The organism is Microbacterium deminutum (genome assembly GCF_039530205.1).
Taxonomy (GTDB): Bacteria; Actinomycetota; Actinomycetes; order Actinomycetales; family Microbacteriaceae; genus Microbacterium; species Microbacterium deminutum.
This window is the reverse complement of record NZ_BAAAOG010000003.1, coordinates 1-57,671: the sequence shown is the minus strand read 5'-3', so window position 1 is coordinate 57,671 and position 57,671 is coordinate 1. Positions and strand designations below refer to the sequence as shown.

Sequence of the window (57,671 nt, the reverse complement as noted above, 5' to 3'; positions counted from 1 at the left end):
TGCTGGATGTCGGACTTCCGACGATGGACGGCTTCGAGGTGCTGCGCGAGCTGCGCGCCCGCGGCTCGGCCATCCCCGTCATCATGCTGACGGCCCGCTCCAGCACGCGCGACACGGTGGAGGGGCTCGACGGCGGCGCCAACGACTACGTGCCGAAGCCCTTCACCTTCGAGGAGCTTCTGGCGCGGATCCGCTCACGGCTGCGGGAGACCCCGTTGTCGTCGGGGGTGTCCGTCGTCCAGGGCGATGTCGTGCTGGACATCCTGGCCCGCCGCGCGACCGTCGACGGGCGCGAGGTCGATCTGTCGACACGCGAGTTCGCGCTCGCCGAGCAGTTCCTTCGCAACCCCGGCCACGTCCTCAGCCGAGAACTGCTGCTCAGCCGCGTGTGGGGCATGGACTTCGACCCCGGGTCGAACGTCGTGGACGTGTACGTCCGGTATCTGCGCGGCAAGCTCGGTGCGGATCACATCGTCACGGTGCGCGGCGCCGGCTACCGGTGGGAGTGATCCCGGGCGCGCATGAAGAAGCCCCCGGTGCTGGGGGACACCGGGGGCTGTGAATGGCCGGGCTGGGGACGCCGGCCATCGATCAATCGCGTCGGACTGGGGAATCGCGCGATTGACGCTTCCTCCAACCCAGATCGGTCGATGCCGACCGCTGGGTGCTGCCATCCGCTTTCGCGGAAGTCGTGGAATCATGGGATGTGCGCCAGCCATGGCGCTCATCGGTGGATGGGAGGCCGCCGACCTCGGTCTGGAGCTGCCGCATCCATTCGTCGAGGCGGTCCTGGGTCAGTCCGACCTTCGTCGCCCACTCGCGGACCGGTCCCCACGACCCGGACGCGCGGGATTCGGCGACCGCGGCCTCAGCCGATGGCGGAGCGACATGGGCCGCGGGCGGCGGAGCGGCGACGATGACCGCGGGCGTGGACCGCGTACGCGGTGCAACCGGCGAAACGGGGGCGGCCGCGACCGGGGTGGTGGGTGTCGCAGGCGGCGTCTTGGCTGCGGGCGGGGCCGCCGGGTGGGCGACTGCGGACGGCGTGGTGACCCGAGCGGTCGTCGAGCCGGAGGGCACCATGATCGGCTTGAGGTTGACCGCGGAACCGGCGGTGTCGACGAGGGCGATCGAGTTGGTCAGGGCGACGACGCACACGACAGCCACACTCGCCACGACGGTGGACACGCCACCTATCGCGAACCGCGTCCGACTGTCCAAACCGAGTCCCCATCCGTGTTCGTGCGCGATCGCACCCATCAATGGTGACAGAACGAGCCTCGCTGATGCGCCCAAACGCATGAGACTCTTCTCATCCGTCGACCTGTCCAACGCTGGTCGGAACGCAGACTGCAGGGCCGGGATGCGGCATCCCGGCCCTGCAGTCCCGTTATGCGAGTTCGCTCGCCTCGAGCAGATCGGTCACGAGTGCGGCGATCGCGGAGCGCTCCGAGCGCACGAGCGTGACGTGCCCGAACAGCCCGTGCCCCTTGAGGGTCTCTATCACCGAGGCGACGCCGTCGTGGCGGCCGACGCGGAGGTTGTCGCGCTGCCCGACATCGTGGGTGAGCACGACGCGCGAGTTCTGCCCGATGCGACTGAGCACTGTCAGCAGCACATTCCTCTCGAGCGATTGCGCCTCGTCCACGATCACGAACGCGTCATGCAGCGACCGCCCGCGGATGTGGGTGAGCGGCAGCACCTCGAGGAGCCCTCGCTCCACGACCTCGTTGAGCACGTTCGGGGACACCACCGAGCCGAGGGTGTCGAAGACCGCCTGCCCCCAGGGATTCATCTTCTCCTGCTGATCCCCCGGCAGATAGCCGAGCTCCTGGCCGCCGACCGCGAACAGCGGCCGGAAGACGATGATCTTCCGCTGCTGCTGGCGCTCGAGCACGGCTTCGAGGCCGGCGCACAACGCCAGCGCGGACTTTCCGGTGCCGGCGCGCCCGCCGAGCGAGACGATTCCGACATCCGGGTCGAGCAGGAGGTCGATTGCGATGCGCTGCTCGGCGGATCGGCCGTGCAGACCGAACACCTCCCGATCGCCGCGCACCAGCTTGTACGCACTGTTGCCGGTGACCCGCCCGAGCGCCGATCCGCGCTCGGAGTGGATGATGAGCCCGGTGTTCACCGGGAGGCCGTGGACCTCGTCGCTCGCGGCGACCTCGCTCTCGTACAGGTCGCTGATGTCGTCGCCCGATACGTCGAGGGTCGCGATTCCCGTCCATCCCGAGTCGACGGCCTGCTCGGCGAGGTACTCCTCTGCGCTGATCCCGAGCGAGGCCGCCTTGACGCGCATGGGCAGATCCTTCGAGACGACGGTCACGTCCTGACCCTCCTGTGCGAGATTCATCGCCACGGCGAGGATGCGGGTGTCGTTGTCGCCGAGGCGCATGCCGGCCGGCAGCACTCCCGCGTCCGTGTTCGTGAGCTCCACCCGGAGCGTCCCGCCTTCTCCTACCGAGACGGGAAAGTCCAGCCGCCCGTGTTCCACGCGGAGCTCGTCGAGATGACGCAGCGCCTGACGTGCGAAGTAGCCGATCTCGGGGTCGTGACGCTTCCCCTCCAACTCGGTGATCACCACGACGGGGATCACGACGTTGTGTTCGGCGAAGCGGAAGAACGCCCGCGGATCGCTCAGCAGCACCGAGGTGTCCAGCACGTAGGTGCGGAGATCCTCGGCCTCATCGACGATCTCGTCGATGTCCCGGCTGTGCTGCTTGTGTGGTGCTCCTGTGGTCACAACCCACTCCCGCCCCGGGTTGTTCACCCGGCAGTCACGAGTCGACCAGGGGCCACGAGTCGCGATCCGTGAGGCCGACCCGACCGGGCGCTCTGCCCGATGACATGAACGTACGTCCGGTGGTCGGCCGCCGGGTGCCAGACACGCTGGACGGCGGTTACGGTCCGGTTAATTCCGGATGCCGCACGCGTGGCGGGGCGGGCTCACCACACCCGCGTCGACGAGAACTCCGCCAGGGCGTCGCCGAAGAGCCGCAGCGTGTCGGCATCCGTCGCCACGTGGGGCGAGACCCGCACCAGGTCGGATCGCGTCGTGACCGTGAGCCCGTGATTGGCGAGGGATGCAGCCAGCGGGCCGGCATCCCGCGGCCCCGGCGCGAGCGTGACGATTCCGGCATGCCGATGCGGCTCACGCGGAGTGAGCACCGGAACCTCGTATCGATCGGCGATGTGGACCACGTCGCGGGCGCGGTCGCTGATCTCCTCGTCGATCACTCCGACGCCGACGTCGCGTACGTCGCGCAGAGCCGTGGCGAGCCGTGCTGCGGCGAGCAGATCGGCGCCCGCCACGGTGAACGCCTGCGCCGATGCGTCCGGCGGCGGAACCGCGTCGACGGTCAGATCGCCGGTGGATCCGGCGAACCCGGAGAGCACCGGCGAGATGCGCTCGAGTGCACGTTCGCTGAACCATGCGAACCCGGTGCCTCGGCCCGCCCGCAGCCACGTGTAGCCGTTGCCGCATACCACGTCCGCCGCCGTGTAGTCCGCCTCGATCGCTCCGAAGCCCTGCATCGCGTCCACGATGAGCAGCCGATCGCCGATCACGTCGCGCAGGGCCGTGAGATCGGCGCGGTAGCCCGTACGGAAGTCGACGAGGCTCACGGCCACCGCTCGGATGTCGTCCGTGAGGGCGCCCCGAACCGCCTCCGGGGTGACGAACCCGTCATCGGGATCGATCCAGTGGACCTCGATGGAACCGAGCGCGTCTGCCGCCCGGGTCGCCGCCACGGTCAGCCCGGGGAACTCGGCGCGAGAGATCATCAGTCCGCCGGCGAGTCCGTACACGGCCTGCATGAGCCCGTAGGTGGTCGACGGCTGCAGCGCGACCTGCGCGGCATCCGACCCGATCAGCTCGGCGACGAGCTCGCAGGCTTCGACGAGATGCTCGGATACCAGGTCGACGCTCGAGGTGCGCCCCGACCCCAGAAGCTCGGTGTCAGCGTGCGCATCGGCGCGCACGACCGACGACAGCGGCCCGAAGGCCGCCCAGTCCAGATAGCCCGGCTCCCCGTCGAACGACGCCAGAAAAGATTCCAGATCCGCCACGCACACATTCTGGCACGGCGCATCCTGCCGTGATACCGGTGCCAATCGCGCGCTTCAGCCGCCGAAGCGACGGTCCCGCGTCGAGTAGTCGCGGATCGCGCGCAGGAAGTCCACCTCGCGCAGATCCGGCCCCAGCGCCTCCACGAAGTAGAACTCCGAATGCGCGCTCTGCCAGAGCAGGAAGTCGCTCAGCCGCTGCTCGCCCGACGTGCGGATCACGAGGTCGGGATCGGGCTGGCCGCCGGTGTAGAGGTGCTCGCCGATCTGCTCGGGGGTGAGGTTCTGGGCGAGCTCCTCGAGGGACCCGCCTTCACCCCCGTGCTGGGCGATGATGCTGCGCACGGCGTCGACGATCTCGCTGCGTCCGCCGTAGGCGACCGCCAGGTTCACGTGCAGGCCGGTGTTGTGCCGAGTGCGCTCCTCGGCATCGGCCAGCACACGCACGAGTTCGGGCGGCAGCACGTCGGCGCGGCCGACGTGCTGCACCCGCCAGTCGCGCTCGCGCGACAGCCCGTCCGCGAGCTCCGCGATGATCTCGAGCAGGTCGGCCAGCTCCTGCGAGTCGCGCTTGATGAGGTTGTCGGTGGAGAGGAGGTACAGCGACACCACCTGAACGCCGACGTCGTCGCACCAGCCCAGGAACTCGCGCATCTTGGCCGCGCCCGCTCGGTGCCCGTGGGCGGCCGAGGCGAATCCGAGCTGACGAGCCCAGCGGCGGTTGCCGTCGATCATCATCGCGACATGCCGGGGCACCGCGGCGGGCTCCAGGCGTCGGCGGAGGCGGTTGATGTAGAGCCGATAGAGCGGCCCTCGACCCTCATTCGACGAAGCGCGCGCCACACGCCTACGCTACCGCGATCGCCGCGCGCATCCCTACGCGCAGGCTCGGATCACACGGGCACCGCACAGCCTATGTGCCCTCACCGGCATGCGGCCGGGCCTACCCTTGGGGCATGAGCCGACGCGCCCGCCTGGCAAAGGCCCCGGATGTCCCTGTGCTGCCGCTCATGGAAGCGGCCGAGATCGACGCGACGGTCGACCTCAAGCCGACCTGGCGCGGCTGGATCCACGCGGCGACGTTCCCGATCGCGATCGCCGCTGGGATCGTGCTGATCCTCCTCGCGCAGGGCCCCGCCGCCAAGTGGTCGTCGGCCGTGTTCATGGCGACATCCCTGCTCCTGTTCGGCAACTCGGCGCTCTACCACCGCTTCAACTGGGCACCCAAGACCAAGGCCACGCTCAAGCGCATCGACCACGCCAACATCGTGCTGCTGATCGCAGGCACCTACACGCCCATCGCGGTGCTCGCACTCCCGACCGATCAATCGGTGCTGCTGCTGTCGCTCGTGTGGGGCGGCGCGATCCTCGGCATCCTGTTCCGCGTCTTCTGGATCCACGCGCCGCGCTGGCTGTACGTCGCGCTCTACCTCGTGCTCGGCTGGGCGGCGATCATGTACCTGCCTCAGCTATGGGCGGCGAACCACGTCATGGTGATCCTCGTGGCGATCGGCGGGCTGCTCTACACCGGCGGGGCCATCGTCTACGCGATGAAGCGGCCCAACCCGTGGCCCGGCCATTTCGGCTTCCACGAGATCTTCCACGTCTGCACCGTGCTCGCGTTCCTCTGCCACTGGACGGCCTGCCTGATCATCGCGGTGAACCCCGCCTATCACGGCTGAGGCCGACACTGCGGATGCCGCGAGTCAGTCGCGGCGGCCCGGGCTCGCGTCGTCGTCGCCCGCCGCGTCAGTGCGCTGGTCGTCGACGTCGGTCGCCTCCATCGCGGCGGCGGCCTGCTCCTCGGCATCCAGCTCCTCGATGATGTCGGCGCGCACCCGACCACGGCGGATCCGGCGCATCATGTCCCACACCAGGAAGATCACCGCGAGGGCGATGAAGACGACGACCACGAATCCCCACGGGCCCGGCGTGACGAGGGTGGGATCGACGCCGGACGGAGTCGGTGTCGGGGTGGCTGCGGCGCGCGCGAGAGCGGCGAGCGCATCGTGCATGGGTGTCCTCGTTCTGCCCGGTGGCGTTCCCGCACGGTGGCGCGGATGCCTCGTGGGAGCGAATAGCCTGGAGACTCCAGCCTAATCTCGCGACGGAGCTGCGATGACGACGTCAGGTCCGACGACCCAGGACATGCTCGATGAACGATACGGCCGCGGGCGATCCCCCCGGCGTCGCGCGGCGATCGTCATCGGGCTGGTCGTGGCATTGGTCGCCGTCGGGCTCTTCGCATGGATGACGGTGTCGAACTCGCTGGATGCGGTGAGCGCCGACACCACGTCGTACGAGGTCGTGGACGAGCACTCGGTAAGGCTCGACTTCCAGATCTCCGGACCCGTCGGGCGTTCGGTCGCCTGCGCGCTGGAGGCGCAGGATGAGCAGCACGGCGTGGTGGGCTGGCGGGTCGTCGAGTATCCCGCCTCGGACCTGCATGCCCGGGCGTTTCACGAGGTCATCCCGACCACCGCTCTCGCCACGACGGGTTTTGTCAACGCCTGCTGGGTGACGTAGTCTGTCGTGACTGCAGTCGATGCGCCCTGGCCTGAGCCGGGGCGTTTGACATATCGACCTCCCCCCGCAGACCGAAGGAGTCAGACGTGTCCAGCGATGCCCCCGTGACGTTCCTCACGCAGGATGCCTACGACCGCCTCGCCCACGAGCTCGAGGAGCTCTCGACGACAGGTCGAGAAGAGATCGCCAAGCGGATCGAGGCTGCCCGCTCCGAGGGCGACCTCAAGGAGAACGGCGGCTATCACGCCGCCAAGGACGAGCAGGGCAAGCAGGAGGCCCGCATCCGCACCCTGCAGCACCTGCTCAAGAACGCCACGGTCGGGGAAGCGCCCGAAGCCAGCGGCGTGGTGGAGCCCGGCACCGTGGTGACGGCGATCGTCGCCGGCGGCGAAGAGGTCTTCCTGCTCGGCAACCGCGAGATCGCGGCCGGCTCCGAACTCGACGTGTACAGCGAGGCGTCGCCGCTCGGCGCGGCGATCCTGGGTCGCCGCGAGGGTGAGAAGACCTCGTACACGGCCCCGAACGGGCGCGAGATCAGCGTCGAGATCCGCAAGGTCGAGACGTACAACGGGCAGTGATCGGCCGCGGCGCGGGCGATCCGCGCTGAGTGCCGACCGGCGTCAGTCGGGGACCACCGTGGGCGCGAACCCCGCGTCCTCGAGCATCGCGATGACGTGCGCCCGGTGCTCCTCGCCCCGCGTCTCGACGCTCAGCTGAAGGATCACCTCGCTGAGCTGCAGTCCCTGGCCGTGACGCGTGTGCAGCACCTCGGTGACGTTGGCCCCTGCCTGCGCGAGCAGATCCGAGACCCGCGCGAGCTGGCCGGGGCGATCGGGCAGCGGGATCCGCAGCGTCATGTAGCGACCGGATGCCGCCAGCCCGTGCGCGACGACGCGCTGAAGCAGCAGCGGGTCGATGTTGCCGCCGGAGAGGACGGTCACGGTCGGTCCGGATGCCGCGATCCTGCCGGCGAGGATCGCCGCGACGCCCACAGCCCCGGCCGGTTCCACGACCTGCTTCGCACGCTCAAGCAGGACCAGGAGCGCGCGGGCGATGTCGTCCTCGGAGACGGTCACGACCTCGTCGACATACTCTCGGATGATCTCGAAGGGGAGGTCGCCCGGCCGTGCCACCGCGATGCCGTCGGCGATCGTGGGGCGGGTGGCGATCTCTATCGGATGCCCTGCCGCGAGGGACGGCGGGTAGGCGGCGGAGTTCTCCGCCTGCACACCCACGATCCGCACCGCGCGACCCTCGATGGCTGCGCGGGCCTTGACCGCGGCCGCGACGCCCGCGATGAGCCCGCCGCCCCCGATCCCCACCACGATCGTCTCGACGTCCGGGACCTCGTCCAGCAGTTCGAGGCCGAGCGTCCCCTGTCCCGCGATCACGTCGGGGTGATCGAACGGGTGGATGAACACGGCGCCGGTGCGCTGGGCGAACTCGGCGGCGAGCCGGAGCGGCGTCTCGACGGTCGCTCCTTCGAGCACCACATCCGCACCGTAGCCGCGCGTGGCGAGGAGCTTCGGCACCGGGACGCCGAGCGGCATGAAGATCGTCGCCGAGATGCCGAGCTCGTTGGCGGCGAGCGCGACGCCCTGCGCGTGGTTGCCGGCCGATGCGGCGACCACGCCACGGGCGCGCTCGTCCGCGGTGAGTCGCGACAGCCGGTAAGTGGCGCCGCGGATCTTGAACGAGCCGGTCCGCTGCAGGTTCTCGAGCTTCAGGTGCACCGGAACCCCGAGCAGATCGGACAGATGCTGCGAGCCGTCGACCGGGGTGCGGGTGATCACGCCGTCCAGTGCCGCCGCGGCATCCTCGAAGTCCGCCAGTGTCGGGGCAGCCGGCTTGGCGTGCGACGAGAGCGACGTGGATGAGGGGTTGCTCACGCGGGTGTCCTCCTCGGGCGAGGGACGGTGCTCCAGATGAGATCGGCGGGCGGCGGGCGGCGTCCCGTCTCCCAGGTCCGATTCGCGAGGTAGACCGTGACGACGTTGACGAATGCGGCGAGCGGCACGGCGAACAGCGCACCCGGGATGCCGGCGATCAGGGCGCCGCCGAAGACGACGAGCACGACGGCCAGCGGGTGCACCTTCACGGCCGAACCCATGAGCAGCGGCTGCAGGACGTGGCCTTCGAGCTGCTGCACGCCGAGGACGACCACGAGCATCCACAGCGCGATCCATGGGCCGTTGTAGACGAGCGCGAGGAATACGGCGAGCGCCCCCGTCACGACCGCGCCGACGACAGGCACGAACGACCCGAGGAAGACGAGGACGCCGATCGGGATCGCGAGGGGCACGCCGAGGAAGAACGCCCCGAGCGCGATGCCGGTCGCGTCGATCGTCGCCACGAGCAGCTGGGTGCGCGCGTAGTTGATGACGGTCAGCCAGCCCGCGCGGCCCGCCCCATCGACGGCGACCCTCGACCGCTTCGGGAAGAGGCGCACCGTCCATCCCCAGATGCCGCCGCCGTCCGCGAGGATGCAGAGCAGGATGAAGAGCGAGAGGAGCGCGCCGGCCGCGACGTGACCGATCGTCGTTCCGATGGCGAGCGCCCCCGAAAGGAGCAGCTGGGCCTGCGTCTGGATGAAGGACAGCGCCTGGGCGAGATAGTCGTCGATCTGAGCAGGCGTGAGCCCGAGAGGACCGTTGATGAGGTACTGACGGAACTGGTCGACCGTCTCGACCGTCCGGGCCTGCACCGACGACCACTGCTGCGTGATCTGCCACACGGCGAGCCATAGCAGGCCGCCCACGATCGCGAGGGTGCCGACGATCGAGATGACGATCGCAAGCCATCGCGGGAAGCGGTGGCGCAGCATCCATCCGAAAGCCGGCCAGAGCAGCGCCGAGACGAGGATCGACACCAGCAGGGGCACGACGAGCAGCTTCAGCTGGATGACGAGCCAGACCCCGACCCCGATGGCGGCCGCGACGACGAGGAATCGCCAGGAGTAGGCGGTGGCGACGCGCAGGCCGTGCGGTATCGACTCCGAGACCTCGGTCGAGACGACCCGGCTGCGGTCCCGCAGGGCATCGACCAGCGAACCGCGTGGCTTTTCGTCGGAGCCGCTCATTCCGTCAGTCTAGGCGGGTCGCATTCCGCGGACGTCATGCGCAGACGGGCCGGTCCTGCCGCCGACGCCGATGTCGCACGGCCTGGCTAGGCTTACGCGGGTGAAGGCCACGCTCAGCGCCCCCGAAGCGCGCCGCATCGCACTCGCCGCCCAGGGGTTCGCGCGCCCGCGCCCCACGACGCCCGGAACCCGCCAGCTGAATCTCGCGCTCGAGCGCATGGCCACGTTGCAGATCGACTCGGTGAACGTGTTCGCGCGGTCGCACTACATGCCGCTGTTCTCGCGCGTCGGACCCTACGACACCGCAGCCCTGGATCGACTGCTGTTCGCCCGCAGGAGCCCGTACGTCGAGTACTGGGCCCACATGGCCTCGTTCATCCCTTCCAGGGACTGGGGGCTGTTCCGGTTCCGCATGGACGCGAATCGGGCGAAGTACGGCTCGGACCCCGACGGGTGGTTCAACCACAACCGCGGGATCGTCGACTGGGTGCGGGGTGAGCTCGGCGAGCGGGGTCCGCTGCGGCCGGCCGAGATCGAGCACGACGCCAAGAAGGGCGCGCGGGGTCCGTGGTGGGACTGGGATGTCGTCAAGCACGCCCTCGAGTTCCTCTGGATGTTCGGCGAGGTCGCCATCGCCGGCAGGCGCGGCTTCGAGCGGCGCTATGCGCTCGCCGAGCAGGTGATCCCGGCGGAGGTGCTGGCGTCACCGGTGGAGCGAGCTGACGCGATCCACGAGCTGATCAGACGCGCCGCGATCGCGTACGGCGTGGCCACGGCATCCGATCTCGCCGACTACTGGCGGATCATGGATCGCCCTGCCGTCATGACCGCGATCCGCGATCTCGAGGCGGCCGGTGAGCTGGTCCCGGTCACCGTGGCGGGCTGGCAGAGCGCAGGGCGGCCGGCGAAGGCGTGGCTGCATCGGGATGCCGCGCTCCCCCGCCGGGTCGACGCGACGGCGATCCTCACGCCCTTCGATCCCGTCGTCTGGTTCCGCAGCCGCGCGGAGCGGCTCTTCGACTTCGAGTACCGGATCGAGATCTACACCCCGGCGCCGAAACGGCGCTACGGGTACTATTCGCTCCCCGTGCTCGTCGGCGACGACATCGTCGGCCGCGTCGACCTCAAGGCCGACCGGGCGTCCTCGACGCTGCTCGTGCAATCGGCATGGTGGGAGCACGGCACTCCCCCCGACGCCGCCGCGCGCGTCGCCGACGAGCTGCGCAGTGCTGCGAAGTGGCAGCGGCTGAAGTCGATCTCGGTGTCGCGCTGGGGCGACGCCGTCGACGACCTCGCCGACGTGCTGAGCGAGGCCCGCCGCCACGACGGCGGCACACCCGAGCCGGCCGCGCTCGCCGACGACGAGCCCACCGGCTAGCGTGGACGCGTGAAGCGCGGTGTGGTGATCGCGATCGTCGCCGCGGCAGCGCTCGTGGTGGCCGGCGGGGCGACCGCCGCGTGGCTCCTGACCCGCCCGCCCAGCGCCGAAGCCGTCGCCGACGCCTACCTGCGCGCCCTGTCCGAGGGTGACTTCGCCACGATCCAGGGCCTCGTGGGCGGCGGCGACTCGGATGGCAGGCAGCTCGAATCGGCGTTCTCGGGGGCGAGCGGGCACATCTCCGACTACTCGGTCCGGCTGTCGGGTGAATCGGATGCCGCACGCACCGCCCGCGCCGATGTCGAACTGGGCGGCGAGAAGGCCGTCGTGACCTTCTCCCTCACCCAGCAGGACGGGCGGTGGAAGGTCGCCGACTACCTCGCATCGCTCGAGGTGAAGACCACGATGGGCGACTCTGCGCGGGTCGGTGGAGTCCTCGTCCCGGCGGGAGAACCGGTCCCCCTGCTCCCGGCGGTGTACCCGGTGACCGCCGCACCGCAGGGACTCCTCGTGGGCGATGCGTCGGCCATCGTGACGAATCAGGAACCGGTCAGCGTCTCGTTGGCGCCGACACTGTCCCCCGGCGCCGGTGAACTCGCGCAGCAGCGGCTCGACGCGTACGCCGACGACTGCGCGAAGCCGGCACCCACGGTGCCGGGCAACTGCGGCCTGCGCGTGCCGTGGGCCGCCGATCTGGCATCCCTCGACTCGATCGCGTTCCGCATCGACACGTATCCGGTGGTCGCTCTGGCGCAGGACGGCCACTCGTTCGACGCGCTCGGCGGACGGATCGTCGCGACCGCGACCGGAACCACTCGTGCCGGCGCGCCCGGCAGCTTCACCTACGAGACGGACGAGTGGGCGCTGCGCGGCACGGTGACGTTCCAGGGCGACGAGATGGTGCTCGCGGTGCGCTGACGGGTCATGCCAGACCCGTGACATCCAGCCCGAGCCAGTCGGCGAGCTCCCGGATCTCGAGGTGCACGGCATCCGCCATCTCCTCGGTGAACGGGGCGTCCTCGTGGATCGCGGCCACGCGGAAGACCCCGGCCTTGCGGTCGGCGGCGGCGTCCAGCTTTCCGACGAGGCGGTCCTCGTACAGGATCGGCAGCGCGAAGTACCCCCAGCGACGCTGGGCGGCGGGCTTGTACATCTCGAGGATGTACTCGAACCCGAAGAGGTCCTCGGCCCGTCGGCGGTCGAACACCAGCCGATCGAACGGCGACAGCAGGGCCGTGCGCCCCTCGAAAGGCGCTCCGACCGCGGCGGGATCCACCCGCCACGTGCCGGCCACCCCGTCGACGACGGCCTCCTCTCCCGCGTGGCCCACATCCAGGGGCTCGACAGGCTGCCCCGCGGCTTTGGCGCGCGCGATCCCGAGGGAGGCGAGACGCCGCTCATTGCGGCGCGTACGCGCTTCGTCGAGCGTCAGCTCTTCGACCTCGGCGGGATACACGCGCTCCGCGAGATCCCACCGGCGCTCCTTTCCCTCGCGCCCCGCCACCGCGACCTCGCCGCAGCCGGCGAGGATCTCGAGGAGTTGTGTCACGTTCCGATCGTTCGTCCATCCCGACGACGGCCACGACACCTGACTCGTGTCGGGGATCTCGCTGCTGCGAACGGGTCCGTCGGCCCGCAGCCGAGCAAGGACGTCGCGGTGGAATCGATCGTTCGCCGCCAGCCACTCGCGCGTTCGCGCGTAGTGGGGCGCCCCGCGCATCGTCGGCCGATACAGCGCCAGGTCGCTCATCGGGCGGTAGAAGCCGGTCCACTCGAAGACCGTGCGATCCACCTCTGCTGCACGGGCGAGGTCGGCAGGCTGGAAGGGCCAGCCGAGGCGGCTCCACAGGATCAGCTCCGCACTCGGAGCGACCGCGGCCGTCGGATCGATGTTCACGACGGTGAGGCCGTCGACGGTCTCGACGATGTCCGCCGGGCGGTCCGCCGAGACCAGCTGCGCACGCACCGCGATGCGCCGCGCTTCGTCGCGGTCGAGCCGGATCACCATCCAGCGAGGCTAGCGCGCCGGACGGACGCTAGAACGATCCGCCCATCTCGTGCAGGCGCTCGATGCGATCCGGAAGCGGCGGGTGGGTCGAGAACATCCGCTCGATGGCGTTGGGACGCAGCGGATCGGCGATCCACAGATGCGCCATCGACGTGTTCGGCTTCCGCAGCGGCGCGCCGTGCTGCTCGAGCTTCTGCAGCGCGGAGGCGAGCCCGTCAGGGTCGCGCGTGGTCATCGCGCTCGTGGCGTCGGCGAGGTACTCGCGCTGGCGGGAGATCGCCGCCTGCACGGCGCCCGCCAGCAGCGGCGCGACGATCGCCGCGACGAGCCCGAAGATCAGCAGGAAGAGCTGGGCCTGTCCGTTGCCGCTTCGCCGCCCGCCGCCGAAGAACGCGACGCGCAGAAGCAGGTCGGCGAGGATGCCGACGGCGACGACGAGGCCGAAGACGATCAGCGAGACGCGGATGTCGTAATTGCGGATGTGGCCGAGCTCGTGCCCGAGCACCCCCTCGAGCTCGCGGTCCGTCATGAGCTCGAACAGCCCGGTCGTCACGGTGATGGATGCCTGTTCGGGCGTGCGCCCCATCGCGAAGGCATTCGGTGCCGGATCCTCCACGACGTACAGCTTCGGCATCGGGCTTCCGGTCGTGATGCAGAGGTTCTCGACGAGCCGGTAGTAACGCGGGGCCTCGGCCTGGGTGACCTCCTGCCCGCCGCTCATGGCGATCGCCTCGCGGTCGGCGAAGAAGTACTGGAACGTCGCGTAGCCCGCCGCGAACAGGAGGATGAACGCCGTCACCCACCAGTTGTTGCCCATCAGCCAGCCCGCGAGCAGACCGATGCCGGCGAGCAGCACGAGGAAGGCGCCGAGGATGAACCACGTGTTGCGCTTGTTGCGCGCTATCGCGGTGTACACGTCGCCCTCCGGTCAGGCCGCGGTCGCCGAGCGAGCGAAGCGAGACGAAACGCGCCCCCTCCTACGCCGTTTCGTCTCGTCGCTTCGCTCCTCGCTCGACGACCGATGGCCGTCAGAATTGCACGCGGGGCGGCTCGGAGATGGCCGCACCATCGACGACCTCGAAGAACTCGCGCTCGTCGAATCCGAGGTTGCGCGCGAACATGTTGTTCGGGAACACCCTGATCTTGGTGTTGAGCTCCCGCACGCCGCCGTTGTAGAACCGGCGCGACGCCTGGATCTTGTCCTCGGTGTCGACGATCGACTGCTGGAGCTGCAGGAAGTTCTGACTCGCCTGCAGCTGCGGGTAGGCCTCCGCCACGGCGAACAGCGAACGCAGCGCCTGCTGCATGTGACCCTCGGCCACGCCGGCCTCGGCGGGTCCGCCTGCCGAGAGCGTCTCGGCTCTCGCTCTCGTCACGTTCTCGAAGACGGCCTTCTCGTGCGCGGCATACCCCTTCACCGCCTCGATGAGATTCGGCAGCAGGTCGGCCCGCCGCTTGAGCTGGACCGTGATGTCGCTCCATGCTTCGTCGACGCGGACATTCAGCTGGACGAGCGAGTTGTACGTCGCCCACAGGTAGATGCCCACGATGACGGCGAGCGCCACCACGATCAGGACCGGGATCAGCCATTCCCACATAGCGAGCGACTCCGTTCGAGGTTTGCCTTCATCCTAGCCGCCGGGTTCTGCCTGCATCAGAGTCGCTGAGCCGACTCCCAGGGTCAGGCGCCGAGCACGCGGTCGAGGTAGGCGTTCGTGAACATCCGCTCCGGGTCGAGCCGCTCGCGCAGCGAGACGAAGTCGTCGAAACGCGGATACCGATCGCGGAGGATGGCGGCATCCAGGGTATGCATCTTGCCCCAGTGCGGACGTCCGTCGAACGAGAGCATGATCTGCTCGACGGCCTCGAAGTACTCGGTGGGGTCCTCGCGCCAGTAGCGGTGGACGGCGATGTAACCCGACGCTCGGCCGTGCGCGGTGGACAGCCAGCGGTCGTCTGCGGCGGCGAAGCGCACCTCGACGGGGAACGAGATGCGCCAGCCGCGCTCGTCCACGAGCGTGCGGAAGGCGTCGAATGCGGGCCGGACGTTCTCGGCGGGAAGGGCGTACTCCATTTCGCGGAAGCGCACGGACCTCGAGGTCGCGAAGACGCGGGTCGAGGCATCCGAGAACTCGCGATCGCCCCACACCTTCACCGACAGGCGGTTGATCGACGGGATCGTGGCGGGGACCGCCTTCGCGACGGTGCAGGCAACCTGGTGCAGCCCACTGCCGACGACGGTGTCGTCGAACCATTTGCCGACTGGCGAGAGCGGATGCCGGGGGGCGCTCTCGGGCAGACGCGTGTTGTACTTCGTCATCGCTCGGTCGGTGTGCGGGAACCAGTAGAACTCGAAGTGGTCGGACTCCGCGACGCGGTGATCGAGCCCGTCGAGGACGTCCTGCAGCGGCTCGGGATGCTCGACGGCGTGCAGCACGAAGGCGGGAACGCACTGCAGGGTCACATGGACGAGGATGCCCAGCGCCCCGAGGCCGAGCGCGACGGCGGGCAGGAGCTCGGCGTTCTCGGTCTCATTCACGACGAGGAGTTCGCCGGATGCCGTCACCAGCGTGGCGCCGACGACCTGTGCGGCGATGCCGCCGAAGCGGGCGCCGGTGCCGTGCGTCCCGGTGGAGATGGCGCCCGAGATGGACTGCCGGTCGATGTCGCCGAGGTTCTCCATGGCGAGGCCGTACGGTGCCAGCAGCACCGGCACCTGATGCAGGCGCGTGCCTGCGAGCAGCGTCACACGGGACCGCTCGCGATCCACGTCGACGAGCCCGGTCAGGTCGGTCAGATCCAGCAGGGCACCGGGCGCCACGGCGATGCCGGTGAAGCTGTGGCCGGCGCCGATCGCCTTCACCTTCAATCCGGATGCGGCGGCGGCCCGCACCGAGCGCTGCACCGCCTCGACCGTCCGCGGGAACTCGACGCGCACGGGGCGCACGGATGCGGAGCGTCCCCAGTTCTGCCACGTTCCACCCGGCCGTGTCATAGGAACGCCTTCCGTTCGCCGCGATACGTCGGAGCCTCGCCGACGATCGCGCCGTTCTCGATGAGGTGGTAGCTGTCGACGCGCTCGGCGAGCTCGCCGCTCTTGGAGTGGCGGAACCACACCCGGTCGCCGACCTTCAGCCCGCGGGCGGATTCGCCCTGCAGCGGCGTCTGCACCTCGCCGGCACCCTCTCGGCCGAACATCTTCAGTCCTGCGGGCCAGACCGGCAGCGGCTGGCGCGACTCGAGCGCCGGGCCGGAGGCGATCCAACCCCCGCCGAGCACGGTCGCGATGTCGGGTGCCGGCTTGCGCACGACCTCGAGCGCGAAGGCGGCGGCGGGGGCGAGGTCGAACGCGCGATAGCCGTCGAAGAGGTGACCCGCGAGCAGACCGCTTCCGGCGGTGAGCTCGGTGACCGCCTGATCGGATGCCGTCAGCTCGAGGGACCCGGTGCCTCCGCCGTTGACGAACTCGAGCGGAGCGATGTCGCGGAGTGCTGCGACGATCTCGCCGCGCCGCTGCAGGAGCTCGCTCGCGGAGCGGCGCTGCATCCACCGGATCACCGGGTCGCTGAGACCGGTCGCGTCGCCCTGGCCGGCGATCTGCGCTTCGTACATCATGAGCCCTACCAGGCGGAACCCCGGGCGCGCGGCGATCGCACGGCCGAGGTTCGCGACCTCGGCGGCGTCGTGCACGGGCGATCGGTGCACGCCGATGTGGCCGAGGCCGGGGGCGCGCCACGATGCATCGGCGTCGATCGCCACGCGCAGCACGGGGCGCGCGGCGGGCGCGACGACGGCGTCCACGACATCGAGCTGGGCGACGTCGTCGACCATCAGCGTGACACGCGCGGCGGCGCGCTCATCGGCGGCGAGCGCCGCGATGGCGGCCCGATCGACGCTCGGGTAGCCCAGGACGACGTCCTCGTGGGTCTCCGCAAGCCACAGAGCCTCAGGCAGGGTGAATGCGAGGATGCCGTGGTATCCCGGAACCGCGAGGGTCGCGGCGATGATCTCGCGGACGCGCACCGACTTGCTCGCCACTCGGATCGGCACCCCGCCCGAGCGCACCAGCATGTCGAGTGCGTTGTAGCGCAGCGCCGAGACGTCCACCGCCGCGACCGGGCCCGACACTCCCTCGAGGGCGTGGGAGAGCGATGGCCAATAGGACGCGGGATCGGTCCAGGCCGTCTTCGCCGGCGGCGGGGTCAGGAGGTCGAGACTCAGAGGGCTCGCTGCGGGAGAGCGCATGCGTACTAGGGTACGGCCCGGTGCGCGAGCCGAATGACGCCCTGTGCAGTACCCCCGCCGGGATTCGAACCCGGACTGAAGCGATTTTAAGTCGCCTGCCTCTGCCGGTTGGGCTACGGGGGCGCGATGCGGTGGATGCCGCAACTCGCGTGATCAGGGTAGCCCGGGCGCGCCGGCTCAGCCGTCGGCGGGCGCGGGCTCGAGCTGTTCACGAGGAGTCTTCGCCCACGAGGTCCGCCCGGACATCAGCCGGACCAGCGAGATCATCAGGACGGGGAACGTGAGCCATGAGTAGATCGTGTACGGGATGAGCTGCACGATGGCCACGAACGGCGAATACCACCGGCCGCCTCGAATGGTCAGGACCGCGAGCCCTCCGCCGAAGCTGACGCCGAGGAAGAAGATGAGCACCCACCACCCCGCCGGTGTGAATTCGGTTCCTGCCACGATCGCCAGCACGATGGAGGTCACGAACGCGATGCCGGTCAGCAGCTGGCAGGGCGGGAGTCAGCAGGTAGAAGACGGTGTCGATGCGGCCGAGCGCGGGCAGCCGGGGTCGCAGCGCCCCGCGCAGCAATGCCATCGCCTGCCAGTTGCCCTGCGCCCAGCGGGTGCGCTGCCGGTAGAGGCGGCGCACCGAGTTGAGCCCCTGCTGGTCGATCGAGGTGCCGTTCTCGTGGACGCCGGCCCAGCCGGCTTGGATCAGCCGCACACCCAGGTCCTGATCCTCAGTGAGCCGGTCGCGCCAGGGTCCGGCATCCTCGTCGATCGTGGCGAGCGCTGAGAGACGGTTGAACTGGCCGTTGCCGCCCATGTTCGCAACGCCCCAGCAGGACCTGCCCGCCTGGAAGACGAGCCCGAACGACGAGAACTCGACATCCTGCGCCCAGGTGAGCGGCCCGCGCCGGTTGTAGATGCGCACCAGGACCTGGACGCCGCCCACCGCCGGGTCCTCGAAATGCCTCACGACGTGCGCGGGCGCCGCCGGATCGAGGCGCCCGTCGGCGTCGACGATCGTGACGATCACCCGATCCTCGCTCCAGCGAGCCAGTACGGGGTCGCGGGAAAGGCTCTCGCGCACGCGGCGGTAGGCGGCATTGAGCGCCGCGGCCTTGCCCTGCCGGGCCTCGGGAGCAGCCCGCGTGAGCACCCGCAGCCGCGGATCGTCGATCGTGGCCAGTATCTCCCCGGTGCGGTCGTCGGACCCGTCGTCGATGATGACGAACAGGGCATTCGTGGCGCGGGTGCTCCGCAGCCGCTCGACGCTGTCGGCGATCGTCACCTCTTCGTTGAGCGCCGGCACGAGGAACACCCAGAGGAACGCGGATTCATCGCCCGGCGGCTTCCGGCCGGCGATCGCGCGGAATCGCGCCGCCGCGACCAGCAGCACGATCACACCGACGAGCGAAGCGATGTCGACGAGCAGGACGATGAGGAAGAAGACCTGCACCCCGGCCGGCAGGCCGCCGAACAGCGCTTCGACGATGCTCACCAGCCCACTGCCCAGCTCTCCACCCACCCGACCGCCGCCGGATCGGCGCTGCCGCCCGCTCGGAGGACAACGGCACGATCGAACGTGGGGCCGAACGGCGCGGGCGCCGGCGAGTCGAAGACGATCGTCTCGAGCGCGGCGAGGATCCGCTCGGCGGCTCGTCCGTCACCATACGGGTTCCGCCGCGCGCGCCGCCGGGCGAGGGCCTTCGGGTCGTCCAGCAGGGCGGATGCCGCGGCCACGATGCGATCCGTGTCCGAGCCGACGAGCTCGACGGTGCCGGCATCCACCCCTTCCTGCCGCTCCGTCGACTCGCGGACGCAGATCACCGGAGTGCCGAGGGACGGCGCCTCCTCCTGGATCCCGCCGGAATCGGTGATGGCGATGGTGGCTCGTCCCAGAAGCCGCGCGAACTCCGCGTACGGCATGGGCTGCACGAGCGAGACGTTGGCGAGCCCCTCCAGTCGGTTCCGGAGGGTTTCCGCCACCGCGGGGCTCGGATGCAGTGCGACGACGAACCGGACGCCGGGCCGCTCCGCGGCGAGGATGCCGACGGCATCCGCGATGCGCTCCAGCGGCGCACCCCAGTTCTCGCGCCGGTGCGCGGTCACCGCGACCACCTGCACGGCACTCGCGCCCGCCTGTTCGAGATCCGCCAGTCCCGGGTCGCTGTAGGGCAGCTTCTGCGCGGCAGCGATCCGCAGGGCGTCGATCGCCGTGTTGCCGGAGACGTAGATCCGCGCGTGGTGGATCCCCTCGCTCACGAGGTTCGCCTTGTTCCGTGCCGTCGGCGCGAGATGCAGCGCGGCGATCCGCGAGATGAGCTGCCGGTTGAGCTCTTCGGGGAAGGGCGAGAGCGTGTCCGATGTGCGCAGGCCGGCTTCGACGTGCACGACAGGAAGATGGCGGTGGAACGCGCCCAGCGCTGCGGCAGCCGCGCTGGTCGTGTCGCCGTGGACGAAGCAGGCGGTGGGGTATCCCTCGCTGTATGGCGCGTCGATGGGCAGCACTGGCGGACCGAACCGCTCCTCGAGGAACCGCTCGAGCTCGGTGAGGACGTGGGCGAACAGCCGGTTCAGGCCGCGCGGACCGTGTGGGAGCGGGAACGTGACATCGGGGACGATGCCGTCGATGGCGAGCACATCCGCGACGAGCTCGGCATGCTGGCCGGTCGAGACGACGATGGGTCGAAAGCGCGCGCTGTCGCGCACTGCCGCGACCAGCGGCAGCATCTTGATGGCTTCGGGCCGCGTCCCGATGACGAAGAGCGCGTTCAGGCGGGGATCTGCGACCGCGGAGTCCATCGCCCCAAGCTACCGGGGCCTGCCGAGACTGCGACAGGCCCGTGGGAGACTCAGCCCGACGCCGCCACCTTGTCGGCGGCCGGCGCGGGCGCCTTCGCGGCGGCCTTCGGTGCGGGCGGCGCGGCCTCGACGGGCTGCGGCGGGCGGGGGCGCGCCGCGTACTCCTCGAAGACGTAACGGGGGCTCTGGACGGTCGACAGGTTCACGAGATCGCGACGCAGCCAGAAGTTGTTCCACCAGCCCCACAGCACGCGCCACTTGCGCTCCCACGACGGCATCGCCAGGCCGTGGTAGCCGCGGTGCGCGAGCCACGCGATGAACCCCTTGAGCGCGAGGTTTCCGGACTGGAACACGCCGTTGTACAGACCGAGCCCTGCGACGGCGCCGATGTTCTTGTGGAAGTACTCGCGCGGGAGCTCGCCCCGCAGCACTCCGGCGAGGTTCCTGGCGAGGAGCTTCGCCTGGCGGACCGCGTGCTGCGCGTTGGGGACGCAGTACCCGCCCACGCCGCCGCCCGAGAGGTCGGGAACCGCGGAGACATCGCCCGCCGCCCACGCGCCCTCGACGATCTCGTCCTCGCTGCCGACGCGAAGGTCGGCGCGGGTGAGGATGCGTCCGCGCTCTTCGACCGGAAGATCGCCGCCGCGCACGACCGTCGGGTTCGCCATCACGCCCGCGGTCCAGATGATGAGATCGGTCGGGATCACCTCTCCCGAGGAGAGCTCGACGTTGCCGTCCACGGCGCCGGTCACCTGGGTGTCCAGGTGCACGTACGCGCCGCGCTTGGCGAGATCCTTCAGCACCCACTCGCTCGTCTTGAGCGAGACCTCGGGCATGATGCGGCCCATCGCCTCGATGAGGTGGTAGTGGGTGTCGTCGAATGTGATCGTGGGATAGCTCTTCACCAGCGATGACGCCAGCGAGCGCAGCTCGGCGAACGCCTCGATGCCCGCGAATCCGCCGCCGATGACCACGACGGTGAGGAGCCGGTCCCGCGCGGGGCCGGGAGGCAGCATGGACGCCTTGTCGAAGTTCGACATCAGCCGGTCGCGGATCGCGACCGCTTCCTCGATGGTCTTCAGACCGATCGCATTGTCGGCGATGCCGGGGATCGGGAACGTGCGCGAGACGGCGCCGGCGGTGACGACGATCTGGTCGTACTCCTGCTCGTACGGCTCACCCGCGATCGGGGTGATCGTGGCGACCTTGTTCGCGTGGTTGATGCCGGTCACCTTCGCCGCGACGACGGTCGTCCTTTTGAGGTGCCGACGCAGTGCGACGACCGCGTGGCGCGCCTCGATCGAACCGGCTGCCACCTCCGGAAGGAAGGGCTGGTAGGTCATGTACGGCAGCGGGTCGACGATCGTGACGTCGGCCTCACCCTTGCGCAGGGTCTTCTCGAGCTTCCAGGCCGTGTAGAAGCCTGCGTAGCCGCCACCGACAATCAGGATCTTTGGCACGGTGTTGGTCACGGGGGGAGTTCTCCTCCTGAGTCAGCGGCTCGGCGTGCGGGACGCCAATCGGATGCGTCGGACAGCAGCGGTGACGCCGAGCGCCACCAGTATAGCGGTGACGGTGCCGAGCATGAGGGGAAGGGTGCCGTACAGCAGGGTGCTGCGGGACGGCAGCAGGGGGGATGCCGCGGACGGCGCGGCATCCGCCGGCGGCAGCGGGGGCACCTCGACGGGCTGCACGGTCGCCTCGGGCAGGGGCGCGCTCTGCGCGCGCCGGTACAGCCGGATCCATTCCGCGAGGCTCCCCATCGGGTTGGCCGAGACGGTGGGGATGGCGGCGCTCACGGCGGCTGCGGCATCCACGAGTCCATAGCCGTACAGCGGATCCGGGATCGCCGTCGCCGTGGCGGCGGGCCGCGCGGTTCGGATGATGCGGTTGATGACGTTGTTCGCGTCGAGGTCGGGATGAGCCGCCCGCACCAGCGCGGCGATTCCCGCGACGATGGGTGCCGCGCCGCTCGTGCCGCTCCACTGCACGAGGTCGCCGTTGGCCGAGACGCCCAGAAGGTCCTCGCTGGGCGCCGACACGCCGATCGTGATGCCCTGGGTGGATGCCTCGAGGCTCGCCCTGCCCTGGGGGTCCACCCCGGCGACCGTCAGCACGCCCGGGATCGTCGCGGGCGCCCCGACGCGAGTGGTGCCGCTGCCGCGGTTACCCGCCGCGACCACGACCACGACGTCGTGGTCGAACGCGTAGAGGAACGCGTCATCCCAGCTCTGATCCCAGTCGGGAGTGTTGGTGGTGAGCGACAGGTTGATGACGTCGGCGCCGTGGTCGACCGCCCAGCGCATCGCGTCGGCGATCTGCTCGGCGAACGAGCGGGCCGCCGACGCGCCGAATCCCACCGAGATCGAGAGCACCTGGGCCTCGGGCGCGACGCCGATCATCCCGGTACCCGGGCCGGTGCCGCGGGCGGCGGCGAGCGAGGCGACCCAGCTGCCGTGATTCGCGTCGACGGCGCCGACGGGAGTCCGTCCGTCGGCCGTTCCGACTCCCGAGACGTCGGTGCCGTCCACCACGGCGCCGTTGAACTCGGCCGGTCCGCGCGCGACACCGGTGTCGATGATCGCGATGCGCACGCCCGCGCCGCGCGTGGTCCGCCACGCCGTCTTGATGCCGTAGGCGTCGAGCCAGTACTCGGCCGACCGCACCGGGTCGTCGTCGGCACCCGGGCCGGGGGCGACCGCAGTCGGAGCGCCGACGGCGCTGGGGCCGGCGGCGACCGCGGGCGTCCCGCCGACCGCGCTCAGCACCGCGACGGCCAGGACGGCTGCGGCCAGCCGCCGCATGATCATGCCGACCTCGGGTTCGCGCAGACGCAGCGCTCGGGCGACCACGACGACATCTGCAGCGCGCGATCGCCGATCGGGTTGACGCCCGGCCCCGCCGCGAGCGCGTGGCCCGCCAGCGCGTGAAGGCACTTCACGCGCGTGGGCATGCCCCCGGCGGAGATGCCCTCGATCTCGTCCACATGGCCGTATCCCTCGCGATCCGCGAGGTACGAGTCGTGAGCCCGGGCATAGGCGTCCGCGAGCTCTTCGTCGGCGCCCAGCTCGTCGTTGAGGTCGCGCATCACGTGACTTGCCTCGAGCGACGACATCGCGGCCGTCGCGGCGGGATGCGTGAGGTAGTAGAACGTCGGGAACGGCGTCCCGTCCGGAAGGCGCGGCGCGGTGGCGGCGACCGTGGGGTTGCCGCACACGCAGCGCGCGGCGATGCCGACGACCCCTCGGGCGGGGCGCCCGAGCTGCTCGCGCAGCGACGCGAGATCGGCGTCGCTGACGGGCGGGAACGGAGGGGTCGTCACGGTGAAAGGCTACCCGCGAGCGGCTGGGATGCGCCTGGATCCGGGCGTCGCCGCCATCCCCTGCACCCCCCGTTCAGCCGGTGGAGGCGGGCGTCCCGGATGGCGTGGCGCCGGGGTCGGGCACGCCGACGGTGACGGGCTGGACGGTGCGGGCGAGTCCGGCAGCGGTCACCGATCGCACGAGCTGCGACATCCAATCGGTGTGCGTCTGCTCGAGCTGATCGCTCACCGGCGCCTGCTCCTGCGGTGCGAGCTCGGGGGGCAGGTCGTCGTCCACGAGGTAGACGACCTCGCCGGGCTTGACGTAGTAGAGCCGCTCGCGGGCCTGCGTCGTGATGTAGGCCGGATCCTTCCAGCGCTCGCGCTGGGACGTCAGGTCGGCCACGTCGGCCTGGCTGAGCTTCACGGCCGCTTGAAGTGCCGCGATCTGCTGGCGCTGATCGAGGTAGGTCCCGATCGTGGGAACGAGGACGAAGGCAGCAAGGACGACGAGTCCGAGCATGATCACCATGAATCCTGAGAGGCGGATGCCGCCGAGCCACCCGCTCACGTCCACCGGCCGGCGCGCGCCCCGGCGCCTGGGGGCCGGGGTGGGAGGAGCCGTCCGGTTGGCCACGGCTCCTCCTCGCCTCGATACTCAGGCCTGGTAGCGCGGGAAGGCTGCCCGGCCGATGAACTCCGCCGCGTCGCCCAGCTCTTCCTCGATGCGCAGAAGCTGATTGTATTTCGCGACGCGCTCGCTGCGGGCGGGCGCGCCGCTCTTGATCTGACCCGAGTTCACCGCGACGACGAGGTCGGCGATGGTGGTGTCCTCGGTCTCGCCCGAGCGGTGGGAGAACATCGTGGTGTAGCCCGATCGGTGGGCGAGATCCACGGCGTCCAGCGTCTCGGACAGGGTGCCGATCTGATTCACCTTGACCAGCAGCGAGTTCGCGACACCGCGCTTGATGCCGTCGGCCAGCCGCGTGGGGTTGGTCACGAACAGGTCATCGCCGACGAGCTGGATCTTCGAGCCGAGTTTGTCGGTGAGGTGCTTCCACGCGTCCCAGTCGTCCTCGGCGAGCGCATCCTCGATCGTAACGATCGGGTATGCGTCGGCCAGCTCGATGTAGTAGTCGGTGAGGGCCTCCGCCGTCCACGGCTTGCCCTCGAACGTGTACACGCCGTCGGCGAAGAACTCGGTGGCTGCGACATCCATTCCGAGTGCGATGTCGGTGCCGACGGCGAAGCCGGCCTTTTCGATCGCCTTCACGAGGAAGTCGAGCCCCTCGCGGTTGCTCTTCAGATCGGGTGCGAAGCCGCCCTCGTCGCCGAGGCCGGTCGCGTAGCCGGCGGCTTTCAGCTCGCTGTGCAGCACGTGGTACGTCTCGGCACCCCAGCGGAGGGCCTCGGCGAAGCTCGATGCGCCGATGGGCGCGAGGAAGAACTCCTGGCAGTCGATGCCGTTGTCGGCGTGCGACCCGCCGTTGATGACGTTGAACAGCGGGATGGGCAGCACGTGCGCGTTGGGTCCGCCGAGGTAGCGGAACAGCGGCAGGTCGGCCGAGTCCGCCGCCGCCTTGGCGACCGCGAGCGACACGCCCAGGATGGCGTTCGCGCCGACCCTCGACTTGTTCTCGGTGCCGTCGGTCTCGATGAGGATGTCGTCGACGATGCGCTGCTCGCTCGCCTCGACGTCCTCGATCGCGGGGCCGAGCTCGTCGATGACGGCGCCGACCGCCTTGAGCACGCCCTTGCCGCCGTAGCGCTTCTTGTCGCCGTCGCGCAGCTCATACGCCTCGAAGGCCCCCGTGGACGCGCCCGAGGGGACGGCTGCGCGCTGGACGGTTCCGTCGTCGAGCAGCACCTCCACCTCAACGGTCGGGTTTCCGCGCGAATCCAGAATCTCGCGCGCGCCTACAGCCTCGATCAATGCCACGGGAATGCTCCTTGTTCGTGGGCGGGTGGTGATGCGGAGCGTCGTCGGTCCGCTCCCGAGTCTAGTGAGCCGGATGCCGCGGCCACAGGCGGTTCGTGAGCAGGGCCGGCGGCGTCGCTCGGTGGGCTGCCGTCAGACCACGACAGCGATGGCGATGCCGTCGTAGCCCTTCAGGTCGACGGTCTGCAGGGCCGTCGCATCGAAGCGGGGATCGCGCCCCAGCAGCTCCAGTCCCCGCTGCGTGCCGATCACCTGCGCGCTCATCGTGGCGGGATTGGCGACCTCGCCTGCTCGCCCGACGTTGTCGATGACGACGACCGTGCCGGACCTGCCGAGGCGTGCGGCCCAGTCGATGTAGATCGAATTCGACTCCTTGTCCGCGTCGATGAAGACCAGATCGAACGGCTTGGTGCCTTCGAGGGTCGGCAGCACGTCGGCTGCGCGGCCGAGCCGGATCTCGACCTTGTCACCCACTCCAGCACGATCGAGGTTCGCGCGGGCGACCTCGGCGTTGCGGGGCTCGGCCTCGATCGTGACGACGCTGCCGTCCTGAGGCAGTGCGCGCGCCATCCAGATCGTCGAATACGCGCCGAGCGTGCCGATCTCGAGGACGCGGCGCGCGCCCGAGATCCGCACCAGCAGGTGCAGCAGCTTCCCCGCGACCGGGGCGACCTCGATGGCAGGCAGTCCCGCCGCGCGCTGCTCGGCCACGGCCGCCTCGAGGTCGGGGTCGTGTCCCACGAGGGTCCGCGTCAGGTAGGCGTCGACACGGCGCCAGGTCTCGGGTGTGGGGTCGGTCACAGCGCCAGCCTTGCCGCGTCGATCCGCGTCGTCAAGGCCGGGAGGCGGCATCCCGTGCCTTGAGAGCCTGAAGCAGACCCGCACCGGTGGCGGCGTCGTCGACGGTGACGACGAGGCGCCTGCCGCTGGTGCGGGCGACCTCGATGGCGTCTCCGGCGCGCAGGATGATTCCGAACCGCCGGTCGGCGCCCAGCCGCAGTCCCCAGCCGCCGAACTCCCCCATCGGGTTGACCTCGACCTCGGCCGCGCTGGAGACCTCGCCGAGCGGCACGCGGAAGCGCGGGATGCCGAGCACGGAGCGCACCGTGAGTCCGTCGTCGTCGACCCGCACGTGGAACGCCACCGTCGTCGCGGCGAGGATGACGAGCACGAGTGCCGTGCCGGTCAGCAGCCACACGAGGCCGTCGGCGGCTCCGGTCAGCCAGGCCATGAACGCGGCGACGGCGAGGACCGCCACCCCGAGCGCGATGGCGATCGCCGCGGCGGGGACCATGCTCGTGGTCCGCAGCCACACCACGCGCTCCCCCGGCGAGATCGCGAGCGGCGTGGCAGCGGCGGCGTTCGACGCTCTGCGAGATTCGGCGGGCTGCAGGAACCAGCCGGCGACTCCAACCGCCACCGCGGCACCGAACGCCGCGAGGAGAGCGGGCCAGACCGAGAGCTCGGCCGTGCCGCCGGCATCCCCCGCCTGCATCACCAGCGTCCAGGTGGACATCACCGTCACGAGTGTCGCGGTGGCGGCCGCGATCGCCCCCATCAGACGATAGGTCGCGCCCCGATCGCCGCGACGCAGCCCGGGAAGCGCGGTCAGGCCGATGAGGAGCGGGATGCCGGCGCCGAACGCGATCGTCGCCAGAGGCTGGGTCCATGCCGGGGCGAAACGGTTCGGTCTTCCCGCCGCGTCCCAGTGGACCGCGATCGTGGCGGGCACGTGCGGCAGGGCGAGCAGCTGGACCACCACGCCGACGACGACGATCGCGAGCGGGATCACGATCGCGACGAGGATGAATCGCCGGATGGCGAGGGCGTGGAGCTGATCAGCGGTCACGGGCGATCTCTTTCACGAGGGAGGCGAGCATGTCGGGCGACAGCCCCAGGTCGCGGGCGCGGAGGGTGAGGGCGACGACGTCGTCGTGCAGCTGAGCGAGCGGGGCCGCGGCATCCGTGACCACCGCGCCGCGACCGCGGCGCATGTCGACCAGACCCTCGTCGCGCAGCTCCTGGTACGCACGAAGGACCGTGTGAAGGTTCACGCCGAGCGCGCCGGCGACATCGCGCGCGGAGGGCAGCCGGTCGCCCGGTCGCAGGCGACCGGCCGCGGCATCCGCTCGCACGGACGCCGCCACCTGCGCGAACAGCGGGATGTCGCTTCCAGGGTCGACGCGGACGAGCACACGACTATTCTATAACAACTAGCACAGTCCGCTCCATCGACGTCACCAGCCAGGTCACGCCTGTCCGGCCGCCCGCGCTATGTTCGGCGCGTGGGCATGCCCTCTCTCCACCGGCGTCTGGGCCTCGGCGACGCCGTGTTCATCGGACTCGGGTCGATGATCGGGGCCGGCGTCTTCGCCGCGTTCGCTCCCGCGGCGGCCGCCGCAGGGACCGGGCTCCTCATCGGCCTCGCGATCGCGGCCGTGGTCGCCCTCGGCAATGCGACCTCATCCGCGCAGCTCGCCGCGGCGCACCCCACCTCGGGTGGGACGTATGCCTACGGCCGCGCCGAGCTCGGACCGTGGTGGGGATTCATCGCCGGCTGGGGATTCGTCGTCGGCAAACTCGCGAGCTGTGCGGCCATGGCGTTGACGTTCGCCGCGTACGCGGCTCCGGCGGGCTGGCAGCGTCCGGTGGCGGTGCTCGCCGTCGCGGGTCTCGCCGCGGTCAACTGGTTCGGCGTCACGCGGACGGCCCAGCTCACGCGCGTCATCGTCGTGGTCACGCTGCTCTCGCTCGCCGTCGCCGTCGCAGCCGGCGCGTCCGCCCCGGACGCACCGGGCTGGCTGGATGCGTCCGCCCTGTGGTCGGGCGGCTGGTACGGCATCCTGCAGTCCGGCGGCCTGCTGTTCTTCGCCTTCGCGGGATATGCCCGCATCGCCACGATGGGCGAAGAGGTGCGCGATCCCTCGCGGACGATCCCGCGCGCGATCGTGCTCGCGCTCGCCGCGGCCGTGATCGTCTACGCGGCGGTGGGGATCGCGGTGCTCTCGACCCTCGGTCCCGAGACGACGGCGCGGTCCACCGAGCCCGTCGCCGACGTGGTCGTCGCCGCAGGCTGGGCGTGGGCGCAGCCGGTCATCCGGATCGGCGCGGCCGCGGCATCCCTCGGGGCGCTGCTCGCGCTCATCGCGGGAATCGGCCGCACGATCTTCGCCATGGCCCGCGAAGGCGACCTTCCCCGTTTCCTCGCAGCCGTCCACCCGCGCTGGCACGTGCCGCATCGCGCCGAGGTCGCGACAGCACTCATCGTCATCGCCATCGTGGCGGTCGCCGACATCCGCGGCGCTATCGGCTTCTCGTCGTTCGGCGTGCTGCTGTACTACCTGATCGCGAATCTCGCCGCGTTCCGGCAGCGGCCGGATGCCCGACGCTATCCGCGGCTGCTGCAGATCATCGGCGCCGCCGGCTGCGTGATCCTCGCCCTCACCCTGCCGTGGCAGAGCGTCGCGGCCGGCGTCGTGGTGGTGCTCATCGGCATCGCCTGCCGTGCGCTGCGCAGGCGGATCAGTCGAGCGCCTTGACCTCGAGGGAATCGCGGCCGGTTCCTGCCGAGACCGTCGCGAACGCCGTGTAGCCGTCGGATGCCGCGCGCTCGAGGAGTGCCTTGAGGTTCTTGGTCCGCTGCTCCAGGCGCACGCGCGAGCCCTCGCCGATGAGCGCCGCCTTCAGCGCCAGCAGGTCGTCGAGGGGCACGTCGCGATCGTGGACGAGCACGACGGCGGGAGCGGATCCCTCCGCCATCGCCGACACGAGCTCGACGATCCTCTCGAAGCCGATCGAGAACCCGACCGCGGGAACCTCCTGCCCGAGGAACCGCCCGATCATGCCGTCGTAACGCCCGCCGCCTCCCAGCGAGTAGTCCACCGAGGGGTGCGCGAGCTCGAAGATGGTGCCGGTGTAGTAGCCCATGCCGCGCACCAGGAACGGATCGAAGACGAGGGGGATGTCGCCTCCCGGCGCCGCGGGCCGCGCCGCCGCGACGGCCGCCCCGATTCCCACCAGGTGCGCCACGATCTCGTCGGGCGCATCGGGCGGCAGGAGCTTGCGGATCTGCCGCTCGCCGTACGGGTTGTACTCGAGGGTCATCGGACGGCGGAGGAACCCCTCGATCGCATCGACGGCGCTCGAGTCGGATCCCTGCGGGTCGCGGAGCTCGGCGATCACGCCCTCGGGTCCGATCTTGTCGAGCTTGTCGATCGTGATCAGCAGGCCGGGGCGCTCGCCGGCGATGAAGCCGAAGCCGTCCAGCATCCAGTCGAGCACCCGGCGATCGTTGATGCGGACGGTCGCGCCCTCGAGTCCGAGCGCGTCCACCGCATCAAGGGTCGCCACCACGAGCTCTGCCTCGGCACGCGGCGACGCGTCGCCGATCACGTCGATGTCGCACTGGACGAACTGGCGGTAGCGGCCCTTCTGCGGACGCTCGGCCCGCCACACCGGAGCGCTCTGGATGGCCCGGAACACGGCGGGCAGCTCGGCGCGGTGGCTCGCGTAGAACCGGGCGAGGGGGACGGTCAGGTCGTATCGCAGACCCAGATCGGTCAGCGCCGAGGGATCCTCGGCGGCGCGGCGCACCGCGTCGGCGTCAAGGCCGCGCTTGAGGACGTTGTACGCCAGCTTCTCGTTGTCGCCGCCGATGCCGGCGTGCAGCCGCGAGTACTCCTCCATGACCGGGGTTTCGATCTCGTCGAACCCGTGCGCGCTGTACCGATCGCGGATGACGGCGAGCACCCGCTCGCGCCGGGCCTTCTCGGCGGGGAGGAAGTCGCGCATGCCGCGCGGAGGATTGACGGAAGCCACGCGTCTAGCTTCCCAGATGCTCGCGCCGCGTCCGCATCGGGGCTCCGCCGCCATCGCGTCGGCGGCGGGGGTCACGGCGTCCTGAGATCAGGCGATCTCGCCGGATCGGGCCGCCTCCGGACAGGATCAGCTCGTTGCCCCGGAATCGCCTGATCCGGCGACCTGCTCGATGGTCCGGATCTCGGCGGTCAGGATCCTGAGCCGTTCGCGAAGGGCGCGCTCGGCATCCCACCCCTGCTCGCGGGCCGCAGCCGCGAGAGCCAGGAGCGTCTCGCCCAGCTCGGCTTCGCTCGTGGGCGGCGCACCGGGTTCGGCGGCCTCCACCCCCACCTGGGCGGCCCTGCCCAGGAGCTTCTGGGCGAGCGCGAGGCTCGGCATCCGCTCCGACACTCCGTCGAGCACGCTCGTCCGCGCCGTCTTCTCGAGCGCCTTCGCCGCGTTCCACAGCACGAGCACCTCTTCGGGGGTGGTGGCGACGGCGTCGCCGAAGACATGCGGATGCCGTCGGACCATCTTCTCGGTCAGGCCGCGGGCGACGTCGTCGATGTCGAACGGGTCGTCGGGGTCGCGGGAGGCGATCTCGGCATGGAACAGCACCTGCCAGAGCAGGTCCCCGAGCTCTTCGCGCAGCTCGGAGCGGGATCCCTCCTCCACGGCGTCGACGAGTTCGGCGCTCTCTTCGACGAGATACGGGACGAGGTCGCGGTGATCGATCTGCTGCGTCCAGACGCACCGGTCGCGGACTGCGCGCATCGTCTCGGCCGCCGCGCGAAGCGGATCGGTGGCGCCCCCACCGGGAGCCTCGGGGCCCTTCATGATGCCTCCACGACGACGGCGAGGCGCCGATGGTGCGCCGCACGCAGGGACACGAGGATCGCCGCGACGATGACGGAGATCACCGAGCCGGCGATCACGCCCAGCACCGCCTGATCCCGGATCTGCGGCTTGCCGGCGAACGCGAGTTCGGACAGCAGCAGCGAGACGGTGAATCCGATCCCGCCGAGGGCGCCCGCAGCGAGCAGATCGGCGAACGCGAGACGCGGCGAGCCGTCTCGGGTGCCGATCCGCAGCGAGATCCAGCCGAACACCGAGATCCCGACGACCTTGCCGACGGGCAGGCCGACGAGCACACCCCAGAACGCCGGAGAGAGCTCGCCGAGCGAGACGGCGGGGATGGCCACCAGGGCAGCCGAGAACGCGAACAGCGGCAGGACGATGCCGTTCACCCACGGCTCGAGTGCGTGCCGCGTGCGGAGCGCGGGACGCTGCGCCATGGCGAGGCCGAGGGCGACGCCGGCGATCGTCGCGTGCACGCCCGACTGCAGCACGAGCACCCACGTCGTGATCGCGAGCACCACGAGCACGACGGCGATGGGCACCCGAGCACGCGTCTCGAGGCGCCGGCTGAGCACCCCGAACAGGATGACGGTGACGGCCGCCGCCGCGTCGAGCCCGAGATGGATGCCCGTCGTGAAGACGACCGCGATGAAGACGATCCCCACGAGGTCGTCGATGATCGCGAGCGCGAGGAGGAAGATGCGCAGTCTCGGCGGCAGGCCGCGTCCGAAGATGGCGAACACCCCGAGGGCGAAGGCGATGTCGGTGGCCGTCGGGATCGGCCAGCCCGTGACGGCATCCGACCCCGCCGTGATCGAGAGGTAGATCGCGATCGGCACGATCACGCCGCCGGCCGCGGCGATCGCGGGCTGGATCGCCTTGCGGGCGGAGTTGAGCTGGCCGCTGGTGAGCTCGAACTGCAGCTCGATGGCGACGAGGAAGAAGAAGATCGCGAGCAGTCCGTCCTGGATCCAGTGCGAGACCGAGAGTTCGAAGACGCCTGGGATGCCGACCTCTTCGTGCATGAAATGCGCGACCGCCGGTCCCCACGGCGAGTTCGCGACGATGAGCCCGAGGGCGGCTGCGACGAGCAGCACGATAGCGGGGAATCGTGCGGAGCGAAGCAGGGACATGGGCACCTTCCGTCGGAGTGGAAGTCTAGCGACGCGGGGTGTCACAGGACCTGCGGCGATACGTCCGCGAAACAGTCCGGCGATAGCCTCGAGCACATGCGCGAGCTCACCCAGACCGAGGCGATCGACCTCGTCGGACGATTCGAGGCCGGCCAGGAGATTCCCGAGAGCATGCGGGCCGACGTACGCATGCTCGGATCGCTCCTCGGGCGGGTGCTGCGCGAGAGCGGGTCCCCCGGCCTGTTCGACGATGTCGAACGGCTGCGCGTGGCCACGATCCATGCCTACACGGATGAGACCTCGGCGGCGTTCGCGCACGCGCAGGCCATCGCCGACTCGTTCACGGTGCAGCGCGCCGACGAGGTGGCCCGCGCCTTCACGTGCTACTTCCACCTCGTCAACCTCGCCGAGGAGCACCAGCGGGTGCGCATCCTCCGCGCCCGCGACGGGCGCCCCGACCGCGAGGACGCGTCGGACTCCGTCGCCGCCGCGTTCGTCCGTCTCGCCACCGAGGTCGGCGACGAGACCGCGCTTGCACGGCTGCAGTCGATGCGCTTCCACCCCGTGTTCACGGCGCATCCGACCGAGGCGCGCCGCCGCGCGGTATCGTCCAGCATCCGGCGTCTCGCGGCTCTTCTCGAAGAGCGCGACGGGATGCTGCGTAACGGCGCCGACGAGCGCCGGGCCGATCGACGCCTGCTCGAAGAGATCGACACGCTCTGGCGCACCGCGCCGCTGCGTCCCGAGAAGCCGTCGCCCGTGGACGAGGTGCGCGCGGTCATGGCCGTGTTCGACGAGACGCTCTACACGGCCGTCCCGCACGTGTACCGGCGCGTCGACGATGCCCTGCAGGGTCCGGCCGCGGGCGGACGCTCGCCCATCGTCCGACCGTTCGTGCGGATCGGGTCGTGGGTCGGCGGCGATCGCGACGGAAACCCGTTCGTGACGGCATCCATCACCCGCAAGGCCGCCGCGATCGCGAGCGAGCACGTGCTGCTCGGTCTCGAGCGCACGGCGCTGCGGATCGGGCGGGGACTCACGCTGGATGCCGCGACCACGCCCCCGAGTGACGCGCTCGTGGCGCTGTGGCACCGGCTGAAGTCGGCCGACGAGGATGCGGCGGGCGAGGTCGCCAAGCGCTCCCCCGACGAGCCGCATCGGCGGATCCTGCTGCTGCTCGCCCGCAAGATCGCCGCCACCCGCACGCGCGATGCCGACCTCGGCTACCGCGACCCGGAGCACCTGCTCGCGGATCTGCGCGTCGTCCAGGACTCGCTCGCACGGGCGGGGGCCCCTCGCCAGGCGTACGGGCACCTGCAGCAGCTGCTGTGGCAGGTCGAGACGTTCGGGTTCCACCTCACCGAGCTCGAAGTGCGCCAGCACTCGGCGGTGCACGCGAAGGTGCTCGCCGAGCTCGAATCCGGTGCGGCTCGCTCGGAGCTCGCCGAAGAGGTGCTCGAGGTGTTCCGCGTCATCGCGTACCTGCAGGGGCGGTACGGCCCGCGCGCGGCAGGGCGATACGTGGTCTCGTTCACGCAGTCCGCCGACGACCTCGCCGCCGTGCACCGGCTGGCGCGATTCGCCGTCGGGCCGACCGGCATCCCGCCGGTGCTCGATGTCATACCGCTCTTCGAGACGTTCGCCGACCTGCAGGCCGCGCCCCGCATCCTCGCCGAGATCGTGGACAACGCCGAGTTCGCGGCCCGGCTCGACGCCACCGGCCGGCGGCTCGAGGTCATGCTCGGCTACTCCGATTCGTCGAAGGATGTCGGACCCGTCGCGGCGAACCTCGCACTGTACGAGGCCCAGGCCGAGATCGCGGCGTGGGCGGACCGCAGCCGGATCGAGCTGACCCTCTTCCACGGCCGCGGCGGGGCACTCGGGCGCGGCGGAGGACCGGCGAACTCGGCGATCCTCGCTCAGCCGCCGCACTCGGTCGACGGACGGTTCAAACTCACGGAGCAGGGCGAGGTCATCTTCGCGCGCTACGGCGATCCGGCGATCGCGATGCGCCACATCGACCAGGTCGCCGCCGCGATCCTGCTCGCGTCGGCGCCGTCGAACGAAGAGCGCAACCGCGCCGCGGCAGAGCGCTACGCCGATGTCGCCGCGACGATGGACGCGGCATCCCGCGATCGATTCTTCTCGCTCGTGAAGGCGCCCGGATTCGCGCCCTGGTTCGCCCGGGTCACGCCGATGGAGGAGCTGGGCCTGCTCGCGCTCGGCTCTCGTCCAGCGCGTCGCGGACTGTCGGTGGAGTCGCTCGAGGATCTGCGCGCGATCCCGTGGGTGTTCGCCTGGACCCAGGCGCGCATCAACCTCGCGGGCTGGTTCGGACTCGGCAGCGCGCTCGAGGCCGTGGGCGACGAGGTTCGCCTCGTGGCCGCCTACGACGACTGGCCGCTCTTCCGCACGCTCATCGACAACGTGGCGATGAGCCTCGCGAAAGCGGATGACCGCATCGCCCGGCACTACCTCGAGCTGGGCGACCGCGACGACCTCGCAGACCTCGTCCGCGACGAGATGGCGCTCACGCGCTCCTGGGTCGTGCGGCTGACCGGCGGAACCGGGCTTCTGAGCAACAAGGCGGTGCTGCAGCGCGCGGTGAAGATGCGCAGCCCGTATGTCGACGCCTTGTCGCTCCTTCAGCTGCGGGCGCTTCGCTCGCTGCGCGAGGACGCCGAGGCCGGCAGACCCGTCGACCCCGAGCAGCAGCGTCTGCTGCTGCTGTCGGTGAGCGGCGTCGCGGCGGGACTGCAGAACACCGGCTGACACGCGCGTCGCGACAGCGATCTCGGCGCGCCGGGGTTACCGTGGCCGCATGAAAGCCGAGGTGAGGGGCTCGATGGTGACACCCTCCGCTGTGACGGCGGAGACATGCCCCGAGTGCGGTTCGCTCGACGTCAGGGCGAGCGAGCCAAGGTGGTTCGCGGTCGACGTCGATCGGCGGAGCGACCTGCGCTCATGGGACTCCGACTGGGTGGAGCGCATCGAATTCGGATGTCGCGAGTGCGGCGTCGTCTGGAGCTGACTCGTCGTCAGTCCACGCGACGGTCGTCGGCGTGCCGCGCGAGCCCCTGTCCGTAGCGCTCGGTGAGCTGGACCATGAGGTCGGGCGTCTCGCGATCCAGGCCGAACACGTAGCCGGGGAAGTCGAGTTCACGCTGCGCGGCCCAGATCTCGTCGTGCCGGTCGGGAGCGAGGATCTGCACCGGGTCGCCCACGGCGACCCATCCGATCGGCACGACCGTCTCGGGCGGAAGGATGGTGCGCAGGTGCACGACCGCGTTGATCCGCACCTCGCTGCGCTCGCCGATGCGCGCGCCGTTGAACACCCGGGTGCCCGTCGCGAGGAACACCTCGTCGCCGATGGTCGCCCCCGACACGCTCGCCATGGGCCCGACGAGCACGTGATCGCCGATGTGGACGGGGTTCGTGGATGTTGCGCGGATGAGCGCGTTCTCCATGACGATCACGTTCACTCCGAGTGTGATCGGGCCGCCCTCGGCCGTGATCACCGCGCCGTGCAGGATCTGGCAGTCGGCGCCGATCTCGACATCCCCGCTGATCACCGCCGTCGCAGCCACGACGGCGTCGGGATGGATGCGGGGCTGCGCCCCGAGATGCTCGAACCGCACGGATGCCTCCTGGATCAGTGTCAGCGTACCGCCGAGACTCGCTCCGCAGGTTCGGGGCGGAATCCGTCCGTTGGGGCGCAGAGTGTGCGCCCCAACGGACAGGACGCGCCCCAGACCGGGCAGGTCAGACGTCGGCTGGTTCGGCCTTCGGCATGGGCCAGAGCTGGTCGATCAACTGACCGACCCACCCGATGAGGTCGACATCCGCCACCGCCTCGCCGCCCACGCGTGGCTGCGGCACTACGAGCGCGTCGCCGCCGGAGAGCAGCTTCGCCGTCGGGTACAGCCGCTGCAGGCGCACCCGCATCGAGTCCGGCAGATTCGCGGGCGCGATGCGGAGGTTCGGCCCCATTGCGACGACATCCGACAGCCCTGCCTGCGCGGCGCGGCGGCGGAGACGCGCGACGGCGAGAAGTCCCTCGACCTCCGAGGGCAGCTCGCCGTAGCGATCCCGCAGTTCGTCCACGACGTGGTCGAGCGCGTCCTCGGTGGCAGAAGCGGATGCCGCCGCTGAGAGCTTCTGGTACGCCTCGAGCCGAAGGCGCTCGCTGTCGATGTAGAACTCCGGGATGCGCGCCTGCACGGGAAGCTCGAGCCGAAGCTCGGTCTGACTCTCGGTCTCCTCACCGCGGAAGGCCGACACCGCCTCGCCGATCATCCGGAGGTACAGATCGAATCCGACGCCCGCGATGTGGCCGGCCTGCTCGGCGCCCAGGAGGTTGCCCGCGCCGCGCAGCTCGAGGTCTTTCAGAGCCACCTGCATGCCGCTGCCGAGGTCGTTGTTCACCGCGATCGTCTCGAGCCGGTCGGCTGCCGTCTCGGAGATCGGCTTGTTCTCGTCGTACAGGAAGTACGCGTAGGCGCGCTCGCGCGCGCGACCCACCCGACCGCGCAGCTGGTGCAGCTGCGAGAGCCCGTATTTGTCGGCACGGTCGATGATGATCGTGTTGGCATTGGAGATGTCCAGCCCGGTCTCGACGATGGTCGTCGAGACGAGCACGTCCGCCCTGCGCTCCCAGAAGTCGTCGACGACCTGCTCGAGGGCGTGCTCGCCCATCTGCCCATGAGCGACCGCGATGCGCGCCTCCGGAACGAGTTCTGCCAGCTGGGCGGCGACGCGCTGGATGGTCTGCACCCGGTTGTGGACGAAGAACACCTGGCCCTCGCGCAGCAGTTCGCGACGGATCGCGGCCGCGATCTGCTTGTCGTTGCGCGGTCCGACATACGAGAGGATCGGATGCCGGTCCTCGGGCGGGGTCTGCAGCGTCGACATCTCGCGGATGCCGGTGACCGCCATCTCGAGCGTCCGCGGGATCGGGGTCGCGCTCATCGCGAGGATGTCGACGTTGGTCTTCAGCTTCTTGAGAGTGTCCTTGTGCTCCACGCCGAACCGCTGCTCCTCGTCGATGATCAGCAGCCCGAGGTCCTTGAAGATCACCTTCTCGGTGAGGATGCGGTGCGTGCCGATCACCATGTCGACCGTGCCGTCGGTGAGCCCGGCGAGCGTGTCGCGCGCCTGCTTGTCCGTCTGGAATCGCGAAAGCGATCGAACCTGCACGGGGAAGCCGGCGAACCGCTCCGTGAACGTCTCGACATGCTGCTTGACCAGCAGCGTCGTCGGCACGAGCATCGCGACCTGCTTGCCCTCCTGGATCGCCTTGAACGCCGCCCGCACGGCGACCTCGGTCTTGCCGAAGCCGACGTCGCCGGAGAGCAGGCGGTCCATCGGGATCGGCTTCTCCATGTCGGCCTTGATCTCGTCGATCGTCTGCAGCTGATCGGGGGTCTCGGCGAATGGAAAGGCTTCTTCGAGCTCGCGCTGCCATGGCGTGTCGGGCCCGAATGCATGGCCCTTCGAGGCCATACGGGCCGAGTACAGCTTCACCAGCTCGACCGCGATGTCGCGGACGGCCTTGCGAGCACGGCCCTTCGCCTGCGCCCAGTCGCTGCCGCCCATCTTGGAGAGGGCGGGGGCCTCGCCGCCGACGTACTTCGACAGCAGATCGAGCTGATCCGTAGGCACGAACAGCTTGTCGCCGGGGTATCCGCGCTTCGAGGGGGCGTATTCGAGCACGAGATACTCCCGCACGCTCTTCACCGGGTTTCGCCCGCCGCTGGAGACCTCCCGCTGGGTGAGCTCCACGAACCTGCCGATGCCGTGCGTCGCATGCACGACGAAGTCGCCCGCCTTCAGCTGCAGCGGATCGACGACGTTCCTGCGACGCGACGCGAGCTTCTTCACCACCCGCTGGTCGCCGCCGATCGTTCGACCGTAGAACTCGGACTCGGTGAGCACCGCGAGCTTCGCCTCGGCGGATTCGAATCCTCGCTCGAGCACCGAGAGCACGACGTGGGCGACCCCGGGCTCGGGCGCCTCGAGCACGGTGTCGACCCGCCGCGCCGCGATCCCGCGTTCGGCGAGCACATCGCGCGCGCGTTCCACGAGCCCGGTTCCGGATGCCGCCACCACGACCCGCCAGCCGTCGGCGAGCAGCTGCCCGACATGGTCGGTCGCTCCCTCGACATTGCCCTGGAACGCGGGCACCCCCGCACCGGGCACGCGGATCACGGCGGCCGCCTCGAGCGCGGCGTCGATGTCGATGAGCCCCTCGGCGGCGGCATCCGCGTGGCCGGAGTCGAACGCGCTCAGTGTCCACCAGACATCCCCGCGCTCGTGGGCGGCCTCGCGCAGACGAGGAAGGGTGACGAAGTCGCCCGCGCCGAGATCCACGGGCGTCTGCGCTCCGGCGGTCGCGGCGCTCCACGCGGCATCCAGGAACTCGCGATTCGTGTCGCCGAGGGTGATGGCGCGCGCCACGCATCTCTCGGGGTCGACCAGCGCGACCGCCGCGCCCTTGGGCAGGTAGTCCACGAGGGTCACGATGCCGTCCGCGAGCGCGGGAAGCAGCGACTCCATGCCCTCGACGGGGATGCCCTCCGCCATCTTCTCGAGCATGCCGCGCAGACCCGGGAACTCATCCTTGAGTTCGCGCGCCCGCGCGCGCACGCGGTCGGTCAGCAGAAGCTCGCGGCTCGCCACCATCGACACGTCCCGCACCTCGCCCGGCAGCGACCGCTGGTCGGCCACCGAGAAGGCGCGGATCTGATCCACTTCGTCGCCGAAGAACTCCACCCGGTACGGGTGGGGCGCCGTCGGCGGGAACACATCCAGAATCCCGCCGCGCACCGCGAACTCGCCACGCCGCGAGACCATGTCGACGCGGTGGTACGCGAGCTCGACCAGCCGGGCCGAGACGTCGCCGAGTTCGTGCCCGCGTGCCCCCGTCACCAGCTGGACGGGTGCGACATCCGTCAGCCCGGCTGCCAGCGGCTGGATGGCGCCGCGCACCGACGCCGTGACGATGAGCGGTGTGGCGCCCTGCCACCGGGCGACATGGCCGAGGACCTCCAGGCGCGTGCCGACGATCTCGGCGCTCGGGCTCAGCCGCTCGTGGGGCAGCGTCTCCCACGCGGGGAAGTGCATCACCTCGGCGCCGGGAAGTAGGGCCTCGAGCGCCGGCCCGAGCGACTCGGCGCGGCGCCCGGTCGGTGCGATGGCGAGGATGATCGGCGGCTTGCCGGCCACGCGGCGGCGTTCGACGAGCGCCGCGAGAAGGGGGGCATCCAGGCCCTCGACGAGCGAGAAGTCCGCATCGACGGATGCCGCAGCTACGGCATCCCGGAACGGTTCAGCCTGTTCGAGGGCGCGCACGATCCCGGGAACTGTCACTGCACGAGTCTACGGCGACCGCTCGACACCGCAGATCGGTTCCCCCGATTTCTCGCGCGCGCGAGGCAGGGGCGACAGCCCCGCAGGCCCGCCGCGGTGACCGGTCCTCGACCTGCCGCAGCAGGTCAGAGCCGGCTCGTAGGATGGCCCCGTGAGCGACCCCGCCGACCCGAGACCCGCTGTGCCGCCGCCGATTCCCCGGCGACCGCCGGCGCAGCGGCATCCGGCACCGCCGTCGCCCGCGCAGCCGTGGGCGGCGCCCGCCGCACCCCCGTTCGGCGTGCCGTCGGGCGACACGCAGCATCCGCGCTACGCTCCGCCTCCCGGCTACAGCGCCGCGGGCGCTCCGTCGGCCGGAGTCGCCGTCACCGCTCCCCCACGGCCCGCCCCCCGCGGCTTCGGTCTCGGGCTGGTCGCACTCATCGTGGCGATCGTCGCAGCGGTCATCCCGGCGATCCTCGTCTCGATCGCCACGTTCGAGATCGGCCTGGGCGCGGGCCACGAGCTCGCGATGCGTCCGATCGACGCCGGCTTCGAGTGGTCGGTCCTCACACCCGTCCGAGGCTGGGTCCTTCTCGCCGAGGTCTCCTTCTGGGTGGGGACGATCCTCGGCGTGTGGGCGATCGCCCAGGGTCTCGTCGCGATCGTGCGAAACCGCGGTCGCGGGCTCGCGATCGCCGCGGTCGTGGTGGCCGTGGTCGGCGCGATCGGCTATGCGGTCGCCCTGCAGGGCTTCCTCACCGCGGGACTCGCGGCGGGCACCAGCGTCGGCGGCTGACCGACCGGGCCGCTAGACGCGCGGAGCGTGGTGCCTCTGCTGCGCCGCGAGCAGCCCCTCGTCGACGAGCTGCTCCACCGCATCGGCGGCGTCGCCGACGAGGATCGCCAGATTCCTGCGCTCCGTCGCGCCGAACGGCTCGAGCACCCAGTCCGCCGGATCCTGGCGTCCGGAAGGGCGTCCGATGCCGACTCGCACGCGCGCGAACTCCGTCGAGTCGAGCGCCTTCGCGACGTCGCGGACCCCGTTGTGGCCGCCGTGTCCGCCGCCGGTCTTCAGCTTGATCGTGTCGAACGGGATGTCGAGCTCGTCGTGCACGACGACGACGTGCTCGGCATCCACTCCGTAGAACTTCGCGAGGCCGGCGACCGGGCCGCCCGAGACGTTCATGAACGTGTTCGGCTTCGCGAGGATGAGCTTCGGGCCGCCCGGGCGCAGCCATGTCTCGACGACGCGGGCATTCGCCTTGTGCGACCGGAACGCCTCGGCGCGGCGCGCGGCGAGCTCGTCCACGACGAGCTGACCCACGTTGTGCCGGGTCAGCTCGTAGCGGGGGCCCGGGTTGCCGAGCCCCACGATCAGCCAGGTCTGCGCCATGTCATCCATCCTGCCCGAGCCGCATTCGTTCGCGGCTCATGACGAGACGAGGGGGCGCGGCATCCGCACCCCCTCGTCTGGAACCGTCCGACCGACGGCCGATCCGGCTACTCGGACTCGGCCTCGGCCACGGCCTCGCCGGACTCCTCGGCCTGCTCGGCGGCGACAGCCGCGTCGGCCTCGGCGATCTCCTCTTCGGCGGCGAGCGCCGCGGACGGGACGTTGATCGCGACGACGAGCATCTCGGGGTCGGCGATCAGCACGGCGCCCTGCGGCAGCTTCAGGTCGGCGGCGGTGATGTGCGTGCCGTCCTCGAGGCCCTCGACATCCACCTCGACGTGCTCGGGGATGTGGGTCGCCTCGACCTCGAGCGCGACGCTCGTGCTGTCGAGGTTGACGATCGTGCCGGGGACGGGCTCGCCCACGACGAGGACGGGCACGTCCACCTGGATCTTCTCGCCCTTGCGGACGACGAGCAGGTCGATGTGCTCGATGATCTGGTGCACCGGGTCCTTCTGGACGTCCTTCACGAGGGTCAGCTGCTGCTTGCCCGCCACGTCGAGCTCGAGCACGACGTTGGCGCGGCGGATGAGCAGCGCGACCTGGTGGCCCGGAAGGGCGACGTGGACGGGCGCGGTGCCGTGGCCGTAGATGACGGCGGGGATCTTGCCCGAGGCGCGGAGGCGGCGGGCGAAGCCCTTGCCGAAGTTCTCGCGGACCTCGGCCTGGACCTTGGTGTCGGTTTCGGTCGACATGATGGTTGCTCCTAGCGGGCGCACGGGCCCGGGTGTGTGGGGTCTGGTTTCGACTCGAACGCGATCGCGTGAGGAAAGCCGTGGCCTGCTTCACTGCGTCGATAACGGATGCCGCAACCCGCCGAGACGGCGGGCACGAGGCATCCCTCGCCGAAGTACAAGCGCCAAGTCTACCAGGGGGCGCGGCGCGGCCGCACGAGCGGGAGCGAGTGCTCGCGGGGAGCTCCCCGCGACCGAAGAAGACGCGGCACCGCTACGATGAGGAACGCACTCGAACTCGCCCGGAGGATCACATGGATTACGGATTCGCCTCGCACGTCCTGCTGTGGCTGATCGGTGCCATCGCCGCAGTCGGCTTCGTGCTGACCGTCGTCGGATTCTGGTCGCTCGGCCGCTCGGGGTACCGCAAGGACTAGAGCGGCCTCGCCGACGCCGGTCCGGTGGATCCCCGGACGATGAGCTCGGTGGGCATCGGCTCCGCATCCTCGCGAGGTCGGCCGTCCTGGATCTGAGCCAGGAGCGACTCCACCGCTTGTGCGCCGGCCCGATCGAGGTCCGCCCGCACGGTCGTGAGGGCGGGGACGATCAGCTCGCTTCCGAAGATGTCGTCGAAGCCGGCGACACTCAGCTCGTCGGGGACGCGGACGCCCGCGGCCGCCGCCTCCTGCATGATGCCGATCGCGATGAGGTCGTTGAACCCGACCACCGCGGTCACGCGCGAAGCGATGACCCGCCGATAGGCCGCGTGGCCCCCCTCGATCGTCGGTGAGCCCGAGGGGATCTCGACCACCGCAAGCCCGTGGCGCTCGCTCTCGGCCAGCAGTGCCTCCCACCGCTGTGCACTGGACCATGACGTCGGCGGCCCGGCGACATAGCCGATCGACGTGTGGCCGAGCGCGACGAGATGGCCGATGAGCTGGGAGACCGCGTCGGCGGCATCCGTGACGACGGAGGACACGCCCGGCGGCCGGCTGTTGATGGCGACGAGCGGGACGCGACCGGCGATGTCCGCGATCACCTCGGGCGCGAGCCTGGTCGTCGCCAGCACGATGCCGTCGACGCTCGGCAGCAGTCGTTCGATCGCCGACGCCTCTGCAGAGCCGGACTCCTGCGATTCGGCGATGACCAGGGTGTAGTTCGACGAGGCCGCGGCCCGCTCGGCGCCCCGGATGGTGCGGAACACGACCGGGTTGGTGATGTCCGCGACCACGACCGCGAGCGTCATGGTCCGGCCGGTGGGCAGCGCGCGCGCCATCGGGTTGATGCGGAAGTTCAGCTCTGCCGCGGCCCGGCGGATCTTCTCCTCGGTCTTGGCGCTCACCCGCCCCGGCCGGCTGAGCGCGCGCGACACGGTGGAGGGGTTGACGCCGGCGAGCTCGGCGATGTCGTAGATCGTGGCCCGCCCGGATCGCGGCCGCTTCGGGGCGTCGGAAGCCGGTTCCGCCGCATCCGCGGTCTCGTTCGTGGTCATGCCGTCACCTGGACTTCCCCGTCAGTCGCGCACCTGCGAGCAGATTCTAGCGCCACCGGCCGGATTCCCAACCGATTGCGACGGTGCGGACCTCGTTCGGCTCCTGCCCCGTTCTTCCATTTCCAACGTCTGTGACAACCGGTTGCCAAATGCTCGACGAACGCTTACACTTGGCGCAGTACCACCCCCGGCAAGAACTGACGAGGAGCGCTCGATGACGCAGGCCTGGACCCTCTCCGGCTTCGGCGACGAGATCGATCCGGATCCCGTCATGCAGGTCGCGGTCCTCAAGGCATTGGGGGCATCGCACATCGAAGTGCGCAGCGCATGGGGGGTGAACGTCGTGGACCTCGAAGACCATCAGCTCGCGCGGCTCGCCCAGCTCTTCGCGACGGCGGGGATGGGCGTCTCGGCGGTCGCATCACCCATCGGCAAGGTCGACATCGCCGCCCCTGTCGATCACGAGGTCGAGCGCCTGGGCCGCGTGATCCGTGTCGCGCAGTCGCTCGGCACCGAGAGCATCCGGGTCTTCTCGTTCTTCAGGGGCGCGGGCATCGCGGTGGAGTCCATCCGCGACGACGTGCTGGTGCGGATGCGGGCCCTCGCCGACCTCGCCGAGCGGGAACACGTCGTGCTGCTCCACGAGAACGAGAAGGGAATCTACGGCGACATCCCCGAGCGCGTGCTCGACCTCGTCGAATCGGTGGGTTCGCCGGCCGTGCGTCTCGCGTGGGACAGCGCGAACTTCGTCCAGGTGGGTGTCACCCGTCCGTTCGACGAGGGCTACGCGAAGCTCCGGCCGTATCTGGACTACCTGCAGGTCAAGGATGCCGTGGCCGCCACCGGCGAGGTCGTGGCCGCCGGGATGGGCGACGGCCAGCTGCCCGAAACGCTGCGGGCGCTCCGCGACGACGGCTATGGCGGGTTCGCATCGCTCGAACCGCATCTGGCGGCGGGGCACGAGCTGGGCGGATTCTCGGGCCCCGAGGCGTTCGGTCAGGCGGCTCGCGCGTTCCGGGCGATCACCGACGACCTGGAGGTCGAGCTGCTGTGACCGGACGATCCGAACACCCCCGCGAGAGGAATCACTCATGACCGACACCGTCCGTCTGGGCATCATCGGCTTCGGCCAGCAGGGCTCGATGTACGCGAAGTTCATCGCGGACGGCCTCGTGCCCACCATGAGCCTCGGCGCCGTCACAGACCTCGACCCGCACCTGCGCGAAGCTGCGGCATCCGCGTACGGCGTTCCCGTCTTCGACGACTACGTGGCGATGCTCGAGAGCGGCCGCGTGGATGCTGTCGTGACGTGCGTGCCGCACTACCTGCACCCCGAGGTGGCCATCGAGGCGCTGCGTCACGACGTGCATGTGCTCGTCGAGAAGCCCGCCGGCGTGTACACGAAGCAGGTGGCCGAGCTCAACGATTTCGCGGCATCCAAACCCGACCTGCGCTTCGCGATCATGTTCAACCAGCGCAACAACCCGCTCTACCAGCGCATCAAGCAGATCGTGGATGCCGGCGAGATCGGCACGATCCTGCGCTCCAACTGGATCATCACGACGTGGTGGCGTCCCCAGGGCTATTACGACTCGAGCGCCTGGCGTGCGACGTGGGGAGGCGAGGGAGGCGGCGTGCTCGTGAACCAGGCACCGCATCAGCTCGACCTCTGGCAGTGGATCTGCGGCGTGCCCGAGCGGGTCTTCGCGAAGGTCGTCTACGGCTATCGCCGCGACATCGCGGTCGAGGACGAGGTGACGGCACTCGTCGACTACGGCAATGGCGCCACCGGCGTCTTCGTGACGGCGACCCATGACCTCGTCGGCACGGACAGGTTCGAGATCCTGGGCGACGCGGGAAAGATCGTGGTGGAGGCCTCGAAGACCGCGACGGTGACCCGGCTCACGAAGCCGGAGCGCGAGCTCAGTGCCGGCATGGACCTCCAGGACGTGATGCGGCTCTTCGCGGGTGAGCTGGATGCCGCAGCGCTCTACACGCAGGAGACCATCGAGTTCGAGTCGGCCTGGGGTGCGCAGCACGCCGGCGTCCTCGAGAACTTCGCTCGGAGCATCCGGTACGGCGAACCGCTCCTCGCGCCCGGCGCGGACGGCATGCTCGGCGTTCGCCTCGCGAACGCGATCCACCTGTCGAGCTGGCTCGGCCGAGAGGTCGGTCTCGACTTCGACGCCGACGAGTACCTCGCCGCGCTGAATGCCCGGATCGCTGCGGAGGGGACGTACCCGACCCGCGTCTGAGTTCCGTTGGCGCGACGAGGGGGCCCGGCGATCCGCCTCGCCCCCTCGTCCGTCCGCCTCAGAAGAGGTCGGCCGCCCCCAGGGCGATGAGGTTGTCGTAGCTGGTCTGCAGGCAGTCGAGCGCCGTACGGCCGTAGAGGTCGTCCTGCTCGACGAACGCGAACCGAACCCCCTGGGCCCGGCACTCCGCCAGGATCGCCGCGAAATCGAGGCTCCCCTCCCCTACCTCGGCGAACTGCACGGTGTTCGTGAAGGCACTCATGAACCCGGCGAAGTCGCCCTGGGCCAGCAGGTCGAACGCCTCCGGGGCGATCGGCGCGATGCGGTAGTCCTTCAGGTGAACCAATGTGATCCGCTCGCCGTAGGTCGACAGCATCCGAACCGGATCCAGTCCACCGCGCTGCACCCAATGGACGTCCACCTCGAGGTCGAGTGCGGGCGCCTCCTCGGCAATCAGGTCGAGCAGATACTGTCCGTCGTACTTCGTGAACTCGAGATGGTGGTTGTGGTACGCGAGCCGGATGCCGTGGTCGCGCAGTCGCACGGCGAACTCGTCGGCTCGGGCGCAGAACGCCAGCACGGTGTCCAGGCTCTCCATCGCGGCGAACGGCAGCATCCCGATCCGCAGGTGCGAGGCGTCCAGGCGACGGGCATCCGCCACGATCTTGTCGAAGTCGTGTTCGAGCGAGTCGCCGGCGAAGCCGCGTGGCGCGCTGACGGCGGCCGACAGCGAGGCGATCTGCACGCCGAGCTCGTCACGGGACCGCTCGAGGGCGGCGACATTCTCGGGCGTCATGGGCACCTGGCTCACCTCGACGGCCTGATAGCCGATCGCTCTCACCCTCGCGAGGGTGGGATAGACCCCGTCGGAGGCGAAGAGGTCCTTCAGCATCATGGTCTGGACGCCGATGCGCATCATCCGCGATTCCTTCTGTCGAGGGCGAGTTCCGGATGAGCGGCCGCCACAACCGCGAGTGCCGCTGCGCACACCTGATCGACCGGGAAGTCGACGTCGACGCGCCCGCCGTTCTCGTCGGGGCCGAGGGGCTCGAGCGTGGCCAGCTGGGAGTCCAGCAGCGACGGCGGCATGAAGTGCCCGGTGCGCGCCGCGGCTCGCTGGCGGAGGACGTCGTGGTCCCCGTCGAGGAACACGAAGTACGCGTCGGGCGCGGCGGCGCGGATCCGGTCGCGGTACGCGCGCTTCAGCGCCGAGCAGGCGATCACGGTGCCACGACCCCGCGCGTCGGCGAGGGTCGCGCCCACCCGGTCGAGCCATGGACCGCGATCGGCGTCATCCAGAGGCACGCCCGCCGCCATCTTCGCCTTGTTCGCCGCGGGATGCAGGTCATCCGCATCCACGAACGACAGTCCCGCCGAGGCGGCGATCCACGCCGCCACGGTCGACTTGCCCACGGCCGACACGCCCATCACCACGATCCGAACGGGCAGGACGTCGGGCATTCCGATCACCAGTCGTGGACCGTGCCGTCGGCGAGGCGGTTGTACGGCAGGTAGGCCTGCTCGTAGGGGTACTTACCCGCCTCGTCGACGTCGAGGCTCACGCCGAGCCCTGGCTGTTCACCGGGGTGCAGGTAGCCGCCCGCCCACGTGAAGGACTGCTGGAACACCTGATTGGTGCGATCGCCGTGCTGCATGTACTCCTGGATGCCGAAGTTGTGGATGGCGAGCCCGAGGTGCATGGCGGCGGCCATGCCCACCGGCGAGATGTCGGTCGGCCCGTGCATCCCCGACTTGACCTGGTACATCGCGGCGTAGTCGAGGGTCTTCTTCAACGGAGTGATTCCGCCCATGTGGGTCACGGCACCGCGCACGTAGTCGATCAGCTGCTCCCGGATCAGGTCCTTGAAGTCCCAGATCGTGTTGAAGATCTCGCCGATCGCCAGCGGCGTGGTGGTGTGCTGACGCACCAGCCGCAGCGCCTCCTGGTTCTCGGCGGGCGTGCAGTCCTCGAGCCAGAACAGGTCGTACGGCTCCAGTGACTTGCCGAGCTTCGCCGCCTGGATCGGGGTCATCCGGTGATGCCCGTCATGCAGCAGCGGCAGCTCCGGTCCGAACTCGTTTCGCACCGCCTCGAAGACTCCCGGGAGGTGCCGCAGGTAGGCGCGGGTGTCCCAGTCCTCCTCGGTCGGCTTCGCGCCGCGCCGCGCGGGCTCGTGGTCGTAGCGGGCCTCGCCGCCACCCGTGTCGGCGGACTGCGACGCGATGCCGTAGATGGCCTTGAGGCCCGGCACGCCGGTCTGCACCCGGATCGACCGGTACCCCTTCTCGAGGTGCGCCCGGATCGAGTCGAACAGCTCGTCGGTCGTCTTGCCCGAGGCATGCCCATACGCCATCAGGCCTGTCCGGCTCGCACCCCCGAGCAGCTGGTAGACCGGCATCCCGGCCGCCTTGCCCTTGATGTCCCACAGCGCCATGTCGACCGACGCGCTGGCCGCCATCGTCACCGGTCCGCGACGCCAGTAGGCGGAGCGGTACAGGAACTGCCAGGTGTCCTCGATCTTCGACGCGTCACTGCCGATCAGCAGCGGCACGACGTGCTCGCGCAGATATGCGACGACCGCGAGCTCGCGCCCGTTGAGGGTCGCGTCACCGAGGCCGACGTGTCCCTCGTCCGTGGTGAGCTTCAGCGTCACGAAGTTGCGATCGGGGCTGGTGACGATCACTTCTGCTTTGTCGATGATCACGGTGGACTCCTTCGAGGATGGCGAGGTTTCGGTACAGGTCTACTCGGCCGGCGGCCGCAGTGTCGTCGGATCCTGCGAGCGGAATGCCGAAGTGGTTAGGTCGGGCGCGATCTCGTCGCCCAGACCCTGCGCCTGGCGACGTGCCGCGATCTCGGCGACGATCTTGGCGTGCACCTTGTCGGTGAGCGGATAGAACATCATCACGATGACCGAGAGCAGGATGAAGATCGCAGGCACGAGGGCCGCTCCGGCCCGGATGCCCCACTCGGCCGACACCGTCTGGGTCGTGGCGCCGGCGACATAGCCGCCGATCGCCAGCGCGTACGCGGCGAGCGCACCGCCGACCGCCTGACCGGTCTTGCGGGTGAAGGAGAACAGCGCGTAGGTGATGCCCTCGGCGCGCACTCCCGTCTTCCACTCGCCGTACTCGACGGTGTCCGCCTCGATGGCCCAGATGACCATTCCGCCGAGCATGAGGCCCACCATGGCGAGGATCATCGCCGGCAGGGCGATCGCGACGCTCGGAGCGAGGAACGCGACCACGTTGCCGGCCACGCCGACGAGGCCGCCTGCGACGAACGTGTTGCGCTTGCCGAAACGGCGCACGATGGCGGGCACGAAGGGGGCCAGCACGAAGATGAGCACCAGCTGCGACAGCGACAGGACGGCGTAGAGGTTGAGCGCGCCGAAGACGTCGCGCAGGAAGTAGATCTGCGCAGTCGACGACGAGAGCATGCCGACGAGGCTGAGCAGGGACGCGATGCAGAGCATCAGCAGCGGGCGGTTGCCCTTGAGGGTCGCGAAGCTCTGGCGCGTCGACACGTGCTGGACGGTGCGGACGACGCGCTCCTTCGTCGTGAAGTACGTGAACAGGTACAGGCCCATGCCGATCACGATGAAACTCAGCGTCATCACGGTGAAGATGAACTGGAGGTCCGCTCCCGGCTTGAGCATCGGAGCGACGACGATGCCTATTACGGCGCCGACCACCGCGGCACCCACGGTGCGTGCCGTGCCGAGCTTCGCGCGCTCGCCCGGATTCTGGGTCATCGCTCCCGCCAGCGAACCGTAGGGGATGTTGACCATGCTGTACGCGAACCCGAGAGCCGCGTAGGTGAGATATGCGTAGAGCAGCATGCCGGTCTGGCCGATCTGCGGCACCGAGAAGGTCAGGAAGCTCAGGACGAGCAGCGGCAGCGAGCCGAACAGGATGAACGGGCGGAACTTGCCGCCGAACCGCCTGCTGTAGGTCCGGTCGACGATGCGCCCGGCGATCACGTCGGCGAAGGCGTCGAAGATGCGCACGACGAGCAGCAGCGTCCCGGCCGCAGCAGCCGTGATGCCTGCGACATCCGTGTAGTAAACGAGGAGGAACATCGTCGCGGTCGAGAACGCGAGGTTGTTCGCACCGTCGCCGGCGCCGTAGCCGACGATCGATCGGAGTCTCAGCTTGCCGGACTCGTAGTCGGGCAGGCCGACCTTCGTCTTCTCGCGGGTGGTGACAGTCGTGGACATGGTGGTGGCTCCTTTGCCTCTTGCGGGCGGTGGGTCGGGGTCGGTGATCGGGGAGTGGTCAGTCGGCGACGGGCTTGGCGGATCCGATGGCGGTCCAGCGCGCGCGGAGGGCGTGCGCGGCGGCCTTCGGCTTGCGGTCGCGCGTGAACACGCCCTTCTTGTTGCCGTCGACGCGGAAGAATCCCGAAGACGTCTGGAAGTCGGCGAAGTTCCAGACCTGCTCGCCCACCATCGCGGGGATGCGGTCGTGGACACGGTGGAACATCTCCAGCATCTTCACCTGGTATTCCTCGGTCCACGGCTGGTCGTGGATCGAGTGCAGACCCGCGATCGTGTCGGCGCCGTACTCGGTCATGATCATCGGCTTGCCGTAGAGCTGCTCCCACGCGCGCAGCTCGGTCTCGAGTGCGGCTTCCGCGGCGACGAGGTCGCCCGGCATGACGTACCAGCCGTAGTAGCGGTTCAGGCAGATGACATCGAAGAGATCCGCGATGAGGTCCGTTCCGGCGACCGCCATCATGACGTTGACGAAGGTGACGGGGCGACTCGGGTCGAGCTCTCGGGTGAGGGTCACGAGCGGCTCGAAGTACTCCCGAGCGCCCTCCTCGTTGGAAGCCGGCTCGTTCGTCACAGACCACATGACCACGCTCGGGTGGTTCTTGTCGCGCGCGACCAGCTCGCGGATCACCTGGGCGTGCGCCTCGCGCGTCGTGTCGTTCAGCGTCTCGGGCGACCACGTCTTCGGGGTGGGACCGCCCGTGATGCCGCCGATGATGCCGAGGTTGAGGCCGACCGCAGGCGTCTCGTCGATCACCACGATGCCGTGCCGGTCGGCGAAGTCCATCACCTCTTCGGCGTAGGGGTAGTGGGACGTGCGGAACGAGTTCGCGCCGATCCAGTCCATGAGCTGGAAGTCGTGCACGAGATACGCGTTGTCGTGCCCCTTGCCGCGCACCGCGCTGTCTTCGTGCTTGCCGAACCCGGTGAAGTAGAACGGCTCGCCGTTGATCAGGATCTGCGCTCCCGAGACTTCGACGGTGCGGATGCCGACGGCCAGCGTGTACTCGTCGACGACGGCGCCATCGACCACGGCCTCGATCGTCAGGTCGTAGAGATAGGCTGCGCCAGGCTGCCAGAGCACCGCATCCGAGACGCGGATGACCGCGGCCGGCCCCTCGCCGCTGCCGACCACAGCGCCGGACGCGTCGCGCAGCGTCAGCCGCACGTCGGCGTCACCGCCGATGAGGGTGCTGGCGACATCCACCACGCCTGTCGAACCGTCGCGCTGCGTCGTGACGGTCACATCGTCGATGTGCACCAGGGGACGGCTCCAGAGCCAGACGCTGCGGGCCAGGCCGGCGTAGTTGTAGAAGTCGTGGAAGTAGCTCTGCTTCTTCGCACCCGAGGCATCCACCTCGATGATGCCTGGGGGGATCGTCTCGAACGTGAGCTCGTTGTTCACCCCGATCGTGAGACGGAATTCCTCGCCGGCCGCCACGAGTTCGGTGATGTCGGCCTCGAACGGGAGGTATCCCCCGACGTGATGCGCGACCCGGGAGTCGTTCACGTAGACGGCGCCTTCGTGCGTGGCGGCGTCGACACGGACGATGACACGCTCTCCGCTCCAGCCGCGCGGCACGCGCACGCTGCGCTGGTACCAGACCCATCCGACGTGGTCGCGGATGGCGGAGTCGGTGAACAGGTCGTTGTAGCTCGCCGGCACCGCTGCCTCGAGGGGCGTGTCGAGGGTCGACGACCACGGCTCGGGAGTCGATGCGGTGTCGACGGCGAAGCGCCACAGCCCATCGATGCTGATCAGTTCACGGGTGGCGGATGCCTTGGGCTTGAGCATGTGCGACGGGACCTTTCGTAAGCGCGTCCTTGCGGGTTCGAGATCTATCAAAGCACGGTTTGGTCGAATTGGCAACCGATTGCCATAACTATTTTCCGGCGATGGATCCGAGCGCGTCGATGATCTCGGCACGAGCGGCGGGGTCTTCGGCGACGGCTGGAGAAACCAGGCGGATCAAGGCACCAGCCGGATGATTCGCTGCGAGCGCACGATCGAGGTCTGCCCGGTTCGAATCGGGGGCGTCACCATCGGCGACCACCCAGTCGACCCACGCGGCGAGCGCCCGAAGGCAACCGGATGCATCCTCCGCGCGAGCCAGCCGCCGTTCCGCGATGCCGGCCACCCGCACCCGGGCTTTGGTCGTGCTGTCGGCAGCGATCTGCCGCAGCTGATGCTCGATCCGCCCGTTGCGGAATCGTTCGAGCAGCTGCGCCCGATACTCGACGTGCTCGATGTCGTCGCCGAGCTCCTGCACGGCTTCGACCCAGAAGCCCTCGACGAGGGCGAGGCAATGCTCGTCGGCGACAGCCTGGGCGACCGTCGTGTGCCCGCGGCGCAGCCCGCTGGCCGCCAGGATCGTGTGGGCGCCGTTCAGCAGCCAGAGCTTGCGGTGCTCCCAGCCGTCGATGTCGTCCACGAAGCGGGCTCCAGCCCTCTCCCATGCCGGTCTGCCCGCCGGGAAGTCACCCGAGAGCACCCAGTCGTGGAAGGGTTCCGTCACGATCGGCACGGCGTCGTTCCAGCCCGCCGCGCGGGCGGCCGAGGCCACCTCTGGCGTCGAGCGGGGCGTGATCCGGTCGACGGACGTGCTCACGAACGCCACGGTCTCCGCGAGCCATGCGCGAAACGCGGGCGTCGCGATGCGGAGAGGCAGCGCGCCCGCCAGGTCGACGAGGGCCGCCCGGGTCAACGCCGCATTGTGCGGAAGGTTGTCGCACGGCACGATCGCGAGCGGCGCGGCGCCCGCCTCGTAACGCACGAGCAGGCCGGCCAGCAGGCGGGTCAGGGCCGCGACCGGTGCGGCGGCGACGAGCTGCCCGCGATCGAGTCGCTCGCTGCCGGGTTCCTCGTGATGTGGAGGATTCGCGCTGCCTGCCATCCGGCGCAGGTCACCCGCGACTACCTCGTCGGCAAGGTCGATTCGGCCATCGGGACCCACGCGGTACCCGGCCTCCGTGATCGTCAGGGTCACCACCGCGACGGCCGGATCCGCCAGCAGGTCGAGCAGTCGTTGCACGTTCGAACCAGGAACCGCTTCCACTATCGACGGGATCAGCTCCACCCGATCGCGCTCGGGGCCGCGCTCGACGAGCGTGTACAGGCAGTCCTGGCTGGACAGCAGGTCCGCCTGCGTCGCGTCGCGACCGGTGAAAGCCGCGATGCCCCACCCCCCCGCGGCATCCACACGCGCCGTGTACCACGCCTGGTGCGCTCGGTGGAAGGCGCCGAGTCCCAGGTGGACGATCCGGATGGGCGCCGATGGGCGAAGCGTGCCCGAAGCCTCGAGTGCGGCTCGGTCGAGGGACTGCGGATGGGGGTTCACAGCTTGAACACCTCGCGCGGAATGGCGTCGACGAGATCGGCGATGATGCGATGCGCGCGCGGGGGGCGGATGCGCCCCTCGACGACCAGCCGTGCGAGGAACGCGGCATCGCTGCGGCGTGACATGTCGTGCCGCGCCGGGATCGACAGGAACGCCCGCGTGTCGTCGATGAAGCCGCTCGATCGGTAGAAGCCCGCCGTCTCGACCGTCGCGGAGCGGAAGCGCTGAATGGCGTCGGGAGCGTCGATGAACCACCAGGGTGCGCCGATGTAGACACTCGGGTAGAAGCCGGCGAGCGGCGCGATCTCGCGCGAGAAGGAGGTCTCGTCGATCGTGAAGAGCACCAGATGGAAGTCGCGCTCGAGCCCGAAGCTCTCCAGGAGCGGACGCAGGTTGCGCACGTACTCGACGCCGGTCGGGATGTCGTGTCCGCTGTCGGCGCCGAACCTCGCGTAGGTCGACGAGGAGTGGTTGCGGTGCACCCCGGGGTGGATCGTCATCACGAGGCCGTCGTCCACGCTCATCCGGGCCATCTGCCAGAGCATGTGGCCCCGGAACTCTCGGGCATCGGCTGCGTCCAGCTCGCCGCGCAGCGCGGCCTGGAAGAGCTGCTCGGCGGCGTCGGGCTCGAGTGCTGCGGTGTACGGCTCGACGACACCGTGGTCGGCGGACACGGCGCCGTGCGCGATGAAGTGCGCACGGCGGGACTCCAGTGCGGTGAGGTATGAAGCGAAATCCCGATGTGGCTGGGCCGTCTCGCCGAGGAGTCGCTCGACGCGGGAGGCGAAGCCGGCCGACTCCGGGTCGAGGTAGGCGTCGGGACGGAACGTCGGCAGCACCCGGCCGGCGACCACGCGGTCGCGGGCGAGACGGGCATGTACCTCGAGCGAGTCGAGCGGATCGTCGGTGGTCGCGAGCACCGCGATCCGGAAGCGGTCGAACAGCGCGCGCGGGCGTAACTGCGGATCGTCGAGTGCGGCGTCGATGCGGTCGTAGACGGCATCGGCGTTGTCGAGCGTGAACTCGTCGGTGATGCCGAACAGTTCCTCGAACTCGCGCTCGAGCCAGTAGCCCGACGCGGTGCCCGCGAACCGATGCCAGCCGCCGGCCAGCAGGCGCCACGCGGTACGGGGGTCGAAGTCGGAGCCGCCGACGCCGAGATCGGCGAGATCGACGCCGCCCGCGTGCAGCAGGCGCGTCACATAGTGGTCGTGCGTGAGGAGAAGCGTGGCCGGGTCGGGGAAGCGCTCGTCCTCGGCCAGGAGGCTCGGCGACACGTGTCCGTGCGGCGAGATGATGGGGGCCTCAGCGACCGTGGCATACAGCTCCGCCGCGATGGCGCGCACCGCCGGGTCCGCGGGGAAGAGTGCGGAGTTCGTCGTCGTGGCCATCGCCGTCATCTCTGCTCGGTTCGTCGTGGGAGTGGGTCGTGGGCAGGACGACCACACATCGCGGGCGACCTGGATGCGAGTGTACGTAGTTTCGTGAACATTGGCAACCGGTTGTCAAAGACGCTCTGCACTGTCACAATGGCTTATGGGATGGCCTGGCAACCGCTGGCCGTCCTGACTGTTCCCACTCCCGGTCGCGTCACGCGGATGCGCCAGACCCTAGGCTGGGAGCCTCCCCGAAACTCGATCCTCAGGAGTACGCGTGTCTTCGAACGAGTCCTCGACGCAGACGAACATCTCGACCGACCGCGATGATCAGCCGGGCGCGACCCAGGTCCACGAAGGAGCGCCTGCCCCGGAGGAGGTCGAGCGTGCGGTTCCCACCCCCACGGGTCCGGATGCCGCGCCCGCGCCGACCGCGAACATCGGCGTCGTCGGTCTCGCCGTGATGGGCTCCAACCTCGCCCGCAACCTTGCGAGCCGCGAGGGCAACAGCGTCGCCATCTACAACCGCACCCACGCGAAGACGGACGAACTCGTGACCGAGCACCCCGAGGCGGGGTTCGTCTCCACGTCGACGTACGAGCAGTTCGCGGCATCCCTGCACAAGCCCCGCGCCGCGATCATCATGGTCAAGGCGGGCGCCGGGACGGATGCCGTCATCGACGCCCTCGTCGAAGTCTTCGAGCCGGGCGACATCATCGTGGACGGCGGCAACGCCCTGTTCACGGACACCATCCGCCGGGAGAAGGCGGTGCGTGCCACCGGCATCAACTACGTCGGCATGGGCGTCTCCGGCGGTGAGGAGGGCGCCCTCCTCGGACCGTCGATCATGCCCGGCGGGTCGGATGAGTCCTGGGTGACCCTCGGTCCGATCCTGCGCTCCATCGCCGCGATCGCCGAGGGCGAGCCGTGCGTGACCCACATCGGCCACGACGGCGCCGGGCACTTCGTGAAGATGGTGCACAACGGCATCGAGTACGCCGACATGCAGCTCATCGCCGAGGCGTACGACCTCATCCGCCGCGGCACCGGAAAGTCCCCCGTCGAGATCGCGGACGTGTTCGCCGAGTGGAACAAAGGCGAGCTCGAGTCGTACCTCATCGAGATCACGGCAGAGGTGCTGCGCCAGGTGGATGCCGCCACCGGAAGGCCGCTCGTCGACGTCATCCTCGACCAGGCCGGCGCCAAGGGCACCGGAGCGTGGACCGTGCAGACCGCGCTCGACCTCGGTGTCCCGGTGTCGGGCATCGCCGAGGCGACGTTCGCCCGGTCGCTGTCGAGCCACCCCGAGCAGCGCTCGGTGTCCCGCGAGCTGCCCGGCCCGCAGGACGACCTCGCCGTCGACGACGCCGACGCCTTCATCGAGGACGTTCGCCTGGCCCTGTTCGCCTCGAAGATCGTGGCCTACTCGCAGGGCTTCGACGAGATCCGCGCCGGCGCCGCCCAGTACGACTGGTCGATCGACCTCGGCGCCGTCTCGAAGATCTGGCGCGGCGGCTGCATCATCCGCGCGCAGTTCCTCAACCGCATCGCCGATGCGTACGCGCAGACCCCCGACCTGCCGGTGCTGCTCGCCGCCCCGTACTTCGTGGCGGCCCTCGGCCGCGCGCAGGACGCCTGGCGACGGATCGTCTCGACTGCCGCTGCCGCAGGGCTGCCCTCGCCGGCGTTCTCGTCATCCCTCGCCTACTACGACGGCCTGCGCGCGGACCGGCTGCCCGCCGCCCTCATCCAGGGGCAGCGCGACTTCTTCGGCGCCCACACCTACAAGCGCGTCGACAAGGAAGGCACCTTCCACACCCTGTGGTCGGGCGATCGCACCGAGATCGAAGCCGAAGACACCCACTGACACCCGTCGCCCGCTCAGGCGGGGAGCACGTTGTGACAGCGGTTGAACAGGTTCTGCGGATCCCACTCGCGCTTGATCGCGGCCAGCCGCGCCATGCTGCCGGGCGGGTACATCCGCGTCACCAGGGATGAATCGGTCGACGGGGTGAAGTTGCCGTAGAGCGCCTGGCCGAGTGCGGCGATCGCGTCCCATTCGGCTTGGATCTGCACACGACTGTCGTCGAGGAGACCGGGGATGTCGAATGCCCCCGCCATCGCGAACCACGTCGCGTCGCGCGCGGGGAACGGCGTATCGTCCTGCGCGACGTCGCCGTACGCTCCGCCCAGTGAGCGAAGGAAGATCACCGACGCGTCGTGCGCCTCACGGAAGGAGACGAGGCGGTCGATCACCTCGTCGCTGAGGTCGTGCACCAGCGTGTTGCCGCCGATGAATCCGGGGAGCGCCTGGTCGGGATCCATCGCGGGCATCTCCATCAGGATGTCGGGATAAGCCGTGGCTTCGAGCGCTGTCTCGGTGACCCCGTCGAGTGCGAGCAGCGGCGCCAGAGCGGCCCGTGCGGCGGCGACGTCTTCGCCGATCCAGCACGCCGTGATCGCGGCGCCCGGGGGTGCACTCGGATCCATCGGGGGCACATGTGCGAACGTGAGCGTGAGTTCGCGGGGAGCCGTGGGCATCATGTCGCGGAGCGTGCGGATCAGCGCCCGTGAGTCGCCCGCGATGCCGAGCGTTGCGAACACCACCCCCGGCAGCGGATGCGCGCGGAAGTCGAAGCGCGTCACCACGCCGAAGTTCCCGCCGCCGCCCCGCAACGCCCACATCAGGTCGGGATGCGATCGGCCGGAAGCCTCGACGACATCACCGCGCGCGGTGACGACCTGCGCGCCCACCAGCTGATCGGCGGCGAGGCCCCACGCGCGCACCATCCACCCGATGCCGCCGCCGAGGGTGAGGCCGCCGACGCCGACCGACTTCGTGTCGCCGGAGCTGATGCCGAGCCCGTGCTCCGCGAGGATGCCCGCGACATGCCCCCAGGACGCGCCGCCGCCGACGCGCACGAGCTCGCCATCCACTGCGACATCGCTGAGCGCGGCGAGATCGAGGGTGAGTCCGCCCGGGATCGTGCCCCAGGCGCTGTGCCCGCCGCTTCGCACCATCACATCGAGTCGCTCTGCGGAGGCGTAGCGCAGCGCCGCGCGCACGTCGTCGACGGTGGAGGCGCGGACGACCACGGTCGGTTCGCCTATCCCCGTGTGGAACCGGCGTGCGTCGTCCCAGTCGGGGTCGCCGGGTGCGATGACGCCTTCCGGGACGAGTTCCTTGAGAGTCGAGACAGTCATGCGTTTCTCCTATGTCAAGTCTTAGGCCGCGAGGGGGAGGCTCGCGGGGATCTGGCTCGGTTGCTGGTCGGCGGTGAGGGCGTTGAAGACCGTGCGGGCGAGGCGGCGTTTCAGGCAGCGTAGG

Annotated in this window: 51 protein-coding genes and 1 tRNA gene (1 of these 52 running past the window's edge); 13 read left to right on the top strand and 39 right to left on the bottom strand. The window is 69.9% G+C overall.

Annotation, left to right across the window (positions count from 1 at the left end; translation table 11 throughout):
- Positions 1–509, top strand: the 3' portion of a protein-coding gene (locus tag ABD212_RS10510; protein WP_344094277.1) for a response regulator transcription factor. 148 nt of this gene lie to the left of the window's left edge; only the last 509 of its 657 coding nucleotides appear in the window; its start codon lies off the left edge, out of view; it ends in the stop codon at positions 507–509.
- A gap of 82 nt (positions 510–591) precedes the next feature.
- Here the strand turns inward: ABD212_RS10510 and ABD212_RS10505 are convergent, their stop codons facing one another.
- The 4 genes from ABD212_RS10505 to ABD212_RS10490 all read right to left on the bottom strand — a co-directional run bounded on the left by ABD212_RS10505 (position 592) and on the right by ABD212_RS10490 (position 4,911).
- Positions 592–1,188 carry a hypothetical protein gene (locus ABD212_RS10505; protein ID WP_344094275.1) on the bottom strand — a complete coding sequence of 199 codons (597 nt, stop codon included), beginning with the start codon at positions 1,186–1,188 and terminating at the stop codon, positions 592–594.
- Positions 1,189–1,390: 202 nt separating this feature from the next.
- The gene (phoH2, locus tag ABD212_RS10500) at positions 1,391–2,746 is read right to left on the bottom strand and encodes an RNA 5'-3' helicase PhoH2 (protein ID WP_344094273.1); all 1,356 of its coding nucleotides are present in this window, start codon (positions 2,744–2,746) and stop codon (positions 1,391–1,393) included.
- A 203-nt stretch (positions 2,747–2,949) separates the two neighbouring features.
- Complete coding sequence (locus tag ABD212_RS10495) at positions 2,950–4,071, bottom strand: aminotransferase class V-fold PLP-dependent enzyme (protein WP_344094271.1); 1,122 nt, start codon at positions 4,069–4,071, stop codon at positions 2,950–2,952.
- 54 nt (positions 4,072–4,125) lie between these two features.
- Positions 4,126–4,911, bottom strand: a complete 786-nt coding sequence (locus ABD212_RS10490; RefSeq protein ID WP_344094269.1) for an isoprenyl transferase — start codon at positions 4,909–4,911, stop codon at positions 4,126–4,128.
- A gap of 113 nt (positions 4,912–5,024) precedes the next feature.
- Here ABD212_RS10490 and trhA point away from each other — a divergent pair, with 113 nt between their 5' ends.
- Positions 5,025–5,750: a PAQR family membrane homeostasis protein TrhA gene (gene trhA / locus ABD212_RS10485; protein ID WP_344094266.1), complete on the top strand. Its 726-nt coding sequence runs from the start codon at positions 5,025–5,027 to the stop codon at positions 5,748–5,750.
- 24 nt (positions 5,751–5,774) lie between these two features.
- Here trhA and ABD212_RS10480 read toward each other — a convergent pair whose 3' ends face one another.
- Positions 5,775–6,083, bottom strand: a complete 309-nt coding sequence (locus ABD212_RS10480) for a hypothetical protein (RefSeq protein ID WP_344094264.1) — start codon at positions 6,081–6,083, stop codon at positions 5,775–5,777.
- 103 nt (positions 6,084–6,186) lie between these two features.
- On the opposite strand from ABD212_RS10480, the gene ABD212_RS10475 reads away from it, so the two are divergent.
- Positions 6,187–6,594: a DUF4307 domain-containing protein gene (locus ABD212_RS10475; protein ID WP_344094261.1), complete on the top strand. Its 408-nt coding sequence runs from the start codon at positions 6,187–6,189 to the stop codon at positions 6,592–6,594.
- Positions 6,595–6,680: 86 nt separating this feature from the next.
- Complete coding sequence (gene greA / locus ABD212_RS10470; RefSeq protein WP_344094258.1) at positions 6,681–7,172, top strand: transcription elongation factor GreA; 492 nt, start codon at positions 6,681–6,683, stop codon at positions 7,170–7,172.
- Between the two features lie 42 nt (positions 7,173–7,214).
- Here the strand turns inward: greA and ilvA are convergent, their stop codons facing one another.
- Both ilvA and ABD212_RS10460 read right to left on the bottom strand, forming a co-directional pair.
- A complete protein-coding gene (gene ilvA, locus ABD212_RS10465) occupies positions 7,215–8,483 on the bottom strand; it encodes a threonine ammonia-lyase (RefSeq protein ID WP_344094255.1) in 1,269 nt (422 codons plus the stop codon).
- The gene (locus tag ABD212_RS10460; protein WP_344094252.1) at positions 8,480–9,673 is read right to left on the bottom strand and encodes an AI-2E family transporter; all 1,194 of its coding nucleotides are present in this window, start codon (positions 9,671–9,673) and stop codon (positions 8,480–8,482) included. The genes ilvA and ABD212_RS10460 overlap by 4 nt, the downstream gene beginning before the upstream one ends.
- A gap of 100 nt (positions 9,674–9,773) precedes the next feature.
- On the opposite strand from ABD212_RS10460, the gene ABD212_RS10455 reads away from it, so the two are divergent.
- Together ABD212_RS10455 and ABD212_RS10450 are read left to right on the top strand one after the other, a co-directional pair.
- On the top strand, positions 9,774–11,051 hold the full coding sequence (locus tag ABD212_RS10455; protein ID WP_344094250.1) for a winged helix-turn-helix domain-containing protein: 1,278 nt from the start codon (positions 9,774–9,776) through the stop codon (positions 11,049–11,051).
- Between the two features lie 9 nt (positions 11,052–11,060).
- Entirely contained in the window at positions 11,061–11,969 is a 909-nt protein-coding gene (locus ABD212_RS10450) for a hypothetical protein (RefSeq protein WP_344094248.1), read from the top strand.
- A 4-nt stretch (positions 11,970–11,973) separates the two neighbouring features.
- Here the strand turns inward: ABD212_RS10450 and ABD212_RS10445 are convergent, their stop codons facing one another.
- From ABD212_RS10445 to ABD212_RS10370, 16 genes are all read right to left on the bottom strand, one after another.
- Positions 11,974–13,059, bottom strand: a complete 1,086-nt coding sequence (locus ABD212_RS10445) for a DNA glycosylase AlkZ-like family protein (protein ID WP_344094246.1) — start codon at positions 13,057–13,059, stop codon at positions 11,974–11,976.
- Positions 13,060–13,087: 28 nt separating this feature from the next.
- Entirely contained in the window at positions 13,088–13,975 is an 888-nt protein-coding gene (locus tag ABD212_RS10440) for a M48 family metalloprotease (RefSeq protein ID WP_344094244.1), read from the bottom strand.
- 112 nt (positions 13,976–14,087) lie between these two features.
- A complete protein-coding gene (locus ABD212_RS10435; RefSeq protein WP_344094242.1) occupies positions 14,088–14,657 on the bottom strand; it encodes a LemA family protein in 570 nt (189 codons plus the stop codon).
- An 83-nt stretch (positions 14,658–14,740) separates the two neighbouring features.
- Positions 14,741–16,054 (bottom strand): D-arabinono-1,4-lactone oxidase, encoded by a 1,314-nt coding sequence (locus ABD212_RS10430; protein ID WP_344094240.1) that lies wholly within the window; start codon positions 16,052–16,054, stop codon positions 14,741–14,743.
- Positions 16,051–17,304 (bottom strand): alanine racemase, encoded by a 1,254-nt coding sequence (locus tag ABD212_RS10425; RefSeq protein WP_344094238.1) that lies wholly within the window; start codon positions 17,302–17,304, stop codon positions 16,051–16,053. The genes ABD212_RS10430 and ABD212_RS10425 overlap by 4 nt, the downstream gene beginning before the upstream one ends.
- 49 nt (positions 17,305–17,353) lie before the next feature.
- A tRNA-Leu gene (locus ABD212_RS10420) sits at positions 17,354–17,427 on the bottom strand.
- 85 nt (positions 17,428–17,512) lie between these two features.
- Positions 17,513–18,796 carry a glycosyltransferase family 2 protein gene (locus ABD212_RS10415; protein ID WP_344094236.1) on the bottom strand — a complete coding sequence of 428 codons (1,284 nt, stop codon included), beginning with the start codon at positions 18,794–18,796 and terminating at the stop codon, positions 17,513–17,515.
- Positions 18,793–20,100: a non-hydrolyzing UDP-N-acetylglucosamine 2-epimerase gene (wecB, locus tag ABD212_RS10410; protein WP_344094234.1), complete on the bottom strand. Its 1,308-nt coding sequence runs from the start codon at positions 20,098–20,100 to the stop codon at positions 18,793–18,795. The genes ABD212_RS10415 and wecB overlap by 4 nt, the downstream gene beginning before the upstream one ends.
- Before the next feature lie 50 nt (positions 20,101–20,150).
- Positions 20,151–21,560 carry an NAD(P)/FAD-dependent oxidoreductase gene (locus tag ABD212_RS10405; protein WP_425561264.1) on the bottom strand — a complete coding sequence of 470 codons (1,410 nt, stop codon included), beginning with the start codon at positions 21,558–21,560 and terminating at the stop codon, positions 20,151–20,153.
- Between the two features lie 33 nt (positions 21,561–21,593).
- Positions 21,594–22,904 carry a S8 family serine peptidase gene (locus tag ABD212_RS10400; RefSeq protein ID WP_425561263.1) on the bottom strand — a complete coding sequence of 437 codons (1,311 nt, stop codon included), beginning with the start codon at positions 22,902–22,904 and terminating at the stop codon, positions 21,594–21,596.
- 2 nt (positions 22,905–22,906) lie between these two features.
- Positions 22,907–23,422, bottom strand: coding sequence for a DUF501 domain-containing protein (locus tag ABD212_RS10395; RefSeq protein WP_344094228.1), 516 nt, complete (start codon positions 23,420–23,422; stop codon positions 22,907–22,909).
- 73 nt (positions 23,423–23,495) lie between these two features.
- Positions 23,496–24,038 carry an FtsB family cell division protein gene (locus ABD212_RS10390; RefSeq protein ID WP_344094226.1) on the bottom strand — a complete coding sequence of 181 codons (543 nt, stop codon included), beginning with the start codon at positions 24,036–24,038 and terminating at the stop codon, positions 23,496–23,498.
- 21 nt (positions 24,039–24,059) lie between these two features.
- Positions 24,060–25,340: a phosphopyruvate hydratase gene (eno, locus tag ABD212_RS10385; RefSeq protein ID WP_344094224.1), complete on the bottom strand. Its 1,281-nt coding sequence runs from the start codon at positions 25,338–25,340 to the stop codon at positions 24,060–24,062.
- A gap of 132 nt (positions 25,341–25,472) precedes the next feature.
- On the bottom strand, positions 25,473–26,141 hold the full coding sequence (locus ABD212_RS10380) for an O-methyltransferase (protein WP_344094222.1): 669 nt from the start codon (positions 26,139–26,141) through the stop codon (positions 25,473–25,475).
- A gap of 31 nt (positions 26,142–26,172) precedes the next feature.
- Positions 26,173–27,189, bottom strand: coding sequence for a DUF1648 domain-containing protein (locus ABD212_RS10375; RefSeq protein WP_344094220.1), 1,017 nt, complete (start codon positions 27,187–27,189; stop codon positions 26,173–26,175).
- Positions 27,179–27,535, bottom strand: a complete 357-nt coding sequence (locus ABD212_RS10370; RefSeq protein ID WP_344094218.1) for a GntR family transcriptional regulator — start codon at positions 27,533–27,535, stop codon at positions 27,179–27,181. Before ABD212_RS10370 ends, ABD212_RS10375 begins: the two co-directional genes overlap by 11 nt.
- Before the next feature lie 96 nt (positions 27,536–27,631).
- Here ABD212_RS10370 and ABD212_RS10365 point away from each other — a divergent pair, with 96 nt between their 5' ends.
- Complete coding sequence (locus ABD212_RS10365; protein WP_344094721.1) at positions 27,632–28,879, top strand: APC family permease; 1,248 nt, start codon at positions 27,632–27,634, stop codon at positions 28,877–28,879.
- On the opposite strand, the gene hisS is transcribed toward ABD212_RS10365, so the two are convergent.
- The 3 genes from hisS to nhaA all read right to left on the bottom strand — a co-directional run bounded on the left by hisS (position 28,863) and on the right by nhaA (position 32,128).
- Entirely contained in the window at positions 28,863–30,131 is a 1,269-nt protein-coding gene (gene hisS / locus ABD212_RS10360) for a histidine--tRNA ligase (RefSeq protein WP_344094719.1), read from the bottom strand. The genes ABD212_RS10365 and hisS overlap by 17 nt on opposite strands.
- 153 nt (positions 30,132–30,284) lie before the next feature.
- Positions 30,285–30,974 (bottom strand): nucleoside triphosphate pyrophosphohydrolase, encoded by a 690-nt coding sequence (locus ABD212_RS10355; protein ID WP_344094215.1) that lies wholly within the window; start codon positions 30,972–30,974, stop codon positions 30,285–30,287.
- Complete coding sequence (nhaA, locus tag ABD212_RS10350; protein WP_344094213.1) at positions 30,971–32,128, bottom strand: Na+/H+ antiporter NhaA; 1,158 nt, start codon at positions 32,126–32,128, stop codon at positions 30,971–30,973. The genes ABD212_RS10355 and nhaA overlap by 4 nt, the downstream gene beginning before the upstream one ends.
- Positions 32,129–32,224: 96 nt before the next feature.
- Between nhaA and ABD212_RS10345 the strand changes: the two genes are divergently transcribed.
- Positions 32,225–34,900 (top strand): phosphoenolpyruvate carboxylase, encoded by a 2,676-nt coding sequence (locus ABD212_RS10345; protein ID WP_344094211.1) that lies wholly within the window; start codon positions 32,225–32,227, stop codon positions 34,898–34,900.
- 266 nt (positions 34,901–35,166) lie between these two features.
- Here ABD212_RS10345 and ABD212_RS10340 read toward each other — a convergent pair whose 3' ends face one another.
- Both ABD212_RS10340 and mfd read right to left on the bottom strand, forming a co-directional pair.
- The gene (locus tag ABD212_RS10340; protein ID WP_344094209.1) at positions 35,167–35,766 is read right to left on the bottom strand and encodes a gamma carbonic anhydrase family protein; all 600 of its coding nucleotides are present in this window, start codon (positions 35,764–35,766) and stop codon (positions 35,167–35,169) included.
- 124 nt (positions 35,767–35,890) lie between these two features.
- Positions 35,891–39,496: a transcription-repair coupling factor gene (gene mfd, locus ABD212_RS10335; RefSeq protein ID WP_344094207.1), complete on the bottom strand. Its 3,606-nt coding sequence runs from the start codon at positions 39,494–39,496 to the stop codon at positions 35,891–35,893.
- A gap of 151 nt (positions 39,497–39,647) precedes the next feature.
- Here mfd and ABD212_RS10330 point away from each other — a divergent pair, with 151 nt between their 5' ends.
- Positions 39,648–40,274 (top strand): hypothetical protein, encoded by a 627-nt coding sequence (locus ABD212_RS10330; protein ID WP_344094205.1) that lies wholly within the window; start codon positions 39,648–39,650, stop codon positions 40,272–40,274.
- A 12-nt stretch (positions 40,275–40,286) separates the two neighbouring features.
- Here ABD212_RS10330 and pth read toward each other — a convergent pair whose 3' ends face one another.
- Positions 40,287–40,871 carry an aminoacyl-tRNA hydrolase gene (gene pth, locus ABD212_RS10325; protein ID WP_344094203.1) on the bottom strand — a complete coding sequence of 195 codons (585 nt, stop codon included), beginning with the start codon at positions 40,869–40,871 and terminating at the stop codon, positions 40,287–40,289.
- 107 nt (positions 40,872–40,978) lie between these two features.
- On the bottom strand, positions 40,979–41,626 hold the full coding sequence (locus ABD212_RS10320) for a 50S ribosomal protein L25/general stress protein Ctc (protein WP_344094201.1): 648 nt from the start codon (positions 41,624–41,626) through the stop codon (positions 40,979–40,981).
- Between the two features lie 293 nt (positions 41,627–41,919).
- Here ABD212_RS10320 and ABD212_RS10315 point away from each other — a divergent pair, with 293 nt between their 5' ends.
- Entirely contained in the window at positions 41,920–42,042 is a 123-nt protein-coding gene (locus ABD212_RS10315; RefSeq protein ID WP_344094199.1) for a hypothetical protein, read from the top strand.
- Here the strand turns inward: ABD212_RS10315 and ABD212_RS10310 are convergent.
- Positions 42,039–43,097, bottom strand: a complete 1,059-nt coding sequence (locus ABD212_RS10310; protein WP_344094196.1) for a LacI family DNA-binding transcriptional regulator — start codon at positions 43,095–43,097, stop codon at positions 42,039–42,041. The genes ABD212_RS10315 and ABD212_RS10310 overlap by 4 nt on opposite strands.
- Positions 43,098–43,311: 214 nt before the next feature.
- Between ABD212_RS10310 and ABD212_RS10305 the strand changes: the two genes are divergently transcribed.
- Positions 43,312–44,151: a sugar phosphate isomerase/epimerase family protein gene (locus ABD212_RS10305; RefSeq protein ID WP_344094194.1), complete on the top strand. Its 840-nt coding sequence runs from the start codon at positions 43,312–43,314 to the stop codon at positions 44,149–44,151.
- Positions 44,152–44,188: 37 nt separating this feature from the next.
- A complete protein-coding gene (locus tag ABD212_RS10300; protein ID WP_344094192.1) occupies positions 44,189–45,352 on the top strand; it encodes a Gfo/Idh/MocA family protein in 1,164 nt (387 codons plus the stop codon).
- Between the two features lie 58 nt (positions 45,353–45,410).
- Here the strand turns inward: ABD212_RS10300 and ABD212_RS10295 are convergent, their stop codons facing one another.
- The 7 genes from ABD212_RS10295 to uxaC form a co-directional block, all read right to left on the bottom strand.
- Positions 45,411–46,271, bottom strand: a complete 861-nt coding sequence (locus ABD212_RS10295) for a sugar phosphate isomerase/epimerase family protein (protein ID WP_344094190.1) — start codon at positions 46,269–46,271, stop codon at positions 45,411–45,413.
- Positions 46,268–46,813: a gluconokinase gene (locus tag ABD212_RS10290; protein ID WP_344094188.1), complete on the bottom strand. Its 546-nt coding sequence runs from the start codon at positions 46,811–46,813 to the stop codon at positions 46,268–46,270. The genes ABD212_RS10295 and ABD212_RS10290 overlap by 4 nt, the downstream gene beginning before the upstream one ends.
- A gap of 5 nt (positions 46,814–46,818) precedes the next feature.
- Positions 46,819–48,057, bottom strand: coding sequence for a D-mannonate dehydratase ManD (gene manD / locus ABD212_RS10285; RefSeq protein WP_344094186.1), 1,239 nt, complete (start codon positions 48,055–48,057; stop codon positions 46,819–46,821).
- Between the two features lie 39 nt (positions 48,058–48,096).
- Positions 48,097–49,572 (bottom strand): glucuronide transporter, encoded by a 1,476-nt coding sequence (gene uidB / locus ABD212_RS10280; RefSeq protein ID WP_344094175.1) that lies wholly within the window; start codon positions 49,570–49,572, stop codon positions 48,097–48,099.
- Positions 49,573–49,630: 58 nt separating this feature from the next.
- Positions 49,631–51,424, bottom strand: coding sequence for a beta-glucuronidase (gene uidA / locus ABD212_RS10275; protein ID WP_344094173.1), 1,794 nt, complete (start codon positions 51,422–51,424; stop codon positions 49,631–49,633).
- Positions 51,425–51,512: 88 nt separating this feature from the next.
- Positions 51,513–52,967: a mannitol dehydrogenase family protein gene (locus ABD212_RS10270; protein ID WP_344094170.1), complete on the bottom strand. Its 1,455-nt coding sequence runs from the start codon at positions 52,965–52,967 to the stop codon at positions 51,513–51,515.
- Complete coding sequence (gene uxaC / locus ABD212_RS10265) at positions 52,964–54,367, bottom strand: glucuronate isomerase (protein ID WP_425561260.1); 1,404 nt, start codon at positions 54,365–54,367, stop codon at positions 52,964–52,966. The genes ABD212_RS10270 and uxaC overlap by 4 nt, the downstream gene beginning before the upstream one ends.
- 415 nt (positions 54,368–54,782) lie before the next feature.
- Here uxaC and gndA point away from each other — a divergent pair, with 415 nt between their 5' ends.
- Complete coding sequence (gene gndA, locus ABD212_RS10260; RefSeq protein WP_425561262.1) at positions 54,783–56,210, top strand: NADP-dependent phosphogluconate dehydrogenase; 1,428 nt, start codon at positions 54,783–54,785, stop codon at positions 56,208–56,210.
- Positions 56,211–56,224: 14 nt separating this feature from the next.
- On the opposite strand, the gene ABD212_RS10255 is transcribed toward gndA, so the two are convergent.
- Positions 56,225–57,547, bottom strand: coding sequence for an FAD-binding oxidoreductase (locus ABD212_RS10255; RefSeq protein ID WP_344094164.1), 1,323 nt, complete (start codon positions 57,545–57,547; stop codon positions 56,225–56,227).
- Positions 57,548–57,671: the final 124 nt, after the last annotated feature.

Excerpts from the sequence above, each read along its gene's own strand:
- trhA (WP_344094266.1), top strand. The coding sequence starts at position 5,025 with ATGAGCCGACGCGCCCGCCTGGCAAAGGCCCCGGATGTCCCTGTGCTG.
- ABD212_RS10480 (WP_344094264.1), bottom strand. The coding sequence starts at position 6,083 with ATGCACGATGCGCTCGCCGCTCTCGCGCGCGCCGCAGCCACCCCGACA.
- ABD212_RS10475 (WP_344094261.1), top strand. The coding sequence starts at position 6,187 with ATGACGACGTCAGGTCCGACGACCCAGGACATGCTCGATGAACGATAC.
- ABD212_RS10460 (WP_344094252.1), bottom strand. The coding sequence starts at position 9,673 with ATGAGCGGCTCCGACGAAAAGCCACGCGGTTCGCTGGTCGATGCCCTG.
- ABD212_RS10445 (WP_344094246.1), bottom strand. The coding sequence starts at position 13,059 with ATGGTGATCCGGCTCGACCGCGACGAAGCGCGGCGCATCGCGGTGCGT.
- ABD212_RS10435 (WP_344094242.1), bottom strand. The coding sequence starts at position 14,657 with ATGTGGGAATGGCTGATCCCGGTCCTGATCGTGGTGGCGCTCGCCGTC.
- ABD212_RS10430 (WP_344094240.1), bottom strand. The coding sequence starts at position 16,054 with ATGACACGGCCGGGTGGAACGTGGCAGAACTGGGGACGCTCCGCATCC.
- ABD212_RS10425 (WP_344094238.1), bottom strand. The coding sequence starts at position 17,304 with ATGCGCTCTCCCGCAGCGAGCCCTCTGAGTCTCGACCTCCTGACCCCG.
- wecB (WP_344094234.1), bottom strand. The coding sequence starts at position 20,100 with ATGGACTCCGCGGTCGCAGATCCCCGCCTGAACGCGCTCTTCGTCATC.
- ABD212_RS10400 (WP_425561263.1), bottom strand. The coding sequence starts at position 22,904 with ATGCGGCGGCTGGCCGCAGCCGTCCTGGCCGTCGCGGTGCTGAGCGCG.
- ABD212_RS10365 (WP_344094721.1), top strand. The coding sequence starts at position 27,632 with ATGCCCTCTCTCCACCGGCGTCTGGGCCTCGGCGACGCCGTGTTCATC.
- hisS (WP_344094719.1), bottom strand. The coding sequence starts at position 30,131 with ATGCGCGACTTCCTCCCCGCCGAGAAGGCCCGGCGCGAGCGGGTGCTC.
- ABD212_RS10355 (WP_344094215.1), bottom strand. The coding sequence starts at position 30,974 with ATGAAGGGCCCCGAGGCTCCCGGTGGGGGCGCCACCGATCCGCTTCGC.
- nhaA (WP_344094213.1), bottom strand. The coding sequence starts at position 32,128 with ATGTCCCTGCTTCGCTCCGCACGATTCCCCGCTATCGTGCTGCTCGTC.
- ABD212_RS10345 (WP_344094211.1), top strand. The coding sequence starts at position 32,225 with ATGCGCGAGCTCACCCAGACCGAGGCGATCGACCTCGTCGGACGATTC.
- pth (WP_344094203.1), bottom strand. The coding sequence starts at position 40,871 with ATGGCGCAGACCTGGCTGATCGTGGGGCTCGGCAACCCGGGCCCCCGC.
- ABD212_RS10320 (WP_344094201.1), bottom strand. The coding sequence starts at position 41,626 with ATGTCGACCGAAACCGACACCAAGGTCCAGGCCGAGGTCCGCGAGAAC.
- ABD212_RS10315 (WP_344094199.1), top strand. The coding sequence starts at position 41,920 with ATGGATTACGGATTCGCCTCGCACGTCCTGCTGTGGCTGATCGGTGCC.
- ABD212_RS10310 (WP_344094196.1), bottom strand. The coding sequence starts at position 43,097 with ATGACCACGAACGAGACCGCGGATGCGGCGGAACCGGCTTCCGACGCC.
- ABD212_RS10305 (WP_344094194.1), top strand. The coding sequence starts at position 43,312 with ATGACGCAGGCCTGGACCCTCTCCGGCTTCGGCGACGAGATCGATCCG.
- ABD212_RS10300 (WP_344094192.1), top strand. The coding sequence starts at position 44,189 with ATGACCGACACCGTCCGTCTGGGCATCATCGGCTTCGGCCAGCAGGGC.
- ABD212_RS10295 (WP_344094190.1), bottom strand. The coding sequence starts at position 46,271 with ATGATGCGCATCGGCGTCCAGACCATGATGCTGAAGGACCTCTTCGCC.
- ABD212_RS10290 (WP_344094188.1), bottom strand. The coding sequence starts at position 46,813 with ATGCCCGACGTCCTGCCCGTTCGGATCGTGGTGATGGGCGTGTCGGCC.
- uidB (WP_344094175.1), bottom strand. The coding sequence starts at position 49,572 with ATGTCCACGACTGTCACCACCCGCGAGAAGACGAAGGTCGGCCTGCCC.
- uidA (WP_344094173.1), bottom strand. The coding sequence starts at position 51,424 with ATGCTCAAGCCCAAGGCATCCGCCACCCGTGAACTGATCAGCATCGAT.
- uxaC (WP_425561260.1), bottom strand. The coding sequence starts at position 54,367 with ATGACGGCGATGGCCACGACGACGAACTCCGCACTCTTCCCCGCGGAC.
- ABD212_RS10255 (WP_344094164.1), bottom strand. The coding sequence starts at position 57,547 with ATGACTGTCTCGACTCTCAAGGAACTCGTCCCGGAAGGCGTCATCGCA.